The 54511-nt window shown below is 68.8% G+C and carries 50 protein-coding genes and 1 pseudogene; 26 read left to right on the top strand and 25 right to left on the bottom strand.

Annotated features, from left to right (window positions below; all coding sequences use genetic code 11):
* The first annotated feature begins 300 nt into the window (after positions 1-300).
* Together H5J31_RS26445 and smc are read left to right on the top strand one after the other, a co-directional pair.
* Positions 301-588, top strand: coding sequence for an acylphosphatase (locus H5J31_RS26445; protein WP_181775350.1), 288 nt, complete (start codon positions 301-303; stop codon positions 586-588).
* Positions 589-688: 100 nt separating this feature from the next.
* Positions 689-4288 (top strand): chromosome segregation protein SMC, encoded by a 3600-nt coding sequence (gene smc, locus H5J31_RS26450; RefSeq protein WP_181775351.1) that lies wholly within the window; start codon positions 689-691, stop codon positions 4286-4288.
* A gap of 4 nt (positions 4289-4292) precedes the next feature.
* On the opposite strand, the gene H5J31_RS26455 is transcribed toward smc, so the two are convergent.
* The 3 genes from H5J31_RS26455 to H5J31_RS26465 form a co-directional block, all read right to left on the bottom strand.
* Positions 4293-4796: a DUF3455 domain-containing protein gene (locus tag H5J31_RS26455; protein ID WP_181775352.1), complete on the bottom strand. Its 504-nt coding sequence runs from the start codon at positions 4794-4796 to the stop codon at positions 4293-4295.
* A gap of 91 nt (positions 4797-4887) precedes the next feature.
* Positions 4888-6468 carry a sodium:solute symporter gene (locus H5J31_RS26460; protein ID WP_181775353.1) on the bottom strand — a complete coding sequence of 527 codons (1581 nt, stop codon included), beginning with the start codon at positions 6466-6468 and terminating at the stop codon, positions 4888-4890.
* A gap of 9 nt (positions 6469-6477) precedes the next feature.
* Positions 6478-7686, bottom strand: a complete 1209-nt coding sequence (locus tag H5J31_RS26465) for an anhydro-N-acetylmuramic acid kinase (protein ID WP_181775354.1) — start codon at positions 7684-7686, stop codon at positions 6478-6480.
* A gap of 153 nt (positions 7687-7839) precedes the next feature.
* Between H5J31_RS26465 and ftsY the strand changes: the two genes are divergently transcribed.
* Positions 7840-9162, top strand: a complete 1323-nt coding sequence (ftsY, locus tag H5J31_RS26470; RefSeq protein ID WP_181775355.1) for a signal recognition particle-docking protein FtsY — start codon at positions 7840-7842, stop codon at positions 9160-9162.
* Positions 9163-9227: 65 nt separating this feature from the next.
* Here the strand turns inward: ftsY and H5J31_RS26475 are convergent, their stop codons facing one another.
* The gene (locus H5J31_RS26475; protein ID WP_181775356.1) at positions 9228-10727 is read right to left on the bottom strand and encodes an MFS transporter; all 1500 of its coding nucleotides are present in this window, start codon (positions 10725-10727) and stop codon (positions 9228-9230) included.
* A gap of 108 nt (positions 10728-10835) precedes the next feature.
* On the opposite strand from H5J31_RS26475, the gene H5J31_RS26480 reads away from it, so the two are divergent.
* On the top strand, positions 10836-11567 hold the full coding sequence (locus H5J31_RS26480; protein ID WP_181775357.1) for a TetR/AcrR family transcriptional regulator: 732 nt from the start codon (positions 10836-10838) through the stop codon (positions 11565-11567).
* Here the strand turns inward: H5J31_RS26480 and H5J31_RS26485 are convergent.
* The gene (locus tag H5J31_RS26485) at positions 11557-12333 is read right to left on the bottom strand and encodes an IclR family transcriptional regulator (protein WP_181775358.1); all 777 of its coding nucleotides are present in this window, start codon (positions 12331-12333) and stop codon (positions 11557-11559) included. The genes H5J31_RS26480 and H5J31_RS26485 overlap by 11 nt on opposite strands.
* Positions 12334-12465: 132 nt before the next feature.
* Between H5J31_RS26485 and aceB the strand changes: the two genes are divergently transcribed.
* Both aceB and H5J31_RS26495 read left to right on the top strand, forming a co-directional pair.
* Positions 12466-14052 (top strand): malate synthase A, encoded by a 1587-nt coding sequence (gene aceB / locus H5J31_RS26490; protein WP_181775359.1) that lies wholly within the window; start codon positions 12466-12468, stop codon positions 14050-14052.
* Positions 14053-14056: 4 nt separating this feature from the next.
* Positions 14057-15253, top strand: a complete 1197-nt coding sequence (locus H5J31_RS26495; protein WP_181775360.1) for a DUF6986 family protein — start codon at positions 14057-14059, stop codon at positions 15251-15253.
* A 65-nt stretch (positions 15254-15318) separates the two neighbouring features.
* Here H5J31_RS26495 and H5J31_RS26500 read toward each other — a convergent pair whose 3' ends face one another.
* Positions 15319-15660: a hypothetical protein gene (locus H5J31_RS26500; RefSeq protein WP_181775361.1), complete on the bottom strand. Its 342-nt coding sequence runs from the start codon at positions 15658-15660 to the stop codon at positions 15319-15321.
* 370 nt (positions 15661-16030) lie between these two features.
* On the opposite strand from H5J31_RS26500, the gene H5J31_RS26505 reads away from it, so the two are divergent.
* Together H5J31_RS26505 and dctA are read left to right on the top strand one after the other, a co-directional pair.
* Positions 16031-16276, top strand: a complete 246-nt coding sequence (locus H5J31_RS26505) for a hypothetical protein (RefSeq protein WP_101609689.1) — start codon at positions 16031-16033, stop codon at positions 16274-16276.
* Between the two features lie 38 nt (positions 16277-16314).
* Entirely contained in the window at positions 16315-17613 is a 1299-nt protein-coding gene (gene dctA / locus H5J31_RS26510) for a C4-dicarboxylate transporter DctA (protein ID WP_181775362.1), read from the top strand.
* 252 nt (positions 17614-17865) lie between these two features.
* On the opposite strand, the gene H5J31_RS26515 is transcribed toward dctA, so the two are convergent.
* The 3 genes from H5J31_RS26515 to H5J31_RS26525 all read right to left on the bottom strand — a co-directional run bounded on the left by H5J31_RS26515 (position 17866) and on the right by H5J31_RS26525 (position 20678).
* Positions 17866-19134, bottom strand: a complete 1269-nt coding sequence (locus H5J31_RS26515; protein ID WP_181775363.1) for an HNH endonuclease signature motif containing protein — start codon at positions 19132-19134, stop codon at positions 17866-17868.
* A gap of 247 nt (positions 19135-19381) precedes the next feature.
* Entirely contained in the window at positions 19382-19864 is a 483-nt protein-coding gene (locus tag H5J31_RS26520) for a GNAT family N-acetyltransferase (protein WP_181775364.1), read from the bottom strand.
* 10 nt (positions 19865-19874) lie between these two features.
* Positions 19875-20678, bottom strand: a complete 804-nt coding sequence (locus tag H5J31_RS26525) for a hypothetical protein (RefSeq protein WP_181775365.1) — start codon at positions 20676-20678, stop codon at positions 19875-19877.
* A gap of 171 nt (positions 20679-20849) precedes the next feature.
* Here H5J31_RS26525 and H5J31_RS26530 point away from each other — a divergent pair, with 171 nt between their 5' ends.
* The gene (locus H5J31_RS26530) at positions 20850-21245 is read left to right on the top strand and encodes a hypothetical protein (protein WP_181775366.1); all 396 of its coding nucleotides are present in this window, start codon (positions 20850-20852) and stop codon (positions 21243-21245) included.
* A 24-nt stretch (positions 21246-21269) separates the two neighbouring features.
* On the opposite strand, the gene H5J31_RS26535 is transcribed toward H5J31_RS26530, so the two are convergent.
* Positions 21270-21752: a MarR family winged helix-turn-helix transcriptional regulator gene (locus H5J31_RS26535; RefSeq protein WP_181775367.1), complete on the bottom strand. Its 483-nt coding sequence runs from the start codon at positions 21750-21752 to the stop codon at positions 21270-21272.
* Between the two features lies 1 nt (position 21753).
* Complete coding sequence (locus H5J31_RS26540) at positions 21754-23175, bottom strand: PucR family transcriptional regulator (protein ID WP_181775368.1); 1422 nt, start codon at positions 23173-23175, stop codon at positions 21754-21756.
* Between the two features lie 137 nt (positions 23176-23312).
* Here H5J31_RS26540 and H5J31_RS26545 point away from each other — a divergent pair, with 137 nt between their 5' ends.
* The 7 genes from H5J31_RS26545 to H5J31_RS26575 are packed head-to-tail and all read left to right on the top strand — an operon-like array spanning position 23313 to position 30651.
* A complete protein-coding gene (locus H5J31_RS26545; protein ID WP_181775369.1) occupies positions 23313-24182 on the top strand; it encodes an FAD binding domain-containing protein in 870 nt (289 codons plus the stop codon).
* On the top strand, positions 24173-24643 hold the full coding sequence (locus tag H5J31_RS26550) for a (2Fe-2S)-binding protein (RefSeq protein WP_181775370.1): 471 nt from the start codon (positions 24173-24175) through the stop codon (positions 24641-24643). The genes H5J31_RS26545 and H5J31_RS26550 overlap by 10 nt, the downstream gene beginning before the upstream one ends.
* Positions 24640-25989: an 8-oxoguanine deaminase gene (locus tag H5J31_RS26555; protein WP_181775371.1), complete on the top strand. Its 1350-nt coding sequence runs from the start codon at positions 24640-24642 to the stop codon at positions 25987-25989. Before H5J31_RS26550 ends, H5J31_RS26555 begins: the two co-directional genes overlap by 4 nt.
* A complete protein-coding gene (gene pucD, locus H5J31_RS26560) occupies positions 25986-28283 on the top strand; it encodes a xanthine dehydrogenase subunit D (protein WP_181775372.1) in 2298 nt (765 codons plus the stop codon). Before H5J31_RS26555 ends, pucD begins: the two co-directional genes overlap by 4 nt.
* 34 nt (positions 28284-28317) lie before the next feature.
* Positions 28318-28812 carry a nucleoside deaminase gene (locus tag H5J31_RS26565; protein ID WP_181775373.1) on the top strand — a complete coding sequence of 165 codons (495 nt, stop codon included), beginning with the start codon at positions 28318-28320 and terminating at the stop codon, positions 28810-28812.
* Positions 28813-28846: 34 nt separating this feature from the next.
* Entirely contained in the window at positions 28847-30289 is a 1443-nt protein-coding gene (locus tag H5J31_RS26570) for an NCS2 family permease (RefSeq protein ID WP_181775374.1), read from the top strand.
* Positions 30280-30651: an allophanate hydrolase-related protein gene (locus H5J31_RS26575; RefSeq protein ID WP_181775375.1), complete on the top strand. Its 372-nt coding sequence runs from the start codon at positions 30280-30282 to the stop codon at positions 30649-30651. The genes H5J31_RS26570 and H5J31_RS26575 overlap by 10 nt, the downstream gene beginning before the upstream one ends.
* Before the next feature lie 59 nt (positions 30652-30710).
* Here the strand turns inward: H5J31_RS26575 and H5J31_RS26580 are convergent, their stop codons facing one another.
* Positions 30711-31280 (bottom strand): TetR/AcrR family transcriptional regulator, encoded by a 570-nt coding sequence (locus H5J31_RS26580; RefSeq protein WP_181775376.1) that lies wholly within the window; start codon positions 31278-31280, stop codon positions 30711-30713.
* Positions 31281-31414: 134 nt separating this feature from the next.
* Here H5J31_RS26580 and H5J31_RS26585 point away from each other — a divergent pair, with 134 nt between their 5' ends.
* Both H5J31_RS26585 and H5J31_RS26590 read left to right on the top strand, forming a co-directional pair.
* On the top strand, positions 31415-32413 hold the full coding sequence (locus tag H5J31_RS26585; RefSeq protein ID WP_181775377.1) for an SGNH/GDSL hydrolase family protein: 999 nt from the start codon (positions 31415-31417) through the stop codon (positions 32411-32413).
* Between the two features lie 114 nt (positions 32414-32527).
* Positions 32528-34051, top strand: coding sequence for an alpha/beta hydrolase (locus H5J31_RS26590; protein WP_181775378.1), 1524 nt, complete (start codon positions 32528-32530; stop codon positions 34049-34051).
* A 62-nt stretch (positions 34052-34113) separates the two neighbouring features.
* Here H5J31_RS26590 and pucL read toward each other — a convergent pair whose 3' ends face one another.
* Genes pucL through H5J31_RS26610 form a run of 4 tightly spaced genes read right to left on the bottom strand, consistent with a single transcriptional unit; the run spans position 34114 to position 36340 of the window.
* Complete coding sequence (gene pucL, locus H5J31_RS26595; protein WP_181775379.1) at positions 34114-34992, bottom strand: factor-independent urate hydroxylase; 879 nt, start codon at positions 34990-34992, stop codon at positions 34114-34116.
* Positions 34993-34998: 6 nt separating this feature from the next.
* Complete coding sequence (uraH, locus tag H5J31_RS26600) at positions 34999-35316, bottom strand: hydroxyisourate hydrolase (RefSeq protein WP_181775380.1); 318 nt, start codon at positions 35314-35316, stop codon at positions 34999-35001.
* Complete coding sequence (uraD, locus tag H5J31_RS26605; RefSeq protein WP_181775381.1) at positions 35313-35804, bottom strand: 2-oxo-4-hydroxy-4-carboxy-5-ureidoimidazoline decarboxylase; 492 nt, start codon at positions 35802-35804, stop codon at positions 35313-35315. Before uraD ends, uraH begins: the two co-directional genes overlap by 4 nt.
* Before the next feature lie 59 nt (positions 35805-35863).
* Positions 35864-36340, bottom strand: coding sequence for a helix-turn-helix domain-containing protein (locus H5J31_RS26610; protein ID WP_181775382.1), 477 nt, complete (start codon positions 36338-36340; stop codon positions 35864-35866).
* A 103-nt stretch (positions 36341-36443) separates the two neighbouring features.
* On the opposite strand from H5J31_RS26610, the gene allB reads away from it, so the two are divergent.
* Positions 36444-37772 carry an allantoinase AllB gene (gene allB, locus H5J31_RS26615; RefSeq protein ID WP_181775383.1) on the top strand — a complete coding sequence of 443 codons (1329 nt, stop codon included), beginning with the start codon at positions 36444-36446 and terminating at the stop codon, positions 37770-37772.
* Between the two features lies 1 nt (position 37773).
* On the top strand, positions 37774-38790 hold the full coding sequence (gene alc / locus H5J31_RS26620; RefSeq protein WP_181775384.1) for an allantoicase: 1017 nt from the start codon (positions 37774-37776) through the stop codon (positions 38788-38790).
* On the opposite strand, the gene H5J31_RS26625 is transcribed toward alc, so the two are convergent.
* Positions 38781-38957 (bottom strand): hypothetical protein, encoded by a 177-nt coding sequence (locus H5J31_RS26625; RefSeq protein WP_181775385.1) that lies wholly within the window; start codon positions 38955-38957, stop codon positions 38781-38783. The two genes, alc and H5J31_RS26625, sit on opposite strands and share 10 nt — an antisense overlap.
* A 111-nt stretch (positions 38958-39068) precedes the next feature.
* Here H5J31_RS26625 and H5J31_RS26630 point away from each other — a divergent pair, with 111 nt between their 5' ends.
* On the top strand, positions 39069-41198 hold the full coding sequence (locus H5J31_RS26630) for an RICIN domain-containing protein (protein WP_181775386.1): 2130 nt from the start codon (positions 39069-39071) through the stop codon (positions 41196-41198).
* Between the two features lie 3 nt (positions 41199-41201).
* Here H5J31_RS26630 and H5J31_RS26635 read toward each other — a convergent pair whose 3' ends face one another.
* The 4 genes from H5J31_RS26635 to H5J31_RS26650 all read right to left on the bottom strand — a co-directional run bounded on the left by H5J31_RS26635 (position 41202) and on the right by H5J31_RS26650 (position 44574).
* The gene (locus tag H5J31_RS26635) at positions 41202-41678 is read right to left on the bottom strand and encodes a CoA-binding protein (protein WP_181775387.1); all 477 of its coding nucleotides are present in this window, start codon (positions 41676-41678) and stop codon (positions 41202-41204) included.
* Complete coding sequence (locus H5J31_RS26640) at positions 41675-42964, bottom strand: O-acetylhomoserine aminocarboxypropyltransferase/cysteine synthase family protein (RefSeq protein ID WP_181775388.1); 1290 nt, start codon at positions 42962-42964, stop codon at positions 41675-41677. The genes H5J31_RS26635 and H5J31_RS26640 overlap by 4 nt, the downstream gene beginning before the upstream one ends.
* Before the next feature lie 135 nt (positions 42965-43099).
* Positions 43100-43714 carry a (2Fe-2S)-binding protein gene (locus H5J31_RS26645; RefSeq protein ID WP_181775389.1) on the bottom strand — a complete coding sequence of 205 codons (615 nt, stop codon included), beginning with the start codon at positions 43712-43714 and terminating at the stop codon, positions 43100-43102.
* Positions 43714-44574: a putative RNA methyltransferase gene (locus H5J31_RS26650; RefSeq protein ID WP_181775390.1), complete on the bottom strand. Its 861-nt coding sequence runs from the start codon at positions 44572-44574 to the stop codon at positions 43714-43716. Before H5J31_RS26650 ends, H5J31_RS26645 begins: the two co-directional genes overlap by 1 nt.
* Positions 44575-44749: 175 nt before the next feature.
* Between H5J31_RS26650 and H5J31_RS26655 the strand changes: the two genes are divergently transcribed.
* From H5J31_RS26655 to ku, 5 genes are all read left to right on the top strand, one after another.
* Entirely contained in the window at positions 44750-46144 is a 1395-nt protein-coding gene (locus H5J31_RS26655) for an ammonium transporter (protein WP_181775391.1), read from the top strand.
* The gene (locus tag H5J31_RS26660; RefSeq protein ID WP_020630602.1) at positions 46141-46479 is read left to right on the top strand and encodes a P-II family nitrogen regulator; all 339 of its coding nucleotides are present in this window, start codon (positions 46141-46143) and stop codon (positions 46477-46479) included. Before H5J31_RS26655 ends, H5J31_RS26660 begins: the two co-directional genes overlap by 4 nt.
* 9 nt (positions 46480-46488) lie before the next feature.
* Positions 46489-48798 carry a [protein-PII] uridylyltransferase gene (locus tag H5J31_RS26665; RefSeq protein ID WP_181775392.1) on the top strand — a complete coding sequence of 770 codons (2310 nt, stop codon included), beginning with the start codon at positions 46489-46491 and terminating at the stop codon, positions 48796-48798.
* A 129-nt stretch (positions 48799-48927) separates the two neighbouring features.
* Positions 48928-49320: a hypothetical protein gene (locus H5J31_RS26670; protein ID WP_181775393.1), complete on the top strand. Its 393-nt coding sequence runs from the start codon at positions 48928-48930 to the stop codon at positions 49318-49320.
* A gap of 50 nt (positions 49321-49370) precedes the next feature.
* Complete coding sequence (gene ku, locus H5J31_RS26675; protein ID WP_181775394.1) at positions 49371-50240, top strand: non-homologous end joining protein Ku; 870 nt, start codon at positions 49371-49373, stop codon at positions 50238-50240.
* Positions 50241-50494: 254 nt separating this feature from the next.
* Here ku and H5J31_RS26680 read toward each other — a convergent pair whose 3' ends face one another.
* From H5J31_RS26680 to H5J31_RS26695, 4 genes and pseudogenes are all read right to left on the bottom strand, one after another.
* Positions 50495-51499 carry an NlpC/P60 family protein gene (locus H5J31_RS26680; protein WP_181775395.1) on the bottom strand — a complete coding sequence of 335 codons (1005 nt, stop codon included), beginning with the start codon at positions 51497-51499 and terminating at the stop codon, positions 50495-50497.
* Between the two features lie 8 nt (positions 51500-51507).
* On the bottom strand, positions 51508-51990 hold the full coding sequence (locus H5J31_RS26685) for a poly-gamma-glutamate biosynthesis protein PgsC/CapC (protein WP_181775396.1): 483 nt from the start codon (positions 51988-51990) through the stop codon (positions 51508-51510).
* The gene (gene pgsB / locus H5J31_RS26690; protein WP_181775397.1) at positions 51990-53171 is read right to left on the bottom strand and encodes a poly-gamma-glutamate synthase PgsB; all 1182 of its coding nucleotides are present in this window, start codon (positions 53169-53171) and stop codon (positions 51990-51992) included. Before pgsB ends, H5J31_RS26685 begins: the two co-directional genes overlap by 1 nt.
* A pseudogene (locus H5J31_RS26695) lies at positions 53168-54511 on the bottom strand (cache domain-containing protein); the annotation flags it as partial. The pseudogene H5J31_RS26695 and the gene pgsB, both read right to left, overlap by 4 nt.

Genomic DNA, 54511 nt, shown 5'->3' on the forward strand with positions numbered 1-54511 from the left:
GGCCGGTCACGCCGAGTACGGCGTAGCCGGCGCGGTTGAGCTTGCCGGTGGCGCCGCGCGGGGGCGCCACGGACACGCGTGCGCTCGAATCAGACCCGTCGGGACGGGGCATGTGCTGGCTCCTCGGATGGGGGACTTCGGGGAGTTCGAAACGACCGCTGGTCGCTTCCGGCTACCCGGGCGAGGTAGCCTAAGTGGGGACCCGGCGCGGAGATTATCACCGACGCCTCACCGTCTGCGAACGACAGTGAACGTTGTGTTCACCCTCCGCAATCATCCGCATGGTGCACGATAGGGGTCGTGAGTGAGGAAGAAACGCACATCAGGCTGACCGCGTGGGTGCACGGCCGCGTCCAGGGTGTCGGTTTCCGCTGGTGGACCCGCAGCCGGGCGCTTGAGCTGGGACTTGTCGGCAGCGCGGGCAATCTGGCCGACGGACGTGTCGAGGTGGTAGCGGAGGGTGTTCGTGACCACTGTGAGCGGCTTTTGACGGCTCTGCGATCGGGAGAATCACCCGGTAGTGTGGATCGCGTCGTCGAGCGCTGGTCGCCGGCGAAAGGCGGGATCACCGGCTTCGTGGAACGCTGATCCGGCTCGTAGGCCCCCGCCTCCCACTCCCGCGGCCGGCGCACAGGTAGCCTGGGCCGATTGAACGACCGGTTCCCGCAGCCAGAGGGGTCAGCACGACGTGCACCTGAAGAGCCTGACGCTCAAGGGCTTCAAGTCCTTCGCCTCGGCGACGACGTTGCGTTTCGAGCCGGGCATCACCTGTGTGGTCGGACCGAACGGGTCCGGCAAGTCGAACGTGCTCGACGCGCTCCGCTGGGTCATGGGCACTCAGGGCGCCAAGGATCTGCGCGGCGGCAAGATGGAGGACGTCATCTTCGCCGGGACCGCCGGCCGGGCCCCGCTCGGGCGCGCGGAGGTCACCCTCACCATCGACAACGCCGACGGCGCGCTGCCGATCGAGTACTCCGAGGTCTCGATCACCCGCCGCATGTTCCGTGACGGCGCGAGCGAGTACGAGATCAACGGCGACCGCTGCCGCCTGATGGACGTGCAGGAACTGCTGTCGGACTCCGGTATCGGCCGCGAGATGCACGTCATCGTCGGGCAGGGTCAGCTGTCGGCCATCCTCGAATCCAAGCCCGAGGAGCGCCGCGCCTTCATCGAAGAGGCCGCCGGCGTCCTCAAACACCGCAAGCGCAAGGAACAGACCCTGCGCAAGCTTGCGAACATGCAGGGCAACCTCGACCGTCTCGGCGACCTCACCACCGAGTTGCGCCGCCAGCTCAAGCCGCTGGGCAAACAGGCCGAGATCGCCCGCAAGGCGCAGTGGGTGCAGTCCGAACTGCGGGACGCCCGGCTCCGGCTGTTCGCCGACGACCTGGTCACCCAGCGTTCGGGTATCGCCAAGGAAGAGGCCGACGAGCGGGTCGCCCGCCAGCGTCGCGCCGAGGTCGAGCAGGCGCTGGAGATCGTGTCCGCCGAGGAGGCCGAGCTCGAAGCCTCGCTGGCCGAGGACGCGCCGCGTCTGGCCGCCGCCCAGGAGACCTGGTACAAGCTTTCCGCGCTGACCGAACGGTTGCGCGGCACGGTCCGGCTCGCGCTGGAGCGTCAGCGGCACCTCTCGTCGGACGTCCAGCACGCGAGCAACGGCCGCGACCCCGACGAGCTGGAGGCCGAGGCCGAGCAGGTCGCCGAGCGCGAGCAGGAGCTCAACGAGGCCGTCGCCGAGGCGCGGATGGTGCTTTCGGAGACCGTCCAGAAGCGTGAGCAGCTCGAACATCTCGTCCAGGCCGCCGAGCGCGCGCATATGGCCGCCGTCCGCGCGATCGCGGACCGCCGGGAAGGGCTCGCGAAGCTCAGCGGTCAGGTCGAGGCATTGCGCAGCAAGAACGGCGCCACCTCCGACGAGATCGACAGGCTCACGGTCTCGCTCGAAGAGGCCGCCGAGCGCGCGGAGATCGCCGTCGAGGAACTGGAAGAGGCCAAGGCCGAAGGCGGCGTCGAGGAATCCGACGACTTCGACCTGCAGGCTCACCACGATCGCGCGGTGGAGGCCAACAACGCCGCCAAGGCGCGGGTCGAGGAACTGGTCAAGGCCGAGCGGACGGCCGAACGCGAGATCGCGTCCGAGAAGGCGCGCGTCGAGGCGCTCTCGATGGGCTTGCGCCGCAAGGACGGCGCGGGCGCGCTGCTCGGCGCTTCGCACGAGCTGCCCGGGCTGCTCGGTTCGGTGGCCGCGCTGCTCACCGTCGAGGCCGGCCACGAGGTCGCGCTGGCCGCGGCGCTCGGCCCGGTCGCCGACGCGGTCGCGGTCACTGGCGGCGCCGACGCGCTCGCCGCGCTGAAGTTCTTGAAGGACAACGACTCCGGCCGTGCGGGCATCCTGCTCGGTGGGCTGGAGTCCGTTGTGGACACCAGTGCCTGGCCCTCGCTGCCCGAGGGTGCGCGCTGGGCGCGTGAAGTGGTTTCGGCGCCGTCCGCGCTGCGGTCCGCGGTCGAGCACGCGCTCGACCGGGTGGCCATTGTGGACGGTCTGGAATCCGCGCGCCGGCTCGTCGAGGTGTACCCCGAGGTCAGCACGGTCACGCGCGAGGGCGACGTCTTCGGTGCCCGCTGGGCCGTCGGCGGTTCGTCCCGCAGCGAGAGCGTCATCGAGGTGCAGGCCGCCGTCGACGAGGCCGGCGACCGGCTGCGCACCGCCGAGCGCGCGCTCGAACGCGCCGCCGCGGAACTCGAAGGCGCCCGCGCCGAGCAGCAGGCCCGCCGCGAAGAAGTCGGCCAGGCCAAGGAAGCGCTCGGCGACGCGAAGGTCCGCAAGGCCCGGTCTTCCGAACGGCTGAACCGGATGCAGCAGGCCGCGCGTGCCGCGCAGGCCGAGATGGAGCGGCTGAGCAACCAGCGCGCCAAGGTCGAGCAGAGTCGTGAACAGGCGCTGGAGCAGCTCGCCGAACTCGAAGAACGGCTGTCCGCGGTCGCCGACCAGGAGGTCGACGAGGATCCGGACACCGCCGAACGCGACCAGGCCGCCGAAGACCTCGGCACCGTTCGCCAGGAGGAGATGGAGTCCCGGCTCGCGCTGCGCACCGCCGAGGAGCGTGCGCGGAGCATCCAGGGCAAGGCCGAATCGCTGCGCCGGGCCGCGTACGCCGAGCGGCAGTCCCGCGAACGCGCCGAAAAGGCCCGTGCGGCAAGGAAACGCGGTGCCGAGATCGCCAACGCCGTCGTCAACGGTGGTGAGATCGCGCTGGAGCGGATCGAGGTTTCCGTACAGCGCGCCGCCCACGAGCGGGACCAGGCGCAGGCACAGCGGCAGTCGCGTGAGACCGCGCTGACGCAGGTGCGCAGCAAGGTCCGCGAGCTGACCGGCGAACTGGAGAAGCTCACCGACGCCGTCCACCGCGACGAGGTGCTGCGCGCCGAACAGCGGCTGCGGCTGGAACAGCTCGAAACCAAGATCGCCGAGGACTTCGGTATCGGCCTCGAAGACCTCGTCGCCGAGTACGGCCCGGAGAACCCGGTGCCGCCGAGCGCGGGGGAGATGGCCGAGTACGAGGCGGCCAAGGAGCGCGGTGAGGACGTCACCCAGCCGCCGCCCATGCCGTACGACCGCGACACCCAGGCTCGCCGGGCGAAGCGCGCGGAGAAGGACCTGAGCCTGCTGGGCAAGGTCAACCCGCTGGCGTTGGAGGAGTTCGCGGCGCTGGAGGAGCGCTACAAGTTCCTCTCGACCCAGCTCGAAGACCTCAAGGACACCCGCAAGGACCTCGAAGCCGTCATCAAGCAGGTCGACGAAAAGATCCTCGAGGTCTTCGCGTCCGCGTACGAGGACGTCGCGCGCGAGTTCGAGACCGTGTTCAGCGTGCTGTTCCCAGGCGGCGAGGGCCGCATGGTGCTCACCCAGCCCAACGATCTGCTTTCCACCGGCGTCGACGTCGAAGCGCGCCCGCCGGGTAAGAAGGTCAAGCGCCTTTCGCTGCTCTCCGGTGGCGAGAAGTCGCTGGTCGCCGTCGGCATGCTGGTGGCGATCTTCCGCGCCCGGCCTTCGCCCTTCTACGTCATGGACGAGGTCGAGGCCGCGCTCGACGACACCAACATGCGACGGCTGATCGGGCTGCTGGAGCAGCTGCGCGATTCTTCGCAGCTGATCATCATCACCCACCAGAAGCCGACCATGGAGATCGCCGACGCCCTGTACGGCGTGTCCATGCAGGGCGACGGCATCACCAAGGTGATCTCACAGCGGCTCCGGACCGCCGAAGAGGATCCGGTTCCGGCCTAGTGGCCTACTTCGCGGCCCAGAAGGCGTAGTCGGCCGAGTACTGGACGGCCGTCTGCGCTCCGGCCGCGCAGGTGCCCGCCGGGGCGACCCCACCGCGGGTCTTGAGCCGTTGCACGTAGGTGATCTTGCCGAAGATCCCGTCGCCGCTGTTCAGGTTCGCCTTCAGCAGCAGTTCCGGCACCGCGTCCGGCCGGGGGCTGGACGCGCCGGGAACGGCCGCCGCGCCCACCGTGCTGCCGTCCACAGTGGACGTCCACACCGGACCCTTGCTGTGCAGTGCGATCGTCCGGCCGCGGTGGCTCAGCGTCGCGGCGGGCTGGATGAGGCTCCAAGCGCCGTTCGTGCAGCCGTAGATCTGCACGCCCTCGCCCCGGTATGTGGCGACGCGCTGGTTGCCGTCCGGCACCTTGATCGCGGCGGGCACGACGGTGTCGGTCGTCGCATACGCGGTGGCGCCGCCGCCGAGTAGCAGTGCGCCGACCGCGATGGACACGGTTGCTCGCTTCATCGTTCTCTCCCTCTCCTCGCCCGCCGTCTCCAGGCGGGTCCCGCAGCCGACACGGAAGAGAGGGAGAGAACGTTCAGAAAAGTGACCCAGGTCACACTGATGAAGATTCCTTCACGTCCTCGGCGAGCGGGTCCGCGCTGCTGTGCCGGAGTGACAACAGCCCACCGACGACGAGCGTGATCACCACGCCGCACAGCGTGTACCAGGGCCACGCCAGCGCCACCGTGTTCCCGGACGCCTTGGTGAAGTCGATCCCGATCAGGGTGCCGTCGGGTTTGTTGAACTTGACGCCGAGGATGACGAACGCCATCACGACCACCGTCGTCACGAAGGCCACGATCGCGTCCGCCTGCTTGGCGCGCTTGAACAACAGACCCAGCAGGAACGCGCCGAGCAGCGCTCCGTAGGTGTAGCCGGTGATGCCGAGTGCCTGCACCACGATCGGGTCGGCCGAGGTCTTGTTGGAGGAGGCGAAGAACCCCGCGCACAGGATCAGCGCACCCGCCCAGACGACCGTCCAGATCCGGCCGTGCTTCAGCCTGTCGGCCTCCGGCAGCTGCCTGCCGATCACCCGTTCGTAGACGTCGGTCACCGTGGACGAGGCCAGCGCGCCGAGCGACGAACTCAGTGCGGCGGCGAGGATCCCGGCGATCACGAAGCCCGAAAGCCCGCTCGGCAGGTCGTTCACGATGAAGTTCGCGAACAGTTCGTCCTTGTTCGCCAGCCCGAGGCCTTCCGGCTTCGGCTTGGTCGGCGCCAGGCCGTTGTACAGCGCCCACAGCAGCACGCCGATGAACAGGAACAGCGCGAACTGGATGAACACCACGAAACCGCTGGCGACCAAGGCCTTCCGCGCGGCGCGCAGGTCGTTGGTGGCCTGGAGGCGCTGCACGATCAGCTGGTCCGAGCCGTGCGACGCCATCGAGAGCACCGCGCCACCGATGACGGCGGTGAAGAACGCGTACTGCCCGGTGAGCATGTTCGAGGAGAAGTCGAAGATCTGGAACTTGTTGGCGTCGACGGCCTTGCCGAACCAGCCGTCCGGCAGCCTGCCGGAGATCGCCCAGATCACCACGATCGCGCCGAGGATGTACCAGAGCATCTGGATCGCGTCGACCCAGACGACCGCGCGGACCCCGCCGAAGAAGCTGTAGAGCACCATCGCGATGCCGAGCCCGACGACGATGGTCCAGTACGAGACGTTCAGGCCGTAGGCCGCCATCACCACCTTGATCGGGATCGCGGTGGCGAACAGCCGGATGCCGTCGGCCAGGGTGCGGGTGAGCAGGAACGTCACCGACGCGGTGCCCTGCAGTCCGCTGCCGAATCGTTTGCCCAGGAAGGCGTACGCGGTGACCAGGTTGCCGGCGACATAGCGCGGCAACAGCACCATCGACACGACGATCCGGCCGGCGATGTACCCGATCGCCAGCGCGAGGTACGTCATCCCGCCTTCGCCCGGGGTGGCGATGTAGGCCACCGTCGGCACGGAAAGCACGGTGAGGGTGGACGTCTCCGCGGAGACCACCGAGAGGCAGGCCACCCACCAGGAGATCTTGCCTTCACCGACGAAGTAGTCGGAGCCGGATTTCTGCTTGCCGCCGATCCAGACGCCCAGCAAGGGCATACCGACCAGAAAAAGCCCGATGATCGCGAGGTCAAGTGCGCGCATCCATATCTCCTATCGCTCGCCGGTCGTCGCCGCTACCCGTAACCGGGTCACGGTTGAGGCATGGGGGGCGGGAAGCCGCAGGGGACCCGCGCCGGGGGTGATGCTGCCGAGCAGCCGGTCGCCCCGCGCACCGGTCGCCGACGGGAGGTTCCCCGGGACGCCGGACCAGGTCAGCCAGCCGAGCAGAATGGTCAGATATGCCTCTTTGCCCGCGCGTGGCAGCCCGTGGTCGTCGCTGGTCTTCAGCGCCGTACCGGGCAGGTTCTTGGCGAGCGAGGCCATCAGCGCCGGATTGTCGGCGCCGCCGCCGGAGACGATCAGCGTGGCGATGCCGTGGCGACGGCACTCCGCGGCGATCGTCACCGCGGTGAGTTCGGTCAGCGTCGCCAAGAGATCCTCGTCCGAGATCGGCGGAAGGCCGCCGAGCGCGGCGTCGAGGTAGCCGGCGTGGAACAGTTCCTTGCCCGTCGACTTCGGCGGCGCGGCCGGGTAATACGGGTCGAGCAGGAGTTTCGCCAGCAGATCGGGCCGGACGTTCCCGCGGATGGCGAGCGCTCCGTCGATGTCGGCGCGCTGTCCGGTGGCGCGGTGCGCGGCGATGTCCATCAGGGCGTTGCCGGGCCCGGTGTCGTAAGCCAGGACTTCGCCGTCGGCGGGGACCACGGTGATGTTCGCGATACCGCCGATGTTCACCGCGGCGACCGGGCCGAACGCCGTCATGTCCCGCAGCCACAACGCGTCCAGCGTGCTGGCCAGCGGCGCGCCGTGCCCGCCCGCCGCGACGTCGCGCACACGCAGGTCGGCCACCACCGGCAGGCCGGTGCGTTCGGCGATCCACGCCGGATTCCCCAGTTGCAGCGTGCCGCGAGCGGCGCCGTCTTCGACCCAGTGGAACACCGTCTGGCCCAGTGAGGCGACGACGTCGGCCTTGCCACCGGCCAGTTCGTCGACGCCGCGCGCGGCCGCCTCGGCGAAGGTCTGGCCCACCAGGGTGTCGAGTTTCGTGAGTTGTTCGGCGCTGCAGGGGTTCGGCGGCAGCGCGTCGAGCAGGTCTTGCCGGAGCGCTTCGGGATAAGGGACTTCGAGCCGGCCGAGCGGGACGAGTTCCACGGTGTCGCCGTGGGCGCGCAGTTCGGCGGCCGCCACGTCGATCCCGTCGATCGATGTGCCGGAGATGAGTCCGATCACCCGGACCCCAGTGCCGGAAGAAACCGTCATTCTTCAGTGGTCTAGCCCTCTTTCCCGAGGCTGCGCAAGCGGACACGTTTCTTCTTGTCCGAAATGAGTCTTATCCAGTGGGTACTTGACAGGATCCGCTTCCTCCCTGTGGGGCGGCGGAGCCGGGCCGGGTGCGGATGCGAAGATGACGCCGTGTCGAGCACCCCCTGGTTCTGGATCGTTGTCGTTGCCGTCGTGGTCCTGGTCGCCGTATTGGTGGCCGGGCTGCTCATCGCGCGCCGCCGCCGGATCAGCCTGGACGAGTCCAAGGCTGCCGAGGCCGTCGAGCGCGCGAAGCCGAAGGGTGGCGGCTACACCGCGACCGGCGGGATCGCGCTCGCTCCGGGCGGTGAGAAGACCGAAGAAGCCGAAGAGCCCGAGCATCCGGTCGAGGACCGGCCCGAGGTCGACGGCCAGCCCGCGGTCGGGGACGACGCGGCGGTCCCGCGGGATTCCGCGCAGCGCACCGTGCGCGACGTCGAACTTCCCGAGCCTGCCGAAGTCACCGAAGAGCCCGCACCGGCCCCCGCTGAGGACATCGAGCCGGCGGCCGGACGGCTGGAGCGGCTGCGCGGCAGGCTCGGCAAGTCGCGTTCGGTGTTCGGGCAGAGCCTGCTCGGTCTGCTGGGCGCGGGCGACCTGGACGAAGACTCCTGGCAGGACGTCGAAGACACGCTGCTCATGGCGGATCTGGGCGCCGCGACGACCACCGAGATCGTCGAGCGCCTGCGTGACGAGCTGAAGCGCCGTGCCGTGCGGACGTCCGAGGAGGCGCGCGCGGTTCTGCAGGAAGTGCTCACGGCCGCCCTGTCGACCGACGCGGTCCGCTCCGTTCGCGCGCTGCCGCACATCGTCGACGGCGTGAAGCAGCCCGCCGTCGTGCTGGTCGCCGGGGTCAACGGCACCGGCAAGACCACCACCACCGGCAAACTCGCCCGCGTGCTCGTCGCGCAGGGGAGCACCGTCATCCTCGGCGCGGCCGACACCTTCCGCGCCGCCGCCGCCGACCAGCTGCAGACCTGGGCCGAGCGCGTGGGCGCGGAGGTCGTACGCGGCAAGGAAGGCGCGGACCCGGCGGCCGTCGCGTTCGACGCCGTCAAACGCGGCACCGAGGCGGGCGTGGACGCGGTCCTGGTCGACACCGCCGGCCGACTGCACACCAAGACCGGCCTGATGGACGAGCTCGGCAAGGTCAAGCGAGTCGTCGAGAAGCAGGCGAAGGTCGACGAGGTGCTGCTGGTCCTCGACGCCACCACCGGACAGAACGGGCTCATGCAGGCCCGCGTGTTCTCGGAGGTCATCGACGTCACCGGCATCGTCCTGACGAAGCTGGACGGCACCGCGAAGGGCGGCATCGTCTTCCAGGTGCAGCGCGAACTCGGCGTGCCGGTCAAGCTGGTCGGCCTCGGCGAGGGACCGGACGACCTGGCCCCGTTCGAGCCGGGCGCCTTCGTGGAGGCTCTGCTCAGCAACTAGTCACGTGCAATGAATGGCCCGTTACTTGCAAAATTTGCAAGTAACGGGCCGTTCATTGCACGCGGTCAGACCGTGACAGGGACGTTCTCGTCGGTCGCGACCGGAGCGGTCTTCTTGTCCCGCATCACCAGGAAGGCGACCACCGCCGCGGCCAGCACGCCCACCGCGCTCACCAGGAACGTCGTCGACATCGCCGAGGTGAACGACTCGCGGGCCGCGGTGATCAGGCCCCCGTCACCGGTGGCGAAGGCGTCGCCGATCGAGAGCCGTGCCTGCGCCGGGGCGGATTCGGGCATCTGCGAGGTGAACAGGGTGGAGACGACGCTGCCCAGGATCGCGATGCCGAGCGCGGCGCCCAGCTGCTGGATGGTGTCGTTGAGCGCCGAGCCGACGCCGGCCTGCTCCTCGGGGACCTCGCCCATCAGCGCCGCGATCGCCGCCGGCATCGCCAGCCCGCCGCCGGCGCCGAGCAGGAACAGCGCGATCGCGGGCAGGAGGAAGCCTTCGTTCGTCGACAGTGTCGCGAGCATCCCGAATCCGGCCGCCATCACCGCCATGCCGAACGTGGCCAGCGTGCGGTTGCCGATCTTCTGGCCCAGCGTGGCGCCGAGTGTGTTGCAGAGCAGCGAAGCGATCGCCATCGGGATGAACGCCAGACCTGCCTGGGTCGGCGTGTAGCCGAGGACGAACTGCAGGTACTGGGTCAGGAGCAGCAGCAGACCGCCGTTGCCGACCTGCACCAGCGTGAGCGACAGGCTGCCGCCGCTGAAGTTGCGCTTGCGGAACAGCTTCAGCGGGACCATCGGCGACGGCGTGTGCCGCTCCCAGGACACGAAACCGGCCAGGCTCACAACGGCGATCGTCAGGGGGATCAGCGTCCCCGCCTCGGTGATGCCGTGCTTGGGCAGTTCGATGATCGTCCAGACCAGTGCGGTCATGCCGGTGGCGGAAAGGATCGCGCCGAGCGGGTCCGGCTTCTGCCAGGGGCCCCGGGACTCAGGCATCAGCGTGAGCGCCGCGATCACCGCGACGACGACGATCGGCACGTTGATCAGGAACACCGCGCCCCACCAGAACCAGGCGATCAGCACGCCGCCCAGCACCGGGCCGCCGATCATGCCGAGCATCGCGACCGCGCTCCACGCCGCCATCGCCTTGCGGCGCTCTTCGTCGTCGAAGACGGTGATCAGGATCGACAGGGTGCTCGGCATGATCAGGGCGCCGCCGACGCCCATCACCGCGCGGGCCAGGATCAGTTCGAGCGGGTTCGCGGCGAACGCGGCCACCAGTGACGCCACCCCGAACAGGGCGAGTCCGATGATCATCACCTTCCGGCGCCCGAAGCGGTCGCCGAGGCTTCCCGAAGTGAGCAGCAGGCCGGCGAACACCAGGATGTAGGAGTCCAGCACCCACTGCGTGTCCTGGGCGCTCGCCCCGAGGTCTTCGGCCAGCGGCGGCACGGCGACCGTCAGCACCATGTTGTCCACGACCAGCACGAGCGTGCTCAGGCAAAGGACGATCAGAATCCACCAGCGGCGCGGGTCGCGCCCTTGTGTCGAGTTCATCGGATACCCCCGGAGAAGTAGTTGCGTACATTGTTCCGCTGTTGCGCACACTGTACGCAGAAGCTCGCAGCGTGCGCAAGGGGGCACGTCGTGCGCTAAAATGAGGGCATGTCAGTCGAGGAGCAGCCGATCCAGTCGGTGTGGACCCGTCCCCGCCGGAAGCGTGACCAGCCCGCGTTGAGTCAGGCGCAGATCGTCGCCGAGGCCGTCCGGCTCTTGGACGTCGAAGGCGTCGACGCGCTGAGCATGCGCAGGCTGGGGACCGCGCTGAACGCGGGCGCGACGTCGCTCTACCGGCACGTGGCCAACCGTGACGAGCTGATCGAGCTGGTCGTCGACGAGGTCTACGGCGAGATCACCGTGCCGGACGGCGACGACCCGGCACGGTGGCGCGAAGGCGCCATTGTCGGTGCGCAGAGCGTGCGGGCGATGATCCTGCGGCACCCGTGGATCGCCTCGTTGCTCGGCTCGGTCGGCCTGTCGTACCTCGGACCGAACGTCATGCGGCTCAACGAGCGGCTGCTGGCCGTCTTCGTGAGCGCGGGATTCCCCGGCGACGAGGCGGAACAGGCGATCAGCGCCGTCATCTCCTATGTCATCGGCATGGGGACGAGCGAGGCGGCCTGGCTCACGACGATCGCGAAAAGCGGTCGAAGCGAGCGTGAATGGGCGAAGGAACTGCGTCCCGCCGTCGAGGAGGCGGCGCGGGACCATCCGCACCAGCGGGCACGCCTCGTCCACGACGACGTCGAGGCCGACCCGGAGCTGCTCCGGGACGAGAAGTTCCGCTATGGGCTGGACAGGATGCTCGACGGGTTGGAGACCAGGCTCAAACGGTGACCCCGTCACGCGTGAGGGTGGAACCGAGCGAGGTCGCGATCCGCTGCACCGCGGGCGCGATCCGCTCGACGGCCTCCATCGTCAGCCGTCCCGAAGGTCCGGACACCGAAACCGCGGCCGGCACCGGCGCGCCCGGGACCGCGACGGCCACGCAGCGGACGCCGAGTTCCTGTTCGGCCTCGTCGAGCGCGTAGCCCTGCTGGGCGATCTTCGCCAGCTCACGCAGCAGCGCGTCCTGGTCGGTGAAGGTGTGCTCGGTGTACGAAGGCATGCCCGTCCGCGAGAGCAGCGCCGTGACGTCGTCGGACGGCAGATGCGCGAGCATCGCCTTCCCGACACCGGTGCCGTGCGGCAGGAGACGCCGTCCGACCTCGGTGAACATCCGCATCGAGTGCTTCGACGGCACCTGGGCGACGTAGACGACCTCGTCCCGCTCCAGCACCGCGAGGTTCGCCGTCTCGCCGACCTCGTCGACCAGTTCCGCGAGCAGTGGCCGTGCCCACGAGCCGAACTGCATGCTGGCGTTCTCGCCCAGCCGGATGAGCCGGGCACCCAGCGCGTACCGGCGGTTGGTGTTCTGCCGGACGTACCCCAGATCCACCAGCGTCCTGATCAGGCGATGGATGGTCGGCATCGGCAGCCCCGACAGGGTGGCCAGCTCCGAAAGACTGGCCTCGCCCCCGGTGTCCGCGAGATGCTCGAGGAGCTCGAAGGCCCGTTGCAGGGACTGGACGCCGCCGTCGCGTCCGTTCTTCTCCGCCGCCACGTGGCCCTCCTTACGTCGGCGTTGATGTTCCGCTATGCAGAAACTATAGTCCGTCATGTAAAACCGTAGGGACGTCTTGTATTAAGGATGTCACTGTCTATAGCCGATCTTTTCCGACGCGGGGTGTTTCACATGTCTGACCAGATCTCAGCCCAGGTGCTCGGTGCGCCCGTCGAGCGTGGAGGCGAGATCCTCACGCCGGAGGCACTCGCCTTCCTCGCCGGCCTGCACGAAGCCTTCGCCTCCCGCCGCGACGAGTTGTTGCAGGCCCGGAGCAAGCGCCGCGAAGAGGCCCGGACCACCGGCAAACTCGACTTCCTGCCCGAGACCAAGGAGATCCGCGAGGGCGACTGGCGGGTGGCCGAGGCCCCGCCCGCGCTGCGCGATCGCCGCGTCGAGATCACCGGTCCGACCGACCGCAAGATGACCATCAACGCGCTGAACTCCGGCGCCAAGGTCTGGCTCGCCGACCTCGAGGACGCCAACACGCCGCACTGGGCGAACGTCGTCTCCGGCCAGGTCAACCTGTACGACGCCATCCGCGAGAACATCACGCTGGAGAGCGGCGGCAAGAGCTACGCGCTGAAGGACGACGTCGAGCACGCGACCATCGTCGTCCGCCCGCGTGGCTGGCACCTCGACGAGCGCGGCCTCTCCTTCGGCGGGCGCCAGGCCGTCGGCGCGCTGGTCGACTTCGGCCTGCACTTCTTCCACAACGCGCAGGAACTGCTCAACCGCGGTAAGGGCCCGTACTACTACCTGCCGAAGATGGAGAGCCACCTCGAAGCCCGGCTCTGGAACGACGTCTTCACCCACTCGGAGAAGACACTCGGCATCGAGCACGGCACCGTCCGCGCGACCGTGCTGATCGAGACCATCCCGGCCGCGTTCGAGATGGAGGAGATCCTCTACGAACTGCGCGAGCACGCCTCCGGCCTGAACGCCGGCCGCTGGGACTACCTGTTCAGCGTCATCAAGTACTTCCGCGACGCGGGCGAGAAGTTCGTGCTGCCGGACCGCAACTCGGTCACCATGACCGCGCCGTTCATGCGCGCCTACACCGAACTGCTGGTGCGCACCTGCCACAAGCGCGGCGCGTTCGCGATCGGCGGCATGGCCGCGTTCATCCCGAACCGCAAGGACCCCGAGGTCACCGCGGCCGCGCTCGACAAGGTCCGCGCGGACAAGAGCCGTGAGGCCGGCGACGGTTTCGACGGTTCTTGGGTCGCGCACCCCGGCATGGTCGACATCTGCCGCGAGGAGTTCGACAAGGTCCTCGGCGACAAGCCGAACCAGCTCGACCGCACCCGCGACGAGGTCTCCGTGACCGCGGACCAGCTGCTCGACGCGGCCTCGACTCCGGGGAGCGCGACCGCCGCCGGTCTGCGTGCGGCCGTCGACGTCGGCATCCGCTACATCGCCTCCTGGCTGGGCGGCAACGGCGCGGCGGCGATCCACAACCTGATGGAGGACGCGGCCACCGCGGAGATCTCGCGTTCGCAGGTCTGGCAGTGGGTGCGCAACGGCACGCAGCTCGACACCGGCGACAAGGTGACCGAGGAACTGGTGCGTGGCGTGCTGGCCGAGGTCCGCGGCGAACTGGCCGCCGAGATCAAGCCGGAGCTGCTGGAACCCGCCGTCGAGCTGTTCGAGCAGGTCGCGCTCGCCGACGAGTTCCCGGACTTCCTGACGCTGCCCGCCTACGAGCGGATCAAGTAGAGCGATGGGGAACGGGCGGCTCACCGAGGACGTCTACACCACCGCTGACGCGCGCCTCGCAGAGGCGGACGCGCGCGTCGCGGCCAAGTACCCCGGCGAGCCGCCCGGCCGCCAGCCCGTGCACACCGTGTACGTGCCCGCGTCGCGGTACAAGACGCGGCTCGTGGCGGACTGGGGCAAGCAGGCGCTGCGGGTCTTCGGCGAGCACGCCGACGAACTCGGGCTGGACGCGGACGTCGCCGACCGTGTCCGCACCAAACTGCTGACCGAGCCGATCGAGGATCTGCGGATCGATTTCGAGGACGGCTACGGCAAACCGGGTGACGACGAGGAGGACGCCACCGCGCTCGCCGCGGGGCGGACCCTCGCCGTCACGGGCGGCACGCCGTTCGTCGGCATCCGGTTCAAGAGCTTCGAAGCGGCGACCCGGCGTCGCGGCATCCGCACGCTGGATCTCTTTTTGGCCGGGCTGCTGGAAAGCGGTCCGCTGCCCGACGGCTTCGTCGTCACGCTGCCGAAGGTGACCGCCGTCGAGCAGGTCGAAGTCGCGGCGGATGTCCTGGAGCGCCTCGAATCCGCGTACGGCCTGCCCGAGGGCGCGCTGCGGTTCGAAGTCCAGATCGAGACCGCCCAGTCCATTGTGGACGTCGATGGTACGGCGGCCGTGCCGCGGATCATCCAAGCCGCACGCGGCCGGTGCTCGGGCTTGCACTACGGGACTTACGACTACAGCGCGGGTCTCGGCATCAGCGCCGAGTATCAGAGCATGGAGCATCCGGCCGCCGATTTCGCCAAGCAGTTCATGCAGGTTTCCGCCGCGGGCACCGGTGTCCGGCTCTCCGACGGCTCGACGAACAAGCTGCCCGTCGGTGACGCGATCCTCCCGGCCTGGCGTGAGCACCTGCGACTGGTCCGGCGTTCGCTGGAGCGCGGTTTCTACCAGGGCTGGGATCTGCATCCGCATCAGCTTCCGACGCGGTTCGCCGCGACGTACGCGTTCTTCCGTCAAGGTCTTCCCGCGGCGCTGGGACGGTTGCGGGACTACGCGGACCAAACCGATCGTGGCGTGCTGGACGAGCCGGCGACGGCGCAGGCTTTGGCGAGTTTCCTGGTGCGAGGCCTGGATTGTGGCGCCGTCGACGAAGGTGAACTCTCGTTCTCGCGGTCCGAATTGGACAAGTACGCACGACGCGTGGTGTGAGCAGCGGCTGAGGGAGCGTCTCTCGTGGCAGGCGTTCCCTCAGCCGCTGCTCGGCCCGTGCCGACTCAGTTCGCCGGCCGCGGGTCGGTTTCTTCCCGGTGGTGGACGGATCTCGCGACGAGCGCCAGCATGGCGAGCTGACCTGCGATCGTTCCGGCCGTCGCCCACGTCGGGAAGGTGGCCGGAACCACCTGCAACGTCAGCGCCGGACCGAGAACGGCTCCGAACACCACCAGCGTGTCGAGGATCGTGGTGAGCAGCCGGTGTGTCTGGCTCGCCGGCACCGCCGCTTCCGCCTTCAACTCCGACGTCTCGATCCTGACGCGCGCGAGCCGGGTCGGTGTTCCTTCCCAGCTCATCATCATTTCGTCGGGCGTGTCGTCCACGCCCTCGATTTCAGCACCCATGCGTTGTGCCCCTTTCTTGCCCAGTCAGGCGAGCCGGGGTCGGCGCGTCAAGCTGGGGACCACACTGGGGACAGTCGAGCCCGTTGCTCGGCTGTGAAGGCGACCAATCAACTCCCCCGACTTGGCCGGTCGCCTTCTCCCCTTCGGGAGCCCTCGTGCGTGAAAGCTGTGGTCGCGCTTTCGTGGTGGTACCCGCCGCATGGTGACGGGCCTGCATGAGGGTTGCTGTCGTGGCGCTTACTGTAGCGCCGGTCACAGTGCCTCGACAACCCATTCCACACAGATTCGGTGTCGAAAATGTGGTGAACAAGAACCTTCTGTGCCATGATTACGTGCGCGGCGCTCTGGGCCGCAGGGGAAAGGAGCGGGTATGCCATCGGTTGAAGAGACCGCGACCGGCCGTCCCGCGGTGGTCGATCGCGTCAATGTCGCGCTGATCGCCGAGGCGGTCGACGCCCTGGGCAAACTGCAGGAGCGCACGGGCTTGAAGAAGGTCGACCTGGTCAACCGGGCGTTGCTGATCTACGAGTTCGTGGACGCCGAACTCCGCGCGGGCAAGCAGGTCGTGCTGCGCGATCCGGACGGGCAGGACCAGCTGGTGAAGATCTTTCTCTGAGTAACACCGGTGGAACATTCACCGCTTAGGTTCCGCACATGTCGAAACCTGGTGGGCGCTGGTACAAGTCGCTCTTCGTGCAACTGCTGGTCGCGGTCGTCGCCGGTGTCCTGATCGGACACCTCTGGCCGGGCCTCGGCGCCGGCCTGAAACCGGTCGGCGACGGCTTCATCCGGCTGATCAAAATGATCATCGCGCCGCTGATCTTCTGTGTCGTGGTCACCGGGATCGCCGCCGTCGGCGACCTGAAATCCGTTGGCCGGATCGGGCTGAAGGCGCTCCTGTACTTCGAGATCGTCACGACGTTCGCGCTCGTGTTCGGGCTCCTGATCGCCAACGTGTTCCGGCCGGGCGACGGGCTCGACATCGATCCCGCGACGCTCGATCCGAACGCGGTGGAGAAGAAGACCGCAGGCGGCCAGCTGCCGTCGATCGGCGACTTCCTGCTGCACACGATCCCGGACAGCGTCATCAACGCCTTCGCCGAGAACCAGCTACTGCAGGTGCTGGTGTTCGCCGTGTTCTTCGGTCTCGCGCTCGCCGCGATCGGCCGGGAACGCGCGCCGCTGGTACTCGGGTTCGTCGATCAGGTCCAGCAGATCATCTTCAAGGTGATGGGCTGGATCATGCGCGTCGCGCCACTCGGTGCGTTCGGCGCGATGGCTTTCATCATCGGCCAATACGGGATCTCGACGCTCGGGACCTACGCGAAACTCATCGCCGCCTGCTACGGCGCCGGACTGCTGTTCGTCCTGATCCTGGCCGCGATCGCCCGGTTCTACGCGGGTGTCTCGGTCTGGCGCTTCCTTCGCTACGCCCGCGAGGAATTCCTGCTGGCCCTCGGCACGGCCTCGACCGAGTCCGTGATGCCGCGGATCATGACGAAACTGACCGACGCCGGTTGCTCCCGAGCGGCAACCGGACTCGTCGTACCGACCGGCTACTCCTTCAACCTCGACGGCGCGACGATCTACCTTTCGATCTGCACCGTCTTCCTGGCGCAGGCGTTCGGTGTCGACATGTCGCTCGGCCAGCAGCTACTGGCCGTCGGGATCCTGATGCTGACTTCGAAGGGAATGGCCGGCGTGCCCGGCTCGTCGTTCCTCGCCCTGTCCGCGACCGCCGCCGCGATCGGCGCGTTCCCGGTGGCCGGGGTGGCTCTGCTGCTGGGCGCGGACCGGCTGATGGACTCGATGCGCGTTTTCGTGAACCTGCTGGGGAACTGCGTGGCGACGTTCGTGGTCGCGAAGTCGGAGAAACAGCTGGACCGGGAGAAGATGGTGGCGGTGCTGGAAAAGCGGGAACCGGCGGCCGCGGGTGGTGGGCTGGTGTCGTGAGGGGTGCGCGAGATCCGTCTCTAAGCACGCGAGTCGCGCCTTCGCCCCGACCGCCACATCAGGGACGCCTCGCCCATCATCGGCCCAGCTCCCGACCACGACAGGCCGGTCAAGTGTTCACGATGTCCTGAACTCGGGCATCGCGTTCTAACGTCACTGCCACTCGTTACCCACATGACATGGTGCGGTCGGGTGGGCATGCCGAAGGGCCCGTCGCCGGTGCGGCAGACAGGCTCTTCGGGTCGTGCGGGGTCAGGCTGCGGTGCGGTGGAGGGTGTTGCGCCGGGGTAGTCGGAGCGGGTCCCGGTATTGGGGTGGGATGAACTCGGGTAGCCCGTCGGCGGCCATGCGGACTTCCCATTCGCCGTGGTGGATCAGGCGGTGGTGGAAGCTGCAGAGTAGGACGAGGTTGCGGAGGTCGGTCCGTCCGCCGTCTGCCCAGTGGTGGATGTGGTGTGCGTGACAGCCTTTCGGCCGCCGGTGACAGCCCGGGAAGGCGCAACCGCCATCCCGGATGTTCAGGGCACGGCGTTGGCCCGGGGTGACGAACCGTCTGAGCCGTCCCACATCGAGAGGCTCACCGGCCGCGTTGAGCACCACGGGCAGCATCAGGCAGTCGCAGGCGGCCATGCGGGCGTCGCGGGCGGTCATCTCCCCGACGAAATCCAGGCACGCGGTCCCAAGCCCGGTCTTGAGCTCCTTGAGACCGATGGTGACGTGCACCAGGGTCCGGTAGCCGTTGGTGCCGGGCTGGTCCGGGCAGGCGATCGCGAGATCCAGGAGGTCCGCGAACGCGTCACCTTGACGTTCGGGCTTGGTACGCCAATCGGCCTCGCCGAACTCGTCGACCGGGCGGGGTTTGGAGTAGGCCTCGATGAACGCTGCTGTGCGGGCGCCCAGCTCGTCATCTAGAAGACCCTTGAGGTTCCAGAAGCCGTCTTTGCGGCGCTCCACAGTGAGTTCACGGCGCGGCTGGGCAGGTTCGGGATCCTTCGGCTCTTTGCCGTCGGGGTCGAGCCATGCCAGCATCTGCTTCGCACATTTCGCGATCTCCGAAGGCCCGGCATCACGGCCAAGATTCGCGAGCTGATTCTCCGCACACGCCCGATCCTCGGGTGAAGTCTCGGCCGGGATCTGCTGCAGTGCCCTCAGAATCTGATCGATCCGCTCGTCACCGACCAGCCCTTCGGCGGCGACAGCGGCGGTGGCGGGAGCGAATGGCGGGACTTCGGTGCCATCAAGCGCACGCGTCGGATTCAACGCGACCGCACGCTTCACCACATCCCCCGCCTCACCACGGGTCAGACCCGCAAGATCGGCGAACCACGCCTCCGTAGTCCCATAACCGTACAAATCCTTGGCGCCCCGAGACTCGATCTCCGCCAAGAACCGCCCCAGTCCGGCGGCGGCGATCCGCATCATTTGCAGGAAGTGTTGCGCCCCATGGGCAAGCTCCAGCTTCCCGGCACGCCACAACTCCTGCGGCAGCTCAGGAAGAACGGGAACCTCGGTCTCGGACACCCCTCAAGAATACCACGTCTTAATCGAACACGTGTTCGTAATTTTACGCAACCGGGAAATGGTGCGGATACCACTGAAGGGTGATCCGGTCATCGCGAGTCGACTACCGTACGAAGGCATCGCATTTAGTCGACTAAATGCGCCAGGCTGGGTCCGGCCAGGTCAGCGATGCCTTTCGCAAGGAAACGCTACGCAGGAGATTTCGCATTTAGTCGACTAAATGCGAAATCAAGTGATGTGAGACGCGTCAAGCGAGTACCTTCACATAACGTTGACAGGGAACGGAAATCGGGCCATCGGGGCCCGATGCCTGATACTCGAACCCGCCCTCGTCGGCCCAGCCGCACCGTTCATAGAACCGCCGCGCCCGTGCGTTCCCCGGCGCCACGGCCAGCCAGGCGAGCGAATGTCCCTTCGCCACGACAAGCCGTTCGGCTTCGGTGAGCAGAGTGGAAGCCACGCCACTTCCGCGATGGTCGGCCGACACGTACACCTGCTCGACCTCGTCACCGACGACCATCACGAACCCGGCCACCTCGCCCCGCGCCACGGCGACCGTCGTGTCGCCGACTCGTTCGGAAGCACGTTCCGAAAAGGACTCGCGCGTGCGGACCTGGAGAAGTGCGTCGGGTACGTGGCCGAGATGGCCGTCTCGCCAGCCGTGATACCAGATCTCCGCGATCGCCGGAGCGTCCACGGCGACGGCGGTGCGCAGGGTCGGATCCACCATGCCTCGGAGTCTAGGTGGGCAAGCTCTCCTCTGCGGACGAAACGGTTCTGCTCTCGAGCGCGATGACCGGTACCGGATACATGCCCTGCCGCCATTTGCCGTATTCGAACATGACGACCATCCAGGCTTCGAGCAGTCGCTGTCCCTCCTTGTGCCCGGCGCGGTAGGTCGACCCGGCCGAACGCAGGTCGATCGTGCTCCCGTCGCCGAACCGGACCGTGATCAGGGCCTCCTCGGCGGGCCTGCCTTCGGGGCGTCGGATGATGATCGATTTCGTGGCGTGCCAACCGGTTCGCCGGACCGCGCGATACCTTCGTGCCCAGTTTCTGCTCGCGGCCGAGCTCATCGGGATCGCGAACGCGGCCACCAGTACGGCGACGAGGTGCAATCCCGCTTGGAAGCCGTTGAACACGCCGAGGCCGGTGGTCAGACTCGAAACCGCGAGAAGAAAGACCACGACCCAGAACGCGGCGAAGAATCCGGCGTTGCGGCTCAGGGTGCGCAGCTTCAGGGTCTGCGGTTCGAGGGGTACCCCTTTCTCGTCGCTCAGCCAGGTGGTCGCCGGAAAACCATGCATCCGGCGACCCTGCCGGGCGGTGGCGACGCCGGCGGTCACCCCCAAGACGGCCATCGCCGACGAGAGGGTCACGTCCGTCACGAACTCGGGTCCGCCCACCCACGGGCGGCCGTGTTCGTTAAGGCCGGCGAAGAGCATCACGCCGAAGACGAGGGAGCTCAACCCGCCCAACGCGGTCACCAGGGCCAGCCGGCGACGGCGATCCATCAGGGCGTTGACGGGGTGAGGAGCGGTCATGGCGGCCTCCGGGCTCGGCGAATTCCGTGCCGACCAGACTTCCCGGCGCTCCTGACCGACAGAGTACCGCCCCGGTCAGCCGTACGGGTCGCACGCGCCGATCATCGGGACGGTTTCAGCGGTAAATGAAACCCCGGCCTTCTGCATATTCCCAGATTTACGCTCCTTACCATGCGCAAATCACTGTTCCGCTTCTTTCTTGTACTGGCGGCGCTGATGGCGCCGCTGATGTCGGCTCAGCCCGCGCTGGCGGGTCAGCTGGGCCACGAAACGGCTTTCTGTGAGGTAGTGGACAAACCCACTTACCTGTGCACGGCATACGTCTACAACTTCCCCGGTGGCACGATGTCCATCGACGCGGACACCTGCTGCAGCGTGGGGACATCTCACTGGTATCTCTTCGAGAAGAGCTGGCGTCGATGTGAGCAGGAGTTCCGGACCGAAGCGCCCGCCCAATCCTGGACCTGCAGCAATCTGCCCGCGAACAACTACAAACTGCAGGCGCTGATCACCCAGCCCACTCAACATGCCGACAACAAATGGGTCAGCATCGGCCTTCGCTGGTAACCGGAAGAATCGGGGCGGGGACGCCTAGCGGAGCCGGGGGAGGGCGTCCCGGGAGAAATGGCTCAGGGTCCGCATGTCCTGGGTGAACTGCTCCCGATGGTCCGCGGGCAGCGGGTCGAGGAAGAACCGCTGGATGTTCTCGACGTGCACCCGCGCCGCCCGCACGGTCGTTTCTTCGCCCGTCTCAGTCAGCCGTACGAGCTGCACGCGGCGATCGCCGGGATCGGAGGCGCGCACCACCAGCCCGAGGGTCGTCATCCGGTCGACCAGCCGGGTCGCGCCGCCGGTGGTCAGCACCTGCTCCTGGGCGATCGCGCGCATGCTCATTCCGGCGTCGCCGGACCTCCCGACGATCAGCAGGACCTCGAACATCAGGTGCGAGATCCCGCATTCGGTCTCCAGCGCCCGCCCGAGGAGGTATTCGAGCCGGTTCGCCGCGCCCATCAGTCGCCCGAACGCGACCACGCGCGGGTCGTAGGCGGCTTCCTTCGCCGTGGTGATGCCCATTTCAGCTCCCTGCCGACAAGGCCAAATAGACGTCGAGCTGTTCGGTGAACTCGGTCAGATCGGCGCCGAGCAGCTCGCTCGCCCGCCCGATCCGGTACCGCAAGGTGTTGACGTGGACGTGCAGCGCCCGGGCCGCTCGCGTGGGCGAACCGGAGCATTCGAGGAAGACGCGCAGGGTGTGCACCAGATCGGTGCCCTGCTCCGCGTCGTAGGTCAGCAGCGGGCCCAGCACCCGCCGCCGCAAGGCCGCCCGCAGATCGTCGGGAGCGCCCGCCAGCAGCAGCCGGTGCATGCCGATGTCGCCGCCGGGGACGATCTCGATCGTGCCGGGCCGTTCCGCCGCCACCGCGAGCGCGTACCGGGCGACCTCTTTCGCGCCGCGCAGGACGGAGACCGGGGAACGGTCGCTGATCCCGATCAGCACACGTCGGCACGGCAGGAGGGATTCCATTCCCGCCAAGGCCGCCGACGTCGTGGCCGGCCAGTCTTCCGGCCATTCGCCGTTGTCCTCGGCCAGTGCCCACGTCACTTCTCCGGCGGGTCCGACGAGTGCCCCCGCGGGCAGTAGCTCGGTCAGGATCCCGCGTGCCGCGGCGGATCCCTCGGTGCGGGCCACGACGACGCGCAGATCGCCGCGCAGCCCGGTCGCGGTGAGCGCGGCGTGCGGGTCGCTTCCTTCGTCGAGTGCCGCCAGCAGCGGCTCGACGACGCGGTCGGTGACGGCGCGGACCTCGTCGGCCCGGGTGCGTGCGAGCCCGATCAGCCCGGCCAGTTCCTCGGCGATCTCCGCCTGCGCGGCGGTCAGCGCGCCGCCGATCGCGAGGAGCCACGGGATGGTGTGCCTCCCGCCGACCGGCCGGATCGAGACGTCGTCCGCCTCGACGGCGCGCCCGCCCGCGGCGACGAACCGCGGCACCAGCTCGGACGGTTCGGTGGCGGGTACGACCCGGCAGGGGAAGCCGATCTCCGCTCGCGCCCGCTCCAGCAGCGTCTCCACCGACGCGTCTTCGGTGGCCGCTGAAAGCAAACGCTTGCGCGCGCCTTCCGCGGCTCCGGCCAAGGCCAGTACGACACGTTCGGTGACGACCGAGAACGACAGGTCGGCCGGCACCTCCAGCAGCGGAATCCCGTGTCGCGTGCAGGCTTCGACGAGGTCTTCGGGGATGCCGTCGGAATCCGCTCCGGATGCCGCCAGCGCCGCGGCCCCCGCCTTCGCCAACGCGGCGACGAAGGCTTCGGAGTCACCCGGCCCGCGCCACCACAGCAACCCGCTCAGGACGAGTTCGCCCGCCGAGACGTACCGCCCGGGGTCGGGCAGTTCGGTGACGTAGATCCGGGACACCGGACGGTCGAGCAAGGCCGATCCGGCGCGGACGCGCAAGCGCAACCCGGGAAGCGCGAGCAGAGTTTTCACGGTCGTCATCAGGTTTGTAGGAAAGCACAAAACGACCCGGCCGTGCAGGGGAGATTTCATGCTTCGGCACCGTTGCCGCCGTATGGGCGAAGGGCGTCTACTGAGTCAGCCGTCACAAGCCCGCCGCCGAACCGAGGAGCCCGAGAGTGGATTTCCTGCGCCCCAGCTCGCTGACCGAGGCGCTCGCCGTCAAGGCCGAGCGACCCGACGCGGTGCCCATCGCGGGTGGTACGGACGTCATGGTGGAGCTCAACTTCGACCACCGCCGCCCCGGCGCTCTGCTCGATCTCAACCGCGTCACCGAACTCGCCGAGTGGACCGAGACCGACGGCCGGATCCGCCTCGGCGCGTCCGTGCCCTACGTCCGGGTGATCGCTGAGCTGGGTGAAGTTCTGCCCGCGTTGGCGATGGCCTCACGCACCGTCGGCTCTCCGCAGATCCGCAACCGAGGCACTGTCGGAGGCAACCTCGGGGCCGCTTCGCCCGCCGGTGACACGCATCCCGTGCTGCTCGTGCTCGGTGCCGAAGTCGAGGTCGCGTCCGTCCGCGGCACGCGGCTGATCCCGGCGGAGGAGTTCTACCTCGGCGTCAAGCGCAACGCCCTCGAACAGGACGAGCTGATCACCGCCGTGCACCTGCCCGCCGCCGCGGGGCCGCAGCAGTTCGCCAAGGTCGGGACCCGCAACGCGATGGTCATCGCGGTCTGCTCGTTCGCGGTCGCCCTGCACCTCGACACCCGTGAGATCCGCGCCGCCGTCGGTTCGGCGGCACCGACCCCGCGCCGCGCGACGGCGGCGGAAGAATTCCTCACCACCGAACTTCCCTGGTCCACCAAGGCTTCGATCGCGGACTCGGTCAAACGCCGGTTCGGTGAGCTGGTCTCCCGAGCGGCGTCGCCGATCGACGACGTCCGGGGCAGCGCCGACTATCGCAAGCACGCGCTGTCCGTCCTGGCGCGACGCACGCTGACCTGGGCGTGGAACGACTTCCAGAAGGGTGAACGCGAGTGCGCGTGAACGTGACGATCAACGGCGAATCCCGTCAGGCCGACGACGTCTGGGAGGGTGAAAGCCTGCTCTACGTGCTTCGTGAGCGGCTCGGCCTCCCGGGTTCGAAGAACGCCTGTGAGCAGGGTGAATGCGGTTCGTGCACGGTCTACCTGGACGAGGTCCCGGTGTGTTCGTGCCTGGTCGCGGCCGGTCAGGTCGAGGGCCGCGAGGTCCGCACGGTCGAAGGGCTCGCCGACGGCGACGAGCTCGACCCGGTCCAGCAGTCCTTTGTGGACGCGGGTGCCGTCCAATGCGGCTTCTGCACGCCCGGTCTGGTCGTGGCCGCGCACGATCTGCTCAACCGCGTCGAGAAGCCGAGCGACGAGGAGATCCGCGAGGCGCTGGCGGGGAACCTGTGCCGGTGCACCGGATACGAGAAGATCCTCGACGCCGTCCGGATGGCCGCGGCCAAGGGGGAGACCGCGTGAAGACCGTCATCGAGAACGCCGCGATCGCCACCGTCGACGGCGCGGGCACCGAGCACGCCTCGGGCCACGTCGTCATCGAGAACGACCGCATCGCGGCGGTCGGCGCGGGCAGGGCGCCCGACGGCGAGTACGACGAGCGGATCGACGGCTCCGGGTACCTCGTCACGCCCGGCCTGATCAACACCCACCATCACCTCTACCAGTGGGCGACGCGCGGTCTCGCCGCCGACCACACGTTGTTCGAGTGGCTCGTCGCGCTGTACCCGATCTGGGGGAGGCTCGACGCCGACATCACGCACGCGGCGGCCACCGCCGGCCTCACGCGGCTGGCGACCACCGGCTGCACCACCGTCGCGGATCACCACTACGTCTTCCCGCGCGACGGTGGCGACCAGGTCGAAGCCCTTGCCGCCGCCCGGATCCGCGTCGGTGTCCGGCTGCACGTCGTCCGCGGCTCGATGGACCGCGGCGTGTCCCAGGGCGGGCTGCCGCCGGACAACCTCGTCGAGGAGACCGAGGCCGCGCTGCTCGGTACCGAGGCCGCGATCAACCGGTTCCACGACGACTCCGCGGGCGCGCATCTGCAGATCGCGGCCGGACCGTGCTCGCCGTTCTCGGTGAGCGAGCGGCTGATGACCGGCGCCGCGGAATTGGCGCGGCGCAAGGGGGTCCGGCTCCACACGCACCTCGCCGAGACCATCGACGAGGAGAAGCAGTGCCTCGCCGAAGCCGGCTGCACGCCCGCCGAGTACGCCGACAAACTCGGCTGGCTCGGTGACGACGTCTGGCTCGCGCACTCGATCCACCTCGCGCCGGAAGCGATCCGGCGGATGGGCGCCACGGGCACCGGAGCGGCGCACTGCCCGACGTCGAACGGGCGAATCGGCGCCGGGATCGCCCCGGTCCGGCAACTGCTCGACGCCGGCGTCCCGGTCGGGCTGGGTGTCGACGGCGCCGCGTCCAACGAATCCGGCGGCCTCGGCGAGGAACTGCACCAGTCGCTGCTGCAGGCCCGCCAGCGCGGTGGACCGCGGGCGCTGACCACGCGCGAGGCGTTGTGGATGGGCACGATGGGCGGCGCACGCTGCCTCGGCCGGGAGAACGACCTCGGCTCGATCGAGACCGGCAAACTCGCCGACCTCGCGGTCTGGAACCTCAACGGCCTGAACCACGCCGGGATCACCGACCCGGTCGCCGCACTGGTGCTCGGCGCGACCCCGCCGATCGCGCGCCTGTTCGTCGGCGGCGCGACCGTGGTGAACGACGGGACACCGCGCGAGGAATCCGAAGACGAGATCGCCCGCGAGCTGGCCGTGGCCAGTGCCCGGCTGAGGGAGACGCTTTGACTTCCACCGATACCTCCACGCGGACCGCCACCGCGACGGCCACCGGCAACGGCGTGGGCGCGAGCCCCCGGCGGCCCGACGGCACGGTCAAGGTACGCGGCGAATTCGCCTACTCCTCGGACCTGTGGCACGAGGACATGCTGTGGGGCGCGACGCTGCGCAGCCCGCATCCGTACGCGCGCATCACCGGCATCGACATCACCGACGCCCTCGCCGTTCAAGGGGTCTACGCGGTGTTGACCCACGAAGACGTGCCAGGCGTGAACAAGTACGGCCTGGAGCACTCGGACCAGCCGGTACTCGCCGTCGACGTCGTGCGCTATCAGGGCGAGCCCGTCGCGCTCGTCGCCGCGGACCATCCCGAGACCGCGCGCCGCGCGATGAAGCGGATCAAGGTCTCCTACGAGGTCTTGGAGCCGGTGACGGACTCCGAGAAGGCCGCCGCCGGCGAGGGCGCCGAACTGCATCCCGGCGGGAACGTGGTGCGGTACGCCAAGATCCGCCATGGCGACCAGTCGGTGAAGGCCGACGTCGTGGTGTCCGGTGTCTACGAGGTCGGTATGCAGGACCAGGCCTTCCTCGGGCCGGAGTCCGGGATGGCGATTCCCGACACCGAGGGCGGCGTCGACCTTTACGTGGCCACGCAATGGCTGCACGTCGACCAGCAGCAGATCGTCGCCGCGCTGGGCCTGCCGAAGGACAAGGTGCGGCTGACGCTCGGCGGGGTCGGTGGCGCGTTCGGTGGCCGCGAAGACCTCTCGATCCAGGTCCACGCGTGTCTGCTGGCGCTGCACACCGGCAAGCCGGTCAAGATGGTCTACAACCGCGAGGAATCCTTCTACGGCCACGTGCACCGCCATCCGGCGAAGATGTACTACGAGCACGGCGCGGACAAGGACGGCAACCTGGTCTACGTCAAGGCGAAGCTGTACTTGGACGGTGGCGCTTACGCCTCGTCCACCGGTGCGGTGGTCGCGAACGCCGCCACACTCGGCGTCGGTCCGTACAATGTGGACAGCGCGTCGGTCGACTGCTGGGGCGTCTACACCAACAATCCACCGTGCGGCGCGATGCGGGGGTTCGGCGCGGTGCAGGCCGGCTTCGCCTACGAGTCCCAAATGGACAAACTCGCCGAAGCCTGCGGCGTCGACCCGGTCGACATCCGGATCCTGAACGCGATGGAGGAAGGCAGTCTCATGCCGACCGGTCAGGTGGTCGATTCCGCCGCGCCGGTCGCCGAGCTGCTGGAACGCCTGCGTGCCAAGCCGTTGCCGGCCGAGCACGAGGAACTGGACCTGCGACGGATGCCCGGCGGCGTCTCGAACACCACACACGGTGAGGGCGTCGTCCGCGGTATCGGGTACGCGGTCGGGATCAAGAACATCTGCTTCTCCGAAGGCTTCGACGACTACTCGACGGCCCGCGTGCGGCTGCAACTCGTCGGCGGCGAACCCGCGGCGACCGTGCACACCGCGGCCTGCGAGGTCGGCCAGGGCCTGGTGACGATCATGCAGCAGATCGTCCGGACCGAACTCGGCATCGAGCAGGTGACGATCCTGCCGATGGACACCAACATCGGCAACGGCGGTTCGACGTCGGCGTCCCGGCAGAGTTACGTCACGGGCGGCGCGGTCCAGGCCGCTTGCGTCGCGGTGCGATCCGGGTTGCGCAAGTACCTCGCGGGCGAACTCGACGCCGCCGGGAAGCTGAACGTCGTCGGCGGCAAGGTCGTCTCCGCCGACGGCAGCGTGCTCGCCGACCTCGCCGATGTGCTCGGCGACGAGGTCTTCGACGAGGTCGTGGAATGGCGTCACCGTCCGACAACGCCCATCGATCCCGAGACAGGGCAAGGAAACGCGCACGTCCAATACGGTTTCGCGGCCCACCGCGCCGTCGTGGACGTCGACACCGAACTCGGGCTGATCAAGGTCGTCGCGCTCGACTGCGCGCAGGACGTCGGCAAGGCGCTCAACCCGCAGGCCGTCCTCGGCCAGATCCAGGGCGGCTCCGCGCAGGGCCTCGGGCTCGCGGTGATGGAGGAGATCCAGACCGTCGACGGGAAGATCCGCAACCCGTCGTTCACCGACTACCTGATCCCGACCGTGCTGGACATGCCGCCGATGGACATCGACGTCCTGGAACGCCCGGACCCCAACGCGCCGTATGGTCTGCGCGGGGTCGGCGAACCGCCGACGATCTCGTCCACCCCGGCTATCGTCGCGGCCATCCGCGCGGCCACCGGGCTCGCGCTGCCCCGCGTCCCGGTGCGCCCCGAACACCTCACCGGCACCTGAGAAACCCGTACTTTTTCGAGCTAGGAGTCCATCCGTGGGTACCCGTCTGTCCATTTCGGAATCCGACGAGCAGAAATGGCTCGCCGAAGCCGTCGAACTGGCCACCGCGAACGTCGGACGCGGCGGCGGCCCGTTCGGCGCGATGATCGTCCGGGACGGTTCGGTGCTGGCCACCGGGACCAACCAGGTGACGCCGACGCTGGACCCGACCGCGCACGCCGAGGTGGTCGCGATCCGCGCCGCCTGCCAGGCGATCGGCGACTACAAACTCGACGGTTGCGTCCTCGTGACCTCCTGCGAGCCTTGTCCGCTCTGTCTTTCCGCCGCGCTCTGGGCGCGTGTCGGCAAGGTCGTCTATGCCGCGGACCGCCACGACGCGGCCGAGGCGGGCTTCGACGACCGCGAGTTCTACGACCTCTTTTCCCGTCCGCGCGAGACCTGGTCACTACCCGTCGGCCAACTGTCCCTTCCGGACTCTTTCGCGCCCTTCCAGGCCTGGCTGTCGAAACCCGACAAGAAGGCCTACTGATCTTCTTCCCGCCCCACAACGTTGTGGAGTAGGCATGACCCAATTAGGTACAGAGCGTCCCCATCTGCCCTCGCCCGAGCCGAGGCGGCTGTCCGGGCTCGACCGCTGGTTCAAGATCTCCCATCGTGGCAGCACGATCGGCCGGGAGGTGCGCGGCGGGATCACCACGTTCGTCGCGATGTGTTACATCGTTCTGCTCAACCCGCTCATCCTCGGCGCGTCGGCCGACATCACCGGCGCCCGGCTGACCACGGAGGCGATCACCACCGCGACCGCGCTGGCGGCGGGCGTCACCACGATCCTGATGGGATTCGTGGGCAACGCGCCGCTCGCGCTCGCCGCGGGTCTCGGCGTCAACGGTGTCGTCGCCTTCCAGATGGCGCCGACCATGACGTGGGCGCAGGCCTTCGGGCTCGTCGTCCTCGAAGGCGTCTGCATCGTGTTCATGGCCGTTTCCGGTATCCGGGAACGGATCATCAACGCGATCCCGATGGCGCTCAAGGTCGCCATCACCGTCGGCATCGGGCTCTACATCGCGCTGGTCGGCCTCGTGAGCGCCGGATTCGTGACGCGGACGCCGGACTCCGCGCAGTCGACGGTGCCGGTACGGATGGGCATCGCGGGCCACCTCGAAGGCTGGCCGATCGCGATCTTCTGCCTCGGCCTGCTGCTGATGATCGTGCTGGTGAGCCGCGGGGTGCCGGGCGCGGTGCTGATCAGCATCGCCGTCGCGACCGGGCTCGCGGTCCTGGTCAACAGCGTGTTCCACGTCGAGGGCTGGGGACTGGTCGAGCCCAAGGTGCCGGATCAGGTGGTGGCGCACCCCGATTTCAGCCTGCTGGGCGATATCGATCTCTTCGGCGGATTCGGTTCGGCGGGCGCGGTGACGGCCGCGGTGTTCCTGTTCACGCTGGTGCTTTCCGGGTTCTTCGACGCGATGGGCACGATCACCTCCGTCTCCGAGGAGGCCGGGCTGGTCAAGGACGGCAAGGTCGAGGGGATGGGCCGCATCCTGCTGGTCGACGGCGCCGGCGCGCTCGCGGGCGGTGTCACCGGATCGGCGCCGAACACGGTGTTCCTGGAGTCGGCCGCGGGCGTCGGTGAAGGCGCGCGGACCGGACTGGCGAGCATCGTCACCGGCGGGCTGTTCACCGCGACGCTGTTCTTGACGCCGATCGCGGCCGTCGTCCCGGCGCAGGCGGCGGCACCCGCGCTGGTGGTCATCGGCGGCATGATGATGGCCCAGTGCGCACGGATCCCTTGGCGGGACCTGGATTTCGCGATCCCGGTGTTCCTCACCATCGCGCTGATCCCGTTCACCTACTCGATCACCAACGGCATCGGCGCCGGACTGGTCGCCTACGTGCTGATCAAGATCTGCAAGGGCAAGATCCGCGAGGTCGGCTGGATCCTCGGGATCCTCGCCGCCGTGTTCGCCGTGTACTTCGGTATCGAAGGGATCATGTCGTGGTTCTGATGTTCCTCAACGGCGGCGGGATGCGGGGCGGTCCGCTGCACGAGCAGTTGCAGGGCGCGCCGCTGTGCTGCGTGGCCCGATCCGCGCCGAAGTACCACTACTTCTCGGTGGGGGACCGGTTCCCGGCGATGTACGAGGGCGGTTCCGGGTCCGTGGTCGGTGAGGTCTACGACCTGCCGCTGATCGTGCTGCGGGACCATCTCGTCCCGGCGGAACCGCCGGAACTGGAACTCGGCGTCATCGAACTGGAGAACGGCGCCGCCTGCCTCGCCACCGTCCTCCGTTCGTCCTATGTGGACTCTCCTGAGCTGGCCGACATCACGTCGTTCGGGGACTGGCGGGCCTACCTCGCGACTCGCTAGCCGTCCGTGAAGGCCTCCTTCCCTACTCTGAGGGTAGGGAAGGAGGCCTTCACGGCAGGTCAGGGGAGCAGCGTCCGCGCCAAGGCGACCGACGAAGCCCCGGCGACCTCGAGTGCTTCGGTGTTACGCAGCGATCGGCTCAGGACGAACGCGCCTTCGAGACTGTTGATCAGCGCGATCGTGAGCTGTCGTGCCCCCGTGGGTTCGAGGCCGTATTCGCCCAGCTTCTCGGTCCCGGTCTCGATCCACGCCGTGAAGACGTCGGCGGTCGCGATGCGCAGCTTCTCGTTCGTGCTGGCGACCTCGAGCGCGACGGTCGCGATGGGGCACGCGTCGGCATAATCCGTCGCGCGGAGGGTCTCGGCCGCGCTGGCGAAGCACGCCTCGATACCGTGGACCAGGTCCGGCTCTTCGGCGAAGAAGATCTCGAACAGCGCGAGGTACAGCATCCCGGAGGTGCGGATGACCTCCTCGCCGAGTTGCTCCTTGCCGCCGGGAAAGAAGTGGTACAGCGAGCCGAAGGGCGCCTTCGCGGCCTCGACGATCTGCTTCACCCCGGTGCCGGTGTACCCGTTCCGCCGGAGCAGCTCGGCGCCGGCGTTGACGATGCGTTCCCGCGTTCCAGTCACTTCACCATGATAGAGCGTTCTATCAAGTGTCTGTCTCACCCCTGAAACGTGAAAGATACTCACTTCTATTGTGGGCGGAGGTGGGTTGTTGTCAGGATCGGCCGGTAGTCCAACGACGGATCACGAGGTCGCCCATGCGCCGCACCGCCCGCCTTGCCATCGCCACCCTCCTGGCAGTCGTCTCGCTAGCGAGTTTCGGCACGCCGGCGAGCGCCGCCGGACCACCGGCTTTCCGCAAGTACGTCGCCCTCGGCGACTCGTACACCGCGGGGCCGCTGATCCCGTGGCAGCAGGCGAGCTGGTGCTTCCGGTCGAACAACAACTATCCGGCCTGGCTGGCCACGAAGCTCGGGCTCTACTACAAGTCCGGCGCCTTCACCGACGTCAGCTGCTCGTCGGCGGACACCACGAACATGACCAGCCCGCAGACGGTGCCCTCGCCAAGCCTCGCGCTGGGATCCGTGCCGCCGCAGTTCGACGCGCTGACCCTGGACACCGACCTGGTGACCATCGGCATCGGCGGCAACGACTACAGCGTCTTCGGCAGCCTGATCTACACCTGCCCGGGACTGCGCGACGACGATCCGACCGGGTCGCCGTGCAAGGACCACTTCACGATCAACGGCAAGGACACCCTGCTGGCCGCGCTCAAGAACACCCAGCGGAACCTCGAACGCGTGATCAAGGGTGTGCGGGAACGTTCGCCGGCCGCCACCATCGTGCTGGTCGGCTATCCGAGGATCGTGCCGTCGAAGGGCTACTGCCCGAGCGTCCTCCCGTTCGCCGACGGCGACTACGCCTGGGCCGATCAGGTCGAGCGAGCGCTCAACAAGGCGGTGTCCACGGCGGCCCGCAAGCAGGGAGCCCGCTACGTCGACACCTACGGGCCCAGCCTCGGTCACGACGCCTGCTCCGGCGACGCGGCCTGGGTGAGCGGTAAGGACACCAACCTCTTCCGCGCGGTGGCCTACCACCCGTACGAGGCGGGGATGAAGGCCGAAGCGAACCTGATCTTCAAGGCGCTGGGCGGTACGGCCACGGCGTCCACGAAGGCACCGGACGCGCGTCACGCCACCACGGCGGACGAGCTCCAGCGCAAGGCCGCCGTGGCGGGGCTTGTGCCGAGGACCTAGCCGTCCCTTGTTCCTTGGTTCACCTTTCGGCGCTACCTGCGGTCGATGTTCGCGCAGTGTGCCCGGCCCTAGCGTCGGGAGCCGTTGGGAAACCGAGGAAGAAGGGGGAAACAGATGAAACGGCTACTGGCCGCCGGGCTGGTCCCGGTGGTGCTGGGCGGACTGCTCGCCGGAGCCGTACCGGCTTCGGCGAGCGCTCCGGGGGTCCCGGCCCACTACACAGGCCAGAAACTGGATTGGCATCCCTGTGCGGAAGAGGAACTGATCACGCTGCCGCCGGGCACCGACATCAGCGGCCTCGAATGCGCGACCTACCGGACGCCCCGGGACTGGGACCGGCCGACCGAGCGGCAGGACCTGACCATCGCGGTCAGCAGGCTGAAGTCGACCGGACCGTCGACGGCGTCGGTGCTCACCAACCCGGGCGGTCCGGGCGGGGCAGGCCGCTGGTTCCCGGTCACCTTCCGCGGGCAGGAGAAGCTGCGCGAACACCAGGACGTCATCGGCATCGACGTCCGCGGGACCGGCAAGAGCACCAACGTCACCTGCCGCGGCACCGCCGACCTGATCCGCAAGCTGGATCCGCGTGACCGCGATCCGCGTAACCTGAACCAGATCCTGGCCAACGCGGAACATGTGGCGAAGTCCTGCCAGAACGCCAATGGCGACCTCGGGCCGCTGATCACCACCTATCAGACGATCAAGGACTTCGACCTGCTCCGGGCGCTGCTCGGCCGGGAGAAGATCAACTGGGTCGGCTACTCGGGCGGCACCTGGCTGGGCGCGCACTACGCGCAGCAGTTCCCCCAGCGAACGGGACGATTCGTGCTGGACTCGTCGACGGAGTTCACCACGACCTGGCAGAACTCGTTCAACCGGCAGCCGGTCGGCTTCGAACGACGCTGGCGGCAGGACTTCCTGCCGTGGATGGCGCGTTACGACGCCAAATACCACTTCGGCACCAGCGGCGAGCAAGCCCGGCAGGCCTACGAGCGCCTCCGGTACGCCTTGTCGCGTAGCCCGCTCAACGGGAACGGGCCGATGGAACTCGAGTACGCGATGGTCTACATGCTCTACAAGAAGGCGTCCTTCCCGGCACTGGCCGATCTTCTGGTGAAGGTCCGGGCGGGGGTGGAGAACGGGGCGCCTGAGCAGGCGAAGGAAGATGCCCTCGCCGCGGTCAAGGACGCGGGTGACTTCCCCGACGCGCAGGACGCCACGTTCTGGAACACCCTGTGCGGGGAAGGCCGGTTCACCGGCACCCGCGAGTCGCTGATCCGCGATTCGCAGCGGAACCTCGACCGCGGACTGCTCATGGCGGGCGGCGGCGTGCTGAACGCCTCGGTCTGCCTGTTCTGGGACAAACAGCCTCGTCCGCTGCCGAAGTTGGACGGCAAGGGCGTCCCGCCGGTGCTGATCGTGCAGTCCGAACACGACCCGGCGACACCGATCGAAGGAGCCAGGAAAGCGCACGCGGCTTTCGCGAACTCCCGGATGCTGACGGTGACCGGCGAGGGTGACCACGGGCTCTACGCGACCGGCAACGCCGGCGTGGACAAGGTCGTGGACGCCTACCTGGTCGACGGGGTCGTCCCCGCCGACCAGAGCGTTCCCGGGATGCCGCTGCCGGTGCCCTAGCCCTAGCGTTGGTCGTGAGTGGCGATTCGGGTTAGAACCCGAATCGCCACTCACGACCCGGCTCAGAAAGCGGCGAGGGTGTGCCAGGCCAGACCCGGGTCCTCCGCGTCGTCGCGGAGGACCACGCCCTCGATCAGGCCGTAAGGACGATCGGCGGCGTAGAAGACCTCGTTGTCGTTCTTCAACCCGAACGGCGACAGGTCCACCAGGAAGTGGTGCTTGTTCGGCAGTGACAGCCGGACTTCTGCGACCTCTTCGCGTTCCTCGAGCACAGCCTCTCCCATCGCGTACAGCGTCTGCTGCAGGGAGAGGCTGTGCTTGTCCGCGAAGGTCTCCAGCAGGATCCGCCGGGTCTCGGCGTGGCTCGCCGCCCAGTCGATCCCGTCGCCCTGGTAGCGCCAGCGGGCGGTGACGGCGGTCGCGAGGATCCGGTCGTTCGTCTCGGCCAGCGTCGTGTACTCGTCACGGGGGAAGCCGTGGAACTCCGAACCGGTGGACTTGAGTACGACGAGACCGTCCAAACCGGACACGACCCAGGCTTGGCCGTCCTGAATGGTCACCGCGGTCGTGCGCTTTTCGCTGCCCGCCCCGGAGAACGCGTGATCGTGGCCGGAGATGCGGTTCCAGCCGTGTTCGTCGATCAGGATCCGGGCGCCGGAGATGTGCTCGAACGAGTCGACGAAGTGCCGTCCGAGCCGCAACGCGAAGTCCTCGATCTCGCCGACCGGGGCCTCCTTGGCGAAGGCGTAGACGGTGTTCTTCTGCGTGTCGGTCGCGACGACGTCGGCGTTGTCGCCGGTGAGGTGGGTGGCCGCGAGGTCACCGCGCAGCGACGTCGAAACGGTCAGGTCCTTGATGTGGTGGACGGTGCCTTCGCGCTGCACGGTGACCAGCCGGACTTCGGCCTTGCCGTACTGGTTGGGGCCCAGGGTGATGGCCACGGGCGATCAGCTCCCTCGATAGGTGGAATAGGCGAACGGGCTCAGCAGCAACGGCACGTGGTGGTGCTCGGTCCCGTCGGCGATGCGGAAGGTCAGGGTGACTTCGGGGAAGAAGGAGTCCGGGCCGAGGTAGGCGCCGGTGTCGAAGACCAGCCGGTACACCCCGGGTTCCAGGGTTTCCGGGCCGAGGTCGCGGATCCGGCCGTCGGCGTCGGTCCGGCCGCCGGCGACGGGTTCGCCCGTGCCGGATTCGAGGCGGACCGGTACGCCGGCGGCGGGGCGCCCGGCGGCGGTGTCGAGGATGTGGGTGGTCACCAGGCTCACGCCGTCACCGCCTTTTCCAGCCGCAGCGCGGCGATCTTGGCCAGTTCCTGGCCTGCCACTTCGAGCTCTTCTTCCGGGTCGTTCGACAGTCGCGAGCGGAGGTTCTCCAGCAGTTCGGCGCCGCTCCGGCCACTCGCGCAGACCAGGAAGACGTGTCCGAACAAGGCTTCGTACTCCGCGTTGGCCGCGGCGAACTCGCGTGCGGCGGAACCGTCCACACCGGACTGTTCCGACCGTGACCAGCCGGCCTCGGTGGTGGTACCGCCCGCTTTCTCCCCGATCCGGGGATGGGCGGCCATGGCCTGCCGCACCTCCTCGGGTCGCAAGGGGGTGAGCGCTTCGGACGCGGCGAGCAGTGTGGCCAGATCGCCGAACGGGCGCCTGGCCAGCAGGGTTTCCACCCAGCGGGGGACGTCGAGGCAGGCTGTCAGCACCGGCCTGACGTCTTGCGCGGGCGCCTGGTCGAACTCTCGAATGGTGAGCGGCACGGGAACCGACGGTACGGCGGCGAATCGACCGTCGTCAACATTTTGTTGAAACGCACTCTTCAGTCTTGGTCTCGGTTGAGGTAGTTGTAGACCGTGAACCTCGTGACCCCCAGTGCCTCGGCGACGGTCGATACCGACTTGCGGAGGCCGAACGCGCCGCGTTCCTTGAGTAGCCGCACCGCGCGCTGCTTGGCCGCGCGATCGAGGGTGTCGAGTTTGCCGCCGAGTTCGCGTTCGACGTCGCCGATGAGGCGGGCGAGCGCGCTGTGCAGTTCGACGGCGGGCTCGCCCGTGTCGTCGCCGACCTGCCGGAGCTGGAGGGTCACGCGGGTCGCGCCGCCGTCGAGGGCCGCCCTGGCGATGGCGGGGAGGGCGTCGAGCAGGGTGTCGGCGTCGCCGCGGACGAGGGTGCCGAGCGGGCCGAAATCGGCGGAGAGGCCCGCGCCTTCCGCCGTGTCGCGGGCTTTGACGGCATGTTCGGGTGGCGGACCCTCGCCGTGGAACGGTTCGCTGGTGAACTCGGCTTCTAACTGCACCCAGCGAAGGTAGCGCCGCCGGAGCTCATTGACGAGCAGAGTGGCCGGAGTTAATGTCGGAGTGCGAAACCTCGATTCCACTCAGTGGAAATTGGAGGCTTGAATGGATCTGGTGATCAAGGCGGCGAGAGCGATTACCGCCGCCGGCGAGGTGCCCGCGACGATCGGCGTCGAAGGCGGCCGCATCGTCGCGGTGGAACCCGCCGGAGCCGCGCTGGACGGCGATCGGGTGCTCGAACTCGGTGAGGACGTCGTCCTGCTGCCGGGTCTCGTGGACACCCACGTGCACGTCAACGACCCCGGCCGCACCGAATGGGAGGGGTTCGCTTCGGCGACCCGTGCGGCCGCGGCGGGCGGGGTCACCACGATCGTGGACATGCCGCTCAACAGCCTGCCGCCGACGGTCGACGTCGCGGCGCTGGAAGTGAAGCGGAAGACCGCGGAAGGCCGCGTGCACGTCGACGTCGGATTCTGGGGCGGCGCGATCCCCGGCAATCTCGCGGATCTGCGCGGGCTGCACGAGGCCGGGGTATTCGGCTTCAAATCGTTCCTGCTGCATTCCGGCGTCGACGAGTTCCCGCCGCTGGACGCGCGCGGGCTCGAAGAGGCGATGACCGAACTGCGGACCTTCGACGGCATGATCATCGTGCACGCGGAGGATTCCGACGCCATCGATCACGCGCCCGACCCGCACGGCGAGAAATACGACGACTTCCTGCGTTCCCGCCCGCGTGGCGCGGAGAACGTGGCGATCGCGCAGGTCATCGAGCTGGCCCGGCGGACCGGCGTCCGCGCGCACATCCTGCACCTGTCCTCTTCGGACGCTCTGCCGATGGTCGAGAGCGCACGGCGCGACGGCGTCCGGCTGACCGCCGAAACCTGCCCGCACTACCTGAGCTTCACCGCGGAGGAGATCGGTGACGGCGCCACGCAGTTCAAGTGCTGCCCGCCGATCCGTGAGGCGCGTAACCGCGAACTGCTGTGGCAGGGGCTCGCGGACGGCGTCATCGACTGCGTGGTGACCGACCATTCGCCGTGCACGCCCGAACTGAAACGCTTCGACAGCGGCGATTTCGGTCTCGCCTGGGGTGGGATCGCGGGACTGCAACTCGGCCTGCCCGCGGTCTGGACGCAGGCGCGGCAGCGCGGCTTCGGCCTCACCGACGTCGTCCGCTGGATGGCCGAACGTCCGGCCGCGCAGGCGGGCATGCGCCGCAAGGGCCACCTGGCGCCCGGCTACGACGCCGACTTCAGCGTGTTCGCGCCCGACGACGCGTTCGTCGTCGACGTCGCGAAACTGAAGCACCGCAACCCCGTGAGCGCGTACCACGGGCGGCCGCTCGCCGGCGTCGTGCGGAGCACCTGGTTGCGGGGCAAGGAGATCACCGGTGACGACCCGGCAGGCGTTCTGCTGACCCGGGGCGACTGCTGAGATGGGAGAGATCGTGAACGACCGTCCTGAATGGACAGCACTGCCCGACCTGGCCTCGCGCAAGTTCGGTGGGACCGTGATGTGGGCGACGGACGAGTTGTTCGCCGAGAAGGAGAACCTGGTCAACCCGTGGACTCCCGCCCATCAGACGGAGACCTTCGGCCCCAAGGGGCAGGTTTACGACGGCTGGGAGACCCGCCGTCACCGCGAGCCCGGCGACGACCAGGCCGTCGTCCGGCTCGGCCTCGCGGGCGCGATCACCGGTGTCGTCGTGGACACCGCGTTCTTCAAGGGGAACTACCCGCCGTTCGTCTCGGTCGAGGCCTGCGCCGTCGAGGGATATCCCGACGCCGCCGAACTCTCCACAGTGGACTGGGACGTGCTGGTGAAACGCGGCGCGGCCGGAGGACACCAGGAGAACTTCTTCGAGATCGGCGGGAGCAAGCGCTACACGCACGTCCGGCTGACCATGCATCCCGACGGCGGCGTCGCCCGGTTGCGCGTGCACGGCACGCCGATCCCGGATCCGCGTCTGCTGGACCCCGGCGCGCTCGACCTCGCGGCGCTGGAGAACGGCGCGGTGGTCACCGGCTGCAGCAATATGTTCTATTCCTCGCCCAACAACCTGTTCTCGCCCGGGCTCGCGGCGCATCAGGCCGAAGGCTGGGAGACGGCGCGGCGTCGTGACGACGGGAACGACTGGGTCACCGTCCGGCTGGCCGGTGCGGGCGTCGTCCGGTTCGCGGAGCTGGACAACAGCAACCTCAAGGGCAACGCGCCCGGCTGGGCGTCGCTGAGCGGACGGAACGGCGACGGCGAGTGGGTGGAGCTGCTGCCGAAGACACGTCTGCAGCCGGACACGCGGCACCGGTTCGCGCTCGCGGAGGGGCCCGAAGTGACCGAAGTGCGTCTCGACATCTACCCCGATGGCGGCATGGCGCGTCTACGCCTCTTCGGTGCGCTGAGCGACCGAGGCCGCGCAGACGTCACTTCACGCTTCGAGGGTTCTCAGGGCTGAGCGCCCGGCCGGTTCAGGTACGCGGAGAAGAGCGAGAGGACGATCCCGACCGAGAAGACGGCGGTGAGCCACCAGGCGCCGCTGATGGACAGGTTCCACACCAGGGCGCCCGCCATGAGCAGCGCCATGACGATGTTCCTGATCTGCAGCGGCGTCGGTTTGGCCATACCGCCACCTTCTCACGGGGCCGGGATTTTCCGGGCGGCGGGCAACCCCGGTGGGTGTGACATGCGTAACCGACATGTCAACACTTCACCCACTCTCAGGGGGAGATCGAAGTGCAAGCCAGAACCCGAAGAATCCCGCGGCGGAGCCTCGTGCTCGTCGCCGCGTGCCTGGCCGGGAGTGCCGTCCTGACGGCAGCGCCCGCGCAAGCGACATCGCCCGAAACCGTGGCGCGGTCGCAGAACAAGCAGGTCGAGATGCTCTCCGAGCGCACCGAGAACTCGGCCACCTTCGCCAATCCCGACGGTTCCCGCACCACCCAGGTGCACGGCGGCCCGGTCCACGTCCGCCGCGGCGGCGACTGGGTCCCGGTGGACCTGACGCTCGTGAAGGGCGCCGACGGCCTGATCCGGTCGAAGGCGCATCCGCGTGACCTCGTCCTCGCCGGCGCGGGTGGGAAGAACGGGGAGACCCGCGATCTCGCCACCGTCCAAAGCCCGGACGGCAAGGTCGCCCTGCAGTACCCGGGCGCGTTGCCCGAACCGGTCCTGGCCGGCGAGGTCGCGACGTATCCGGAGGTCCAGCCCGGCGTCGACCTGCAGGTCAAGGCCACGCGGACCGGGTTCGAGCAGTTCTTCGTCGTCAAGCGGCGACCCGATCACGCGTTGACGTTCGCCCTTCCGCTGCGGGCCACGGGGCTCACGCCCCGCACCGACGCGGACGGGAACACCCAGCTGGTCACGGCGTCCGGCGCAGTCGTCGGCAGCGTGCCCGCCGCCGAGATGTGGGACTCGCGGATCGACCGGCGCAGCGGTGACCCGGCCGCGAAGGTGAAGGTCGGAAAGGTGGTGAACGCGAAGGAGCGCGGGACCCTCGGCCTGAACGTGACACCGGACGCGGGGTACTTCGCCGATCCGGCGCTGGCCTATCCCGTCATCGTCGATCCCGGAGTCTCGGTGTGGACGAACTTCGACACGTTCACGCAGTCCAATGTCGCCACCATCGACCACTCGGGTGCCACCGAACTCCGCATCGGCACCTACGACGGCGGTGCCACGAAGGCCCGCTCCTATCTGCACTTCGACGTCGCGCGGTTCCGCGGCGCGGAGATCGAGTCGGCGACGTTGTCCCTGTGGGCCAACCATTCCTACTCGTGCTCGCCCCGTAACTGGGAGGTCTGGGACACCCGCACGGTCGATACGGGCACCCGGTGGGCGAACCAGCCGCCTCCCCTCACCCGGTGGGCGACGACGAACGCGACCCGCGGCTACAGCGCCGGCTGCGCGGCGGACTGGGTCCGGACCCCGATCGGGAACCTGATCGGTGCCTGGGCGGAAGCGGGGCTCCCGACCGGTTCGATGGTGCTGAAGGCGGAGAACGAGTCGGATTCGTTCGGCTGGAAGAAGTTCTCGTCCAATGAAGGCGGCAAGTCGCCGTACATCGAGGTGACGTACCGGAATCAGCGGCCGAACCCGGCCGCCGGGCACGACATCTCGGACCGCGTCGACTCCGGCGGTGTCACCTACACGAAGTCCCTCACTCCGACATTGCGCTTCACGCCGACGGACCCCGACGGCGGCAACGTCACCGCGGTCTTCTACGTCTACGAAGGCGAAACGCTGATCGGGGACTACTGGCAGTGGGACGTCCCGTCCGGCACCACGGCGACGTGGACGGCGCCACCGGGCTTGCTGCAGGAGGGGCACAGCTACCGGTTCCGTGCGACGACGTTCGATCCCGGCGGGGAGTTCGGGGACGACGCCTGGGTCTCGCTGCAAGCGGTTTCGAGCGGCCTCTACGCCGACGTCGCCGCGTGCGGCTGGAACAACGGGACCAAGGTGCAGCAATGGCCGTCGAACGGCGCGGACTGCCAGAAGTTCTTCCCGTGGGGCACCGGTGACGGCTACTACCAGTTCCGCGCCAAGCATTCGGGGCAGGTGCTGGACAACACCGGCTGCAGCACGGCCAGCGGGAACCCGGTGACCACCTACGACCGCGTCGCGGGCGCGTGTCAGAAGTGGAAGATCGAACCGCAGGGCGTCGGTCCCGGCGTCTACCGGTTCGCCGTCCAGAACGCGGGCAAGCTGCTGGACCAGGGCTGCACCGCGGCCCAGGGGTCCCCGCTGTTCATCTGGGACCGGATCCCCGGCCGTGGCTGCCAGAACTGGCGGATGCCGGTGTCGCCGTCGAACGGGGTCACCGTGCAGTGGCTTCCGTTCACGGTGAACACGGCGGCCGGATAGCGCTCAGGGGGCGGACTGGCGTCGTGAGCTGATCACGCCGGTGTTGAAACCGGCGAGGTGGAGCCCACCGGCGAACCGGGCGTGCTCGATCTTGACGCAGCGGTTCATCACGACGTCCAGTCCCGCTTCCTTGGCCCTGTCGGCGACGGGCTCGTGCCACAGGCCCAGCTGAAGCCAGAGCGTGCGCGCCCCGGCCTCGACGACCTCCTCGGCGACTCCGGGGAGGTCGTCGTGCTTGCGGAACACGCTGACCAGGTCGACCCCGCCGGGTACGTCGGCCAGCGACGGGTACACCGGCTGCCCGAGGAGTTCGTCGAGCCGCGGGTTCACGAAGTTGACCTGGTACTCGCTGGACGAGAGCAGGTATGTCGCGACGAAGTAACTCGGCCGCGCCGGGTTGTTCGACGCGCCGACGATGGTCACCGAGTTCGTGCGCGAGAGGAGGCGGCGGCGTTCGACCGCGCCGACGTCGTGACTCATCCGGCCACCGCCTTGCCGAGAGCCTGATCGAGATCCCACAGGATGTCGTCGACGTCCTCCAGGCCGATCGACAGGCGGATCAGGTCCGCGCCGACGCCGGCCGCGCGCAGCTGGTCGTCCGAAAGCTGCTGATGGGTGGTCGACGCCGGGTGGATGACCAGCGTCCGCGCGTCCCCGACGTTCGCCAGATGCGACAGGAGTTCCACGGAGTTCACGAACGTCTCCCCGGCCGCGCGTCCACCGTCGACACCGAAGGAGAACACCGCGCCCGGCCCGGCGGGCAGGTACTTCTTCGCGAGGTCGTGATGCGGGTGATCCGGCAGGCCCGCGTAGTTCACCCAGGCCACCCGTGGGTCCGCCGCGAGGTACTCCGCGACCGCCCGCGCGTTGGCGACGTGCGCGTCCATCCGCTGCGGCAGGGTCTCGACCCCTTGCAGCAGAAGGAAGGCCGAATGCGGGGAGAGCACCGCGCCGATGTCGCGCAGCTGCTCGGCGCGAAGCCGGGTGCAGAAGGCGTACTCGCCGAAGTTCTCCCAGTACTTCAAACCGCCGTAGCTTTCGACGACCTCGGTCATCCGGGGGAACTTTCCGTTGCCCCAGTCGAACTTCCCGGACTCGACGACCACTCCGCCCAATGTGGTGCCGTGCCCGCCGAGGAATTTCGTCGCCGAGTGCAGCACGATGTCCGCGCCGTGCTCGATCGGGCGGCACAGGTACGGCGTCGCGAGGGTCGCGTCCACGACCAGCGGGATGTCGTGGGAGTGGGCGAGTTCGGCCAGTCCGGCGATGTCCGCGATCCCGCCGCCCGGATTGCCGATGACCTCGGTGAAGATCAGCTTCGTCCGGTCGGTGACGGCGGCCGCGTAGTCCTCGATGCGATCTCCGCTGACGAACGTGGTCTCGATGCCGAAGCGGCGCAGCGTGCCGGTGAGCTGGGTGACCGTCCCGCCGTAGAGCCCGCCCGCGGAGACGATGTGGTCGCCGGCCTCGGCCAGCGCGGAGAAGGTCAGGAACTCCGCGGCCTGGCCACTGCTGGTGGCGACACCGCCGATCGCCCCTTCGAGGCTGGCCAAGCGTTCCTCAAAGGCCGCGACCGTCGGATTGCCGATGCGGCTGTAGATGTTCCCGTACTTCTGCAGCGCGAACAGGTTCGCCGCGTCGGCCGCGTCCTCGAAGACGAAGCTCGTGGTCTGGTAGATGGGCACCGCGCGGGCGCCGGTCGCCGGGTCGGGTGTCCCGCCCGCGTGCAGGGCGCGGGTGCGGAAGCCCCAGGTACGTTCACTCATCGCACCCGACGCTACCTCGCGTCCCACCCCGTGGCCATCGTTCCCACGACGTGACCGCCCCTCCCGCGTTTAGTCCTCTGGATGCGGTCCTTGCGTGTGCAAGTACCGCATCCAGAGGACTAAACGCGGGAGGGCTCAACCGAGCGCGGCGCGAAGACGCCGGTCTCGCTCTTCCGGGGTCTGCCGGGGGCAACTGGTGCACTTCGGGTTTCCGGCTTCGTAGATGAGACAACAGGAAGCCCTGCGCACGACGGTGTTCCGCCCGACACGGGAGAACCTCGGCTCCGGCATCCCGAGCCCGATCGCGGCCACGAGCGGCCCGGCCAGCGCGACCGCTCGTTCGGTGTCGCCGGTCCACAGCAGGCGGTTCCCGATCGAATCCGTCGCGATCGCGCCCAGCGCGCGCGGATTCGCGCCGGTGACGTCCGAGATCGTGCCGATCGCGGTGCCGAGTGCCCCGGCGAACGCCTTGCCGAGTTCGCCGAGACCGCCGGAGAGGACCCGTGACGAACGGGCCCCGGTGAACCGGCCGTCCGGGACGAGGTCGATGGTGACGGCGTCGAGCGACGGGTCCAGCGGTTCGCCCCGCACCAGCGACTCGACGGAAGGCGCGACGAGCACCGACGAAAGCGAGTACCACCAGATCGTGCCGAGCACCTCGGGTCGTGAGCAGCCGTAGAGCTTCGCGGCGCCGCCGACGCGGGCGCTGACCCAGGCGGCGTCGGCGAGCAGGGTCGCGGGCGCTTCCATCAGGGCACCGGCCGATAGAGCGTGACGCTGAACGACGTGGTGACGTCCACCGGGTCGGTGATCGCGTCCAGCCGCTCGCGACGCCCGTCGCGATGGAGGTGGTGCGCGCTGGGGCCCATCTCGACGACTTGGCGGATCTGACCGGGCGACAGCTTCACCTTCCGGGTGACCTCGCGTCGGTCGACGCGGGCGAAACGCTCACCGAGCGTCTCCTCCAGCCGCGCGTCCTTGCTCTCGTCCACCGAGATCACCAGATCGTCCAGCTCCCGGAGATGTCCGGGATTCGGCGTCGCGACGACCAGGAGCCCGTCCGCGGTCAGGACCCGGTGGAACTGCGGGGCGTTGCGGGGCGCGAAGACGTTGAGGATCAGTGACGCGCTCGAGTCCGCCACCGGCCAGGGCTCCCACAGATTCCACACGGCCGCGCCCGCGCGCGCGTGTGCGCGAGCGGCCCGGCGCAGGGCGACGGCGGAGACGTCGAGCGCGAGTCCGTGCGCGCCGGGGACGGCGTCGAGCACGTGCGCGAGGTAGTACCCCGTGCCCGCGCCGGCGTCGACGATCAGGCCGTCCCGGATGTGTTCCGAAGCGACCTTCGCGAGCTCGTCCGCGAGAGGCCGATACGCGCCCGAAGCGAGGAGGTCGACGCGGGCCGCGACCATCGGGCCGGTGTCCGCCGTGCCGGCCGGGATGCGTGCGTGCAGAAGGTTGACGTAACCCTGCTTCGCTACGTCGAACGAGTGGCCCCGCCCACAACGCACCGTGCGGTCTGTTGACCCGACCGGGTCACCGCAGACCGAGCACCGCAGCGACCGGACGATCTCCGGTGGCAGTGGGTCATTGCCGCGCTCTCGACTGGTCATGGGGATATTCGACCACGACGTTTCGCAACCGGACAGAACGCACCGGGTAACCGGAAACCTGGCCGTAACAACGCCGCACCGACAGTTCACGCGGGTGAAACCTGAATCGCCGCCCGAGGAAACACCGCCGTCCAAAAATTCCTGCGCAGTACACCCCAGGCACGGGAGGAAGATTGTGCTGAACGCAGGAGACACCGCATGGGTATTGATCAGCGCCGCGCTGGTCATGCTCATGACACCGGGACTGGCGTTCTTCTACGGCGGCATGGTCCGCGCGAAGAGCGTTTTGAACATGTTGATGATGAACTTCATCGCGCTGGCCGTGGTCGGGGTCCTTTGGACGCTGTACGGCTTCACGATGGCGTTCGGCAACGACGTGGGCGGCGGTCTGCTCGGTAACTTCGATTTCGCCGGACTCTCGGACATCTCCGGCAAGCTCGCCGGGTTCGCGACCGCCGCGACCGACACCGCGCCCGAGGTCGCCTGGCCCGGCGCCGACGGTCTGCCGTTGTTCGCCTTCGTGATGTTCCAGCTGATGTTCGCGATCATCACGCCCGCGCTGATCTCCGGTGCCATCGCCGATCGCGCCAAGTTCTGGGGCTGGACCCTGTTCGTCGCGGTCTGGGTGACCATCGTGTACTTCCCGGTCGCGCACTGGGTGTTCTCGTTCAACGGCTTCATCGGCCCCGACTCGGTCGGCGGCTGGATCGCCAACCAGCTCAAGGCGCTCGACTTCGCCGGTGGTACCGCGGTCCACATCAACGCCGGTGCGGCCGGTCTCGCGCTGGCGATCGTGCTCGGCAAGCGCAAGGGCTGGCCGAAGAACACCGGTCGCCCGCACAACGTCCCGTTCGTGCTCCTGGGTGCCTCGCTCCTCTGGTTCGGCTGGTACGGCTTCAACGCCGGTTCGGCGCTGGCCGCCAACGACCTCGCCGCCGTGGCGTTCACCAACACCACCGTCGCGACCGCGGCCGCCGTGCTCGGCTGGCTGATCGTCGAGCAGATCAAGGTCGGCAAGCCGACCACCCTCGGCGCCGCTTCGGGTGCCGTCGCCGGTCTCGTCGCGATCACCCCGGCCGCCGGTTTCGTCAGCCCGCTGGGCGCCATCGCCATCGGTCTCGTCGCCGGTGTCCTGTGCGCCCTGGCGATCAGCCTCAAGTTCCGCTTCGGGCTGGACGACTCCCTCGACGTCGTCGGCGTCCACCTCGTGGGTGGTCTCGTCGGTACGCTGCTCATCGGTCTCTTCGGCACCAAGAGCGTCAACTCGCTCGGCGTCGACGGTCTCTTCTACGGCGGTGGTATCGGCCAGCTCGGCATCCAGGCCGCCGCGGCGGGCGCCGTGCTCGCCTACTCGTTCGTGCTGACCTTCATCATCGGCTGGGTGATCAAGAAGCTCGGCGGGTTCCGCGTCAGCGCGGAGGACGAGGTCAGTGGTATCGATGAGGCCCAGCACGCGGAAAGCGCCTACGACTTCACCGGTTCGGGCGGCGGCCTCGGCCAGCCGACCACCATCCCGGTCAAGGCGCCCACCGGCAAGGCGGCCACGAAACTCGAGGAGACGAAGGCATGAAGCTGATCACCGCGATCGTCAAGCCGTTCACGCTCGACGACGTCCGCTCCGCGCTGGAGCAGCTGGGCGTGCTCGGCATGACGGTCAGCGAGGTGCAGGGCTACGGCAGGCAGAAGGGCCACACCGAGGTCTACCGGGGTGCGGAGTACTCCGTGGACTTCGTGGCGAAGCTGCGGGTCGAGGTCGTCACCGACGACTCCAACGTCGAGAAGGTCCTCGACGCGATCACCACGGCCGCCCACACGGGCAAGATCGGCGACGGCAAGATCTGGGTGACGCCGGTCGAGACGGTGATCCGGGTACGGACCGGCGAACGCGGCTCGGACGCCCTATAGGCGTCACGGATGGCCGACGGGGGTGAACTGGTCAAGGCCACCGAGCGACTGCTCGAGGGCAGGCACGGGAGGCTAGGGGCGGCCGCGTTGCGGGCGGCCCTGGTCGACCTCTACGAATTCTGGTTGGGCAAGGGCGCTTCGGCGGCCGGCGTCGACACCGCCGAACCCGGTGTCGCGCTGGCCGCCGTCGGCGGCCTGGGGCGCAGCGAACTGGTGCCCTTCTCCGACCTCGACCTGCTGTTGCTGCACAACGGCAACGGCAAGGTCGGCGAGATCGCCGACGCGATCTGGTACCCGTTGTGGGACGCCAAGATCGGCCTCGACCACTCGGTCCGCACGCCGGGTGAGGCGCTGAAGGTGGCGTCCGAGGACCTGCGGACCGCGATGGGACTGCTCGACATCCGGCATATCGCCGGGGACGCCGAGATCACCACCAGGCTGGCGGCCGCGGCGCGGGATCAGTGGCGGCGGACGACCCGGAAACGGGTCGGCGAGCTGTCGGACGCGGTGCGTCAGCGCTGGGACCGCAGTGGCGAGATCGCACAGTCGGCCGAGCCGGATCTCAAACACGGCCGAGGCGGGCTTCGGGACTTCGCCGTCCTGGAAGCACTCGCGGCGGCGCAGCTGACCGCGAGGCCGGGCGAAGAACTCCTGACGGCCAAGGGATTGCTCCTCGACGTCCGGACCGAACTGCGCCGGGAACTGCGTCGCGAACGTGACGTCCTCAGCGCTCCGGAGGCCGAGACGGTCGCCGAAGAGCTCGGGTTCGGCGACCGGTTCACCTTGGCACGCAAGCTTTCCGGTGCCGGGCGGACGATCGCCTACGCGGTCGACGTCGCGCTCCGGTCCACTGTGGAGCCGCCCAAGGCGCGGTTCGGGCGGCGGCCGGTGCGGACACCGCTCGACGAAGGTGTCGTCCTGCACGGGAACGAGGTCGCGCTGGCGCGGGACGCGGTGCCCGCCAAGGATCCGGCGTTGCTGCTGCGGGTCGCCGCGGCGTCGGCCCGGATCCGGAAACCCATTTCGCACGGGACCCTGCGGGCACTCGCCGAGACCGCGCCGGAACTGCGCGCGCCTTGGCCCGCCGACGCCCTCAAGGCGCTGGTGGAACTGCTGGGCGCGGGCGAGGGCCTGGTCGACGCCGTCGAGGCGCTCGACCGCACGGGCCTGTGGGCGCGGTTGTTCCCCGAATGGGGTGCGGTGCGGGACCTCCCGCCGAGGTCACCGGTGCATTCGTGGACCGTGGACCGGCATCTCGTACGGGCCGCGGTGGAGGCGTCGAAACTGACGACCACGGTTTCGCGGCCGGACCTGCTGCTGATCGGCGCGCTGCTGCACGACATCGGCAAGGGCCGCGACGCGGACCACTCCGAACTCGGCGCGAAGATCAGTGCCCAGGTGGCGGCCCGGCTCGGGCTGCCGGAAGCCGACGTGGCGCTGGTGTCGGCGATGGTGCGGCACCATCTGCTGCTGCCGCATACGGCGACGCGGCGGGACATCAGCGATCCGGCCACGATCCAGCGGGTGACGAAGACGCTGGACGAGAACCTGGTCCTGCTGGAGTTGCTGCACGCACTGACGACAGCCGATTCGCTGGCCACCGGACCGGGCGTGTGGACGGACTGGAAGGCTCGGCTGCTCGCCGAACTCGTGTCCGGTTGCGAGGAGGCGTTGCACGGCAAGGGTTTCGTTCCACCGGAGCCGATGGGCGCCGAACAACGGGGACTCGTCGCCGAAGCCGTCGCCTCCGGACGCGGCGAGGTGCGGATCTCGGCCGTCGGCAAGGTCGTCACCGTGGTGCTCGCGGTCCCGGCGCGCGCGGAACTCCTGGCGCCCGCCGCCGGGGTCCTCGCGCTCAACTCCCTGGAGGTCCACGCGGCGGTGCTGCGCGGGCACGACGGGGGACGGGCGGGCGTGTTCACGGCGTCGCCGAAGTTCGGCTCGCTGCCGGACGTCACCTTGCTGCGCGAGCAGTTCGCGCGGGCGGTGGCCGGGACGCTGCCGCTCACGCAGCGGCTCGCGGCGAAGGAACGGGACTACGGCGAGACTCCCTCCGCGAACGTGAAGGTGATCTGGTTCGACGACGAGACCAGCGGACAGGACACGGTCGTGGTCGAACTCCGGGCCGCGAACCGGATCGGCCTGCTGTACCGGGTCGCGGGCGCACTGCGGCGGTGCGAGGCCGAAGTGCGCTGGGCGAAGGTGGCCACACTCGGCGGCGCCGTCGTCGACTCGTTCGCCGTCGCGCCGCGGACCGGCCGGGTCGACGCGGCCTGGCGGTCGAAGATCGAGGCCGCCCTGCGGGCCGCCGCTTCCTGACTTCCTGAGGAGTGCGGCTCGGTACGGACTTGCGAGGCCGGCGTCCCGGGGTGTCGCGCGGATGGCGGAGGGTAGCGGTGGCAGGATGTTCGCCGTCGAGACCCGAAGGATCCGGAGGGCGGTGAGCGAGTGCTGGGGCACGAGCAGAACCCGCCCGGACCACAGCGGCTCACGTTGCCGCCGACCGTCGTCGCCTCCCACCTCCGGAGCTGCGCGGAAGACCTCGCCACCTCGCTGACCGCGCCGGGCACCGCCGCGACCGTCCCCGAACTGCTCCAGGTGGTCGAACAGCTCGTCGACGGCCAGCGGGCACTGGCCGTCGCGCTCGAAGGCATGGCCCTCCGCGTCGAAGGTGGTGGCGACGGTGCGTTGGCGGCCGCTCCCGCCGTCGATGTCGAGGTCGTCGCCGAGGTACTCCGAGCGGCCGCCACCGCTGTGGGCTGTTCGGCCGACGCACTCGGCGAATCGGGTCCGTCATTCGAATGTGTGAGCGAATCAGTCGCCCCTGACACCCGTTTGTAGCTGTCCCGCCGCTTCGGCGCGTGGATACGCTGACCAGGCGGAGGTGGGCCATGCGCGCGGTGTGGAAAGGCACGATCGGATTCGGGACCTACGCCATTCCGGTCAAGGCGTACAGCGCGACCGAGGAGCACAACATCCCCCTCCATCAGGTGCACGAGCCGGACGGCGGCCGAGTGCGGGTGAAGTGGGTCTGCGAGGTCGACGGCGCCGAAGTGCCCGCCCACGAGATCGCCAAGGGACATCCTGTCCCAGGCGGCGACGTCGTCCTGCTGACCAGCCGGGACTTCGCGTCGTTGCTCGCCCCGACCACCCAGTCGATGGACGTCCTCGGCTTCACCCCGGCCGAGCAGGTCGACTCGACGTACTTCGCGCGCAGCTACTACCTCGAACCGGAGCCGACGGGCACCAAGCCGTACGTGCTGCTGAGCGAGGCGCTGCAGCAGTCCGGGCGGATCGCGATCGTGAAGGTGACGCTGCGGCAGCGGGAGACGCTGGGCGCGCTGCGCGTGCGGGACCAGGTGCTCGTCCTCGAGACGATGCTGTGGCCCGACGAGATCCGGCGCCCCGACTTCCCGTTCCTGCACGAGGACGTCGACCTGCGGCGCGGCGAGCTGCGAAACGCGGTCTCGCTCATCGAAGACCTCACTCAGGACTTCGAGCCTTCGCGCTACACCGATCGCTACCGTGAAGCGCTTGAGGCGCTCATCCAGGCGAAGGTGGACGGCGACGACGTCCTCCAGCCGACTGCCGCGGAGCAGGCCGAAGGCGTAACGCGGTTGCTGGCGGCTTTGCAGCAAAACGCCGTCGAAGCCGACGACGCCGCTGTCACTCGCGCGAAGGCTGCCACAGGGAAGGCGCGAGAGGCGCGTACGCGGGCGAAGAGGGCGTCGTCGGCCAAGTCACGCGCGAAGACGACTTGAGTAGTTCTACCCAGGGGTAGTTGGGGGTCTTCACGCTGCCGTGACCCGGCGGTGACCGGGCATTGTTATGCCATCGCGCGGAGAGAGCGCGGGATGCGAATCGCCTGGTACTGGGGGTCCGGCGAGCCGACATTCCGCGGAACTCGCCAAGTGCTTACGGTCGGCTCGCGGGGAGGCGAGCCTTCCGTAGGGGCTCCGATACCGGCTTGCGAGGGGCGGCCGGTCTCGGAGCCCTCTTTTGCGCTCTGCCCGTTTCAGAGCCGCTTGGCCGCGCGGAAAGCCTTGGCGTAGGTGCCTTCGCCGTCGATCAGCGACACACCGCCGGCGTCGCCGAACGTCGGCCCGTTGGCGACCTTGCGACTGGACAGCACCCGTCGCTTCCCGTCGCTGTCGATGCCGAGATAGATCCCGGTGTGCGAGACCTGCGGCCCGAGATGCGGCTCCAGATTGAAGAAGAGGATGTCGCCGGGCTGCAGCGCCGAGTAGTTCGTGGCCTGCTTCTTGGTGTCCGCGATCACCGGTGTTCCCGGCCCGAGTTCGGACATCGCCCAGGCGCGCCGCGGCAGGCCCGGCCCCTTCGTGTTGGTGCCGAGCATCGGATAGCCCGCGCGGTAGCCGTAGACCATCCGCACGAAACCGGAGCAGTCGAGCGAGCCGAAGCGCGCCGGTTCCGCGTTCTCGTGCTTGTCGGGGAAATCCCAGCCGATGCCGAGGAAGTCGTAGAAGTCCGACTTCTCTTGCCGTCCTTCGGCGCTGTCGGGGCCGAAGGAGGCATCGCCCGCTACCCGGAGCTTCTTGGCTGTCTGAGGCGCCGAGCCGTCGGTGTACTGCAGTGCGAAGGCGAGGAGGTCCGGCGAGGTATCGCCGACGGCCTTGGGCAGCCAGTCGCCGAACCACGCCTCCTTCTCCCCGCCTTCCTTCCATGCCTGCGGCGCGAATCTGATCCAGGCCGACGAGGTGACGGTGACCTTGGTGAACTTCGGTTCGGTGAAGGTCCGGCTCCGGCCCGTCAGCATGACCGTGCGACTGCCATCCGTGAACGACGCCAGCTGCGTGCCGGCGGAATCCCGGACGATGGTCCTGGCCGGGGCATCGAGCCGTTCGTACGAGTACCCGCCCGCCGCCGCGGCACCCGGCGTGGCCGCGGTCGCCGACATGGCGGTGATGCCCGGCTTCTCCTCCTTCGCCACGTAGACCGCGGCCGTACCGGACACAACGATCACCGCGACGAGCACACCGATCCGGATCGCCTTGCGCATTGCCGACCTCACACCGTGGGGACCAGCCCGACCAGCACTCCGCTGATCAGGATCGCGTAACAGCCCAGGCTGACTCCCGCGGTGGCGAAAATGGTCGCCGCCGGAGGCTGCCGGACCAATTGGTAGGCCACCAGACCGGGCACCACGAACCCCAGGGTCTGGTGGACGAACAACAGCGGGAAGTCGGCCTGGAGGACGAGTAGCAAGGTCGTCTGCAGCACGACTCCCAGCAGGACGACCGCTGCGAACAACCGCTTGCCGTAGAGGATCACCACGCGCTGCATCAGCTTCGTGCCCGCGTAGGTCAGCGCCGTCATCAGCACGATGATGGCCGCTCGCCGGAAATCCTCGACGATGGTCAAGGCGATCCAGCCGGGCGTGATCATGCCGCCGGGGGACAGATTCGTGGTCAGGTAGCAGACCAGCGACAACAGCAGCCCGATGGCGAGTCCGATGGTCGCGACCTCGGGGGTGAGTGACGTGGTGAGCATCAGGGGCCGATCGCTTCCAGTTTGGCGAGTTCGTCGATGAGCAGTTCGCCCTGTCCGTGGATGTTGCCGATGGCGACCAGCGACGCCTGACGGTCGATGCCGCCGATGATCTTGCGCATGAGGAATTCCGGGGGGCGTGCGCCGCCGAGGTCGACGACGCGGTCGTGCCATTCGGTCGGGATCGCGGCCCGCGCGCTGCGTGTCGGGTCGCCGATCAGCACCACGCGTTCCGGGGCGATACGCGGGATCAGCGCGCCCATCTGGCCGTTGCGCTCGACCCGGTCGGGGCGGCAGTTGATGATCACGTGCAGCGGATCGGCGATCGCGCCCTGTTTGCGGAGCTGGTCGATGTTCATCAGTGTCGATTCGGGGTCGTTCGCGGCGAAGACGTTCGCGAAGCGGAGCCTGCGCCGCCCCGCGCGGTAGTGGTGGACCTGCAGAACGCCGGGATCCGGCGGAGCCGCCCACATACCTTCGAGCGCCAGCCGACGGTTGACCTTGAGCAGATCGGCCACGGCCAGCGCGATCGCGACGTTCTCTTTGAACGTGATCCAGCCGAACCCGCGCATCTCCTCGTCGGTGACCGTCTCGGGGTCGACCGCGATCAGACGGCAGTTCCGCTTGTCCGCTTCTTCCTGGAGGATCGCGAGCCGGTCCTTCTCCGCCGTGAGACAGATCCCGCCGATCGGCATCGACCGGCTCAGCGAGCGCGCCACGTCGTCCAGCGTCGGGCCCATTTCGGCGAGGTGATCCTCGCGGACGTTGCAGAGCACGCCGATGGTGGAACGGATCAGCTTGCTCTGGTTGATCTCCTGGAGGTCCGGCATCACCGCCATGCATTCGATCACCAGCGCGTCCGGCCGGTACGCGGCCGCGCGGCGGACGATGCCGATCTGCTCGACGACGTTGGCGATGCCGAACTTGCGGTAGACCGGCTCTTCGCTCCCGTCTGGGTGGATGAAGCGGGCCGCGGTGCCCGTGGTCTTCGCCGTCGTCACCAGGCCGCCGCCGCGCAGCGCGCCCGCGCAGAGCCGGGTGATCGACGATTTGCCCCGGATGCCGTTGACGAGCACCCGCGTCGGGATGCTGTGCAGGTTCCGGTAGTGGTTGCGTTGCTCGAAGATCCCGGCGGCCAGCATCGCCGCCGACGAGGTGAGCAAGACGAAGTAGAGGAACGTCACTTCGGGTTCCGGCCCCGTTCGGCCAGCTGAGGCCGCCGTGGCGCGCGCGGCGGTTCCGGCCGGAGTTCGTCGCGAGGCGCCCGGGGGACCTCGCGGCGCGGTCGTGCCGGACGCCGGGGTGCGAGACGTGCTTCCGGGCGTCGATCGGGAGCCGGCCGCCGACCGGATTCGAGGGGGACGTCCTTGACGCGCTGGAGCAGCGCGGTCTCGTCGGTCGCCGCGCCGGCCGGTCGCCGGACCTCGCCGAGGCGTACCTTGCCGTCGACCAGCGCCTGGCGGCAGATTTCGACGCAGGAGGCGATGCTGCCGATCTCGTCCTGACGTTGCGGGTACACCACGGCACCCATCCCGACGCCCTTGGAGATCGGCACGGCGGCTTCGGCGACACGGCGCAGCGGCCGGATGACGACCAGCAGATGCCAGGCGAACAGCATCAGCGCGACGACGGCGGTGAGGAGCGCGGCCACGCGCGCACCCGCCCGCACGGTGTTGTCCGCGACACCGAGCGAGCCGATCGGCTGTTCGGCGACGACGACCCACTTCAGCTCGGCCGCGCTGCCGTCGTCGGCCAGGCGCTCGGCCGCGACCAGGGTCGTCGCGGTGGTTTCACGGGCGTCCTCGCCGGTCTGCGCGGTGGTGAAGTTCTTGAGCAAGGTGGGGTCGGTGAGTTCGGAGAAGGCGAAATAGCCCTCGGTGTCGGCGATGGTGCGCTTGCCCTCGTCGACCACCCGGACGCGGCCGCCCGCCGAGTCGAGCAGCGAAGCCATCCGGGGCACGTCGTATTCGCCGACCAGGACGCCGCCCGAGTTCGGCAGAGGTGTGAAGGCGTAGACCACGGGCACCCGGCCGGTGGTGTTGTGCTGGCGCAGGCCGGCGCCGTCGGGCAGCTTGCCCGGATCGCGCAGCGCCTCGCGCCCGGCCAGTTCGAGCACTCCGCCGTCGGCATCGGTGACGTAGACGCTGCGGAACCGGCTTTCGTCCGTCACGAGCCGCTCGAGCATGCCGCGCAGCTGGTCCGGCCGCTTGTCCGCGCCGAGCCGGGCGATGGCACGCAGGTCGCCGAGGCCCTGGGAGAGGCTCCGGCGCAGGGTGTCGGCCGAATGCGCGACTCGGCCGCCGTATTCGCTCAGCATGGTGGGCGAGACGGCGGCGGACTGGCGCCCGAGTGTCGCCGCGACGGTGACCGACCAGCCGAGCAGTGCCAGGGAGACGAGTGCGACGACGGCCTGGGCGGACAGGAACGGCTTGACCACGGCGCCGGCCTTGCGCCGTCTGAGCTTCGACCGGGAGCGCTCGACGGCGCGGGTGAGCCGGTTCACCTCGTGGACGCGGGACTGGCG

Origin of the sequence: Amycolatopsis pittospori (genome assembly GCF_013870525.1) — a bacterium.
GTDB classification, from domain to species: domain Bacteria; phylum Actinomycetota; class Actinomycetes; order Mycobacteriales; family Pseudonocardiaceae; genus Amycolatopsis; species Amycolatopsis pittospori.

What these genes read in the sequence shown, in the direction of transcription:
- H5J31_RS26455 (WP_181775352.1), bottom strand. Translation starts at nt 4,796, where the DNA reads ATGAAGCGAGCAACCGTGTCCATCGCGGTCGGCGCACTGCTACTCGGC.
- dctA (WP_181775362.1), top strand. Translation starts at nt 16,315, where the DNA reads ATGTCGAAACCTGGTGGGCGCTGGTACAAGTCGCTCTTCGTGCAACTG.
- H5J31_RS26535 (WP_181775367.1), bottom strand. Translation starts at nt 21,752, where the DNA reads ATGGGCATCACCACGGCGAAGGAAGCCGCCTACGACCCGCGCGTGGTC.
- H5J31_RS26500 (WP_181775361.1), bottom strand. Translation starts at nt 15,660, where the DNA reads ATGGGTGCTGAAATCGAGGGCGTGGACGACACGCCCGACGAAATGATG.
- H5J31_RS26635 (WP_181775387.1), bottom strand. Translation starts at nt 41,678, where the DNA reads ATGAGTCACGACGTCGGCGCGGTCGAACGCCGCCGCCTCCTCTCGCGC.
- H5J31_RS26475 (WP_181775356.1), bottom strand. Translation starts at nt 10,727, where the DNA reads ATGAACTCGACACAAGGGCGCGACCCGCGCCGCTGGTGGATTCTGATC.
- H5J31_RS26465 (WP_181775354.1), bottom strand. Translation starts at nt 7,686, where the DNA reads ATGACGGTTTCTTCCGGCACTGGGGTCCGGGTGATCGGACTCATCTCC.
- H5J31_RS26680 (WP_181775395.1), bottom strand. Translation starts at nt 51,499, where the DNA reads ATGCGCAAGGCGATCCGGATCGGTGTGCTCGTCGCGGTGATCGTTGTG.
- H5J31_RS26495 (WP_181775360.1), top strand. Translation starts at nt 14,057, where the DNA reads ATGGGGAACGGGCGGCTCACCGAGGACGTCTACACCACCGCTGACGCG.
- aceB (WP_181775359.1), top strand. Translation starts at nt 12,466, where the DNA reads ATGTCTGACCAGATCTCAGCCCAGGTGCTCGGTGCGCCCGTCGAGCGT.
- H5J31_RS26505 (WP_101609689.1), top strand. Translation starts at nt 16,031, where the DNA reads ATGCCATCGGTTGAAGAGACCGCGACCGGCCGTCCCGCGGTGGTCGAT.
- H5J31_RS26525 (WP_181775365.1), bottom strand. Translation starts at nt 20,678, where the DNA reads ATGACCGCTCCTCACCCCGTCAACGCCCTGATGGATCGCCGTCGCCGG.
- H5J31_RS26460 (WP_181775353.1), bottom strand. Translation starts at nt 6,468, where the DNA reads ATGCGCGCACTTGACCTCGCGATCATCGGGCTTTTTCTGGTCGGTATG.
- H5J31_RS26640 (WP_181775388.1), bottom strand. Translation starts at nt 42,964, where the DNA reads ATGAGTGAACGTACCTGGGGCTTCCGCACCCGCGCCCTGCACGCGGGC.
- H5J31_RS26590 (WP_181775378.1), top strand. Translation starts at nt 32,528, where the DNA reads ATGAAACGGCTACTGGCCGCCGGGCTGGTCCCGGTGGTGCTGGGCGGA.
- H5J31_RS26570 (WP_181775374.1), top strand. Translation starts at nt 28,847, where the DNA reads ATGACCCAATTAGGTACAGAGCGTCCCCATCTGCCCTCGCCCGAGCCG.
- H5J31_RS26660 (WP_020630602.1), top strand. Translation starts at nt 46,141, where the DNA reads ATGAAGCTGATCACCGCGATCGTCAAGCCGTTCACGCTCGACGACGTC.
- H5J31_RS26480 (WP_181775357.1), top strand. Translation starts at nt 10,836, where the DNA reads ATGTCAGTCGAGGAGCAGCCGATCCAGTCGGTGTGGACCCGTCCCCGC.
- H5J31_RS26685 (WP_181775396.1), bottom strand. Translation starts at nt 51,990, where the DNA reads ATGCTCACCACGTCACTCACCCCCGAGGTCGCGACCATCGGACTCGCC.
- H5J31_RS26645 (WP_181775389.1), bottom strand. Translation starts at nt 43,714, where the DNA reads ATGGAAGCGCCCGCGACCCTGCTCGCCGACGCCGCCTGGGTCAGCGCC.
- H5J31_RS26520 (WP_181775364.1), bottom strand. Translation starts at nt 19,864, where the DNA reads ATGGTGGATCCGACCCTGCGCACCGCCGTCGCCGTGGACGCTCCGGCG.
- allB (WP_181775383.1), top strand. Translation starts at nt 36,444, where the DNA reads ATGGATCTGGTGATCAAGGCGGCGAGAGCGATTACCGCCGCCGGCGAG.
- H5J31_RS26650 (WP_181775390.1), bottom strand. Translation starts at nt 44,574, where the DNA reads ATGACCAGTCGAGAGCGCGGCAATGACCCACTGCCACCGGAGATCGTC.
- alc (WP_181775384.1), top strand. Translation starts at nt 37,774, where the DNA reads ATGGGAGAGATCGTGAACGACCGTCCTGAATGGACAGCACTGCCCGAC.
- ku (WP_181775394.1), top strand. Translation starts at nt 49,371, where the DNA reads ATGCGCGCGGTGTGGAAAGGCACGATCGGATTCGGGACCTACGCCATT.
- H5J31_RS26665 (WP_181775392.1), top strand. Translation starts at nt 46,489, where the DNA reads ATGGCCGACGGGGGTGAACTGGTCAAGGCCACCGAGCGACTGCTCGAG.
- H5J31_RS26625 (WP_181775385.1), bottom strand. Translation starts at nt 38,957, where the DNA reads ATGGCCAAACCGACGCCGCTGCAGATCAGGAACATCGTCATGGCGCTG.
- H5J31_RS26530 (WP_181775366.1), top strand. Translation starts at nt 20,850, where the DNA reads ATGCGCAAATCACTGTTCCGCTTCTTTCTTGTACTGGCGGCGCTGATG.
- H5J31_RS26540 (WP_181775368.1), bottom strand. Translation starts at nt 23,175, where the DNA reads ATGACGACCGTGAAAACTCTGCTCGCGCTTCCCGGGTTGCGCTTGCGC.
- H5J31_RS26585 (WP_181775377.1), top strand. Translation starts at nt 31,415, where the DNA reads ATGCGCCGCACCGCCCGCCTTGCCATCGCCACCCTCCTGGCAGTCGTC.